This is a genomic window from Lysinibacillus sp. DFXJR4 (assembly GCF_057196045.1).
This window is the reverse complement of the sequence record NZ_JBXUNW010000005.1, coordinates 1-57,671: the sequence shown is the minus strand read 5'-3', so window position 1 is coordinate 57,671 and position 57,671 is coordinate 1. Positions and strand designations below refer to the sequence as shown.

General features: G+C 38.0%; 60 protein-coding genes and 1 riboswitch (1 of these 61 running past the window's edge). Of the genes, 11 read left to right on the top strand and 49 right to left on the bottom strand.

What is annotated here, in order from left to right; translation table 11 throughout:
* The 6 genes from AC2CGN_RS12945 to mce all read right to left on the bottom strand — a co-directional run.
* Positions 1–450, bottom strand: the 5' portion of a protein-coding gene (locus AC2CGN_RS12945; RefSeq protein WP_484514226.1) for an amidase. The gene continues 438 nt to the left of window position 1, outside the view; 450 of the gene's 888 nt are visible here — the first part of the coding sequence; it begins with the start codon at positions 448–450; its stop codon lies beyond the left edge, outside the window.
* Between the two features lie 43 nt (positions 451–493).
* A riboswitch (cyclic di-GMP riboswitch) is annotated at positions 494–581 on the bottom strand.
* A gap of 135 nt (positions 582–716) precedes the next feature.
* The gene (locus tag AC2CGN_RS12940) at positions 717–1,205 is read right to left on the bottom strand and encodes a chemotaxis protein CheW (RefSeq protein WP_054771658.1); all 489 of its coding nucleotides are present in this window, start codon (positions 1,203–1,205) and stop codon (positions 717–719) included.
* Positions 1,206–1,231: 26 nt separating this feature from the next.
* Positions 1,232–2,347, bottom strand: a complete 1,116-nt coding sequence (locus AC2CGN_RS12935; RefSeq protein WP_484514224.1) for a M20/M25/M40 family metallo-hydrolase — start codon at positions 2,345–2,347, stop codon at positions 1,232–1,234.
* Positions 2,348–2,870: 523 nt separating this feature from the next.
* The gene (locus AC2CGN_RS12930) at positions 2,871–3,824 is read right to left on the bottom strand and encodes a hypothetical protein (protein ID WP_429982244.1); all 954 of its coding nucleotides are present in this window, start codon (positions 3,822–3,824) and stop codon (positions 2,871–2,873) included.
* 138 nt (positions 3,825–3,962) lie between these two features.
* Positions 3,963–5,510 carry an acyl-CoA carboxylase subunit beta gene (locus AC2CGN_RS12925; protein WP_283868548.1) on the bottom strand — a complete coding sequence of 516 codons (1,548 nt, stop codon included), beginning with the start codon at positions 5,508–5,510 and terminating at the stop codon, positions 3,963–3,965.
* A gap of 5 nt (positions 5,511–5,515) precedes the next feature.
* Positions 5,516–5,929, bottom strand: coding sequence for a methylmalonyl-CoA epimerase (gene mce, locus AC2CGN_RS12920; protein WP_286925917.1), 414 nt, complete (start codon positions 5,927–5,929; stop codon positions 5,516–5,518).
* Positions 5,930–6,054: 125 nt separating this feature from the next.
* On the opposite strand from mce, the gene prli42 reads away from it, so the two are divergent.
* Positions 6,055–6,150, top strand: a complete 96-nt coding sequence (prli42, locus tag AC2CGN_RS12915) for a stressosome-associated protein Prli42 (protein ID WP_283164667.1) — start codon at positions 6,055–6,057, stop codon at positions 6,148–6,150.
* A gap of 20 nt (positions 6,151–6,170) precedes the next feature.
* On the opposite strand, the gene AC2CGN_RS12910 is transcribed toward prli42, so the two are convergent.
* The 10 genes from AC2CGN_RS12910 to AC2CGN_RS12865 form a co-directional block, all read right to left on the bottom strand.
* Positions 6,171–7,148 carry an aromatic acid exporter family protein gene (locus tag AC2CGN_RS12910; protein ID WP_286925913.1) on the bottom strand — a complete coding sequence of 326 codons (978 nt, stop codon included), beginning with the start codon at positions 7,146–7,148 and terminating at the stop codon, positions 6,171–6,173.
* Between the two features lie 226 nt (positions 7,149–7,374).
* Positions 7,375–7,815 carry a BrxA/BrxB family bacilliredoxin gene (locus tag AC2CGN_RS12905; RefSeq protein WP_054771654.1) on the bottom strand — a complete coding sequence of 147 codons (441 nt, stop codon included), beginning with the start codon at positions 7,813–7,815 and terminating at the stop codon, positions 7,375–7,377.
* A gap of 174 nt (positions 7,816–7,989) precedes the next feature.
* On the bottom strand, positions 7,990–9,081 hold the full coding sequence (gene meaB, locus AC2CGN_RS12900) for a methylmalonyl Co-A mutase-associated GTPase MeaB (RefSeq protein ID WP_429982245.1): 1,092 nt from the start codon (positions 9,079–9,081) through the stop codon (positions 7,990–7,992).
* Complete coding sequence (gene scpA / locus AC2CGN_RS12895) at positions 9,081–11,234, bottom strand: methylmalonyl-CoA mutase (RefSeq protein WP_484514219.1); 2,154 nt, start codon at positions 11,232–11,234, stop codon at positions 9,081–9,083. Before scpA ends, meaB begins: the two co-directional genes overlap by 1 nt.
* Complete coding sequence (locus AC2CGN_RS12890; protein WP_484514217.1) at positions 11,231–12,934, bottom strand: methylmalonyl-CoA mutase family protein; 1,704 nt, start codon at positions 12,932–12,934, stop codon at positions 11,231–11,233. Before AC2CGN_RS12890 ends, scpA begins: the two co-directional genes overlap by 4 nt.
* A 121-nt stretch (positions 12,935–13,055) precedes the next feature.
* Positions 13,056–14,402 carry a dihydrolipoamide acetyltransferase family protein gene (locus tag AC2CGN_RS12885; RefSeq protein WP_429982248.1) on the bottom strand — a complete coding sequence of 449 codons (1,347 nt, stop codon included), beginning with the start codon at positions 14,400–14,402 and terminating at the stop codon, positions 13,056–13,058.
* Between the two features lie 209 nt (positions 14,403–14,611).
* The gene (locus AC2CGN_RS12880; RefSeq protein WP_429982249.1) at positions 14,612–15,595 is read right to left on the bottom strand and encodes an alpha-ketoacid dehydrogenase subunit beta; all 984 of its coding nucleotides are present in this window, start codon (positions 15,593–15,595) and stop codon (positions 14,612–14,614) included.
* Positions 15,595–16,611 carry a thiamine pyrophosphate-dependent dehydrogenase E1 component subunit alpha gene (locus AC2CGN_RS12875; protein WP_484514214.1) on the bottom strand — a complete coding sequence of 339 codons (1,017 nt, stop codon included), beginning with the start codon at positions 16,609–16,611 and terminating at the stop codon, positions 15,595–15,597. The genes AC2CGN_RS12880 and AC2CGN_RS12875 overlap by 1 nt, the downstream gene beginning before the upstream one ends.
* Before the next feature lie 331 nt (positions 16,612–16,942).
* The gene (gene lpdA / locus AC2CGN_RS12870) at positions 16,943–18,370 is read right to left on the bottom strand and encodes a dihydrolipoyl dehydrogenase (protein ID WP_429982251.1); all 1,428 of its coding nucleotides are present in this window, start codon (positions 18,368–18,370) and stop codon (positions 16,943–16,945) included.
* A 180-nt stretch (positions 18,371–18,550) separates the two neighbouring features.
* Entirely contained in the window at positions 18,551–19,645 is a 1,095-nt protein-coding gene (locus tag AC2CGN_RS12865; RefSeq protein ID WP_286924336.1) for a Leu/Phe/Val dehydrogenase, read from the bottom strand.
* Between the two features lie 305 nt (positions 19,646–19,950).
* Here AC2CGN_RS12865 and AC2CGN_RS12860 point away from each other — a divergent pair, with 305 nt between their 5' ends.
* Positions 19,951–20,187, top strand: coding sequence for a DUF2627 domain-containing protein (locus AC2CGN_RS12860; protein WP_283868557.1), 237 nt, complete (start codon positions 19,951–19,953; stop codon positions 20,185–20,187).
* Positions 20,188–20,232: 45 nt separating this feature from the next.
* Here the strand turns inward: AC2CGN_RS12860 and AC2CGN_RS12855 are convergent, their stop codons facing one another.
* The 14 genes from AC2CGN_RS12855 to nusB form a co-directional block, all read right to left on the bottom strand.
* Positions 20,233–20,961, bottom strand: a complete 729-nt coding sequence (locus AC2CGN_RS12855; protein ID WP_429987621.1) for a glycerophosphodiester phosphodiesterase — start codon at positions 20,959–20,961, stop codon at positions 20,233–20,235.
* Positions 20,954–22,525: a flagellar assembly protein A gene (locus AC2CGN_RS12850; protein WP_429982253.1), complete on the bottom strand. Its 1,572-nt coding sequence runs from the start codon at positions 22,523–22,525 to the stop codon at positions 20,954–20,956. The genes AC2CGN_RS12855 and AC2CGN_RS12850 overlap by 8 nt, the downstream gene beginning before the upstream one ends.
* Before the next feature lie 438 nt (positions 22,526–22,963).
* Entirely contained in the window at positions 22,964–23,755 is a 792-nt protein-coding gene (gene spo0A, locus AC2CGN_RS12845; protein ID WP_484514210.1) for a sporulation transcription factor Spo0A, read from the bottom strand.
* Positions 23,756–24,104: 349 nt separating this feature from the next.
* Positions 24,105–25,052, bottom strand: a complete 948-nt coding sequence (locus AC2CGN_RS12840; RefSeq protein ID WP_313373016.1) for a SpoIVB peptidase S55 domain-containing protein — start codon at positions 25,050–25,052, stop codon at positions 24,105–24,107.
* A 121-nt stretch (positions 25,053–25,173) separates the two neighbouring features.
* Positions 25,174–26,865, bottom strand: a complete 1,692-nt coding sequence (gene recN / locus AC2CGN_RS12835) for a DNA repair protein RecN (RefSeq protein WP_429989969.1) — start codon at positions 26,863–26,865, stop codon at positions 25,174–25,176.
* A 35-nt stretch (positions 26,866–26,900) separates the two neighbouring features.
* Positions 26,901–27,350, bottom strand: a complete 450-nt coding sequence (gene ahrC, locus AC2CGN_RS12830) for a transcriptional regulator AhrC/ArgR (RefSeq protein ID WP_283868585.1) — start codon at positions 27,348–27,350, stop codon at positions 26,901–26,903.
* Between the two features lie 100 nt (positions 27,351–27,450).
* Positions 27,451–28,269 carry a TlyA family RNA methyltransferase gene (locus tag AC2CGN_RS12825; protein ID WP_429987624.1) on the bottom strand — a complete coding sequence of 273 codons (819 nt, stop codon included), beginning with the start codon at positions 28,267–28,269 and terminating at the stop codon, positions 27,451–27,453.
* On the bottom strand, positions 28,269–30,170 hold the full coding sequence (gene dxs, locus AC2CGN_RS12820; protein ID WP_484514206.1) for a 1-deoxy-D-xylulose-5-phosphate synthase: 1,902 nt from the start codon (positions 30,168–30,170) through the stop codon (positions 28,269–28,271). Before dxs ends, AC2CGN_RS12825 begins: the two co-directional genes overlap by 1 nt.
* Positions 30,171–30,448: 278 nt before the next feature.
* Positions 30,449–31,330 (bottom strand): polyprenyl synthetase family protein, encoded by an 882-nt coding sequence (locus AC2CGN_RS12815; protein WP_429982276.1) that lies wholly within the window; start codon positions 31,328–31,330, stop codon positions 30,449–30,451.
* 3 nt (positions 31,331–31,333) lie between these two features.
* The gene (gene xseB / locus AC2CGN_RS12810) at positions 31,334–31,567 is read right to left on the bottom strand and encodes an exodeoxyribonuclease VII small subunit (RefSeq protein ID WP_053597070.1); all 234 of its coding nucleotides are present in this window, start codon (positions 31,565–31,567) and stop codon (positions 31,334–31,336) included.
* Positions 31,568–31,569: 2 nt separating this feature from the next.
* The gene (xseA, locus tag AC2CGN_RS12805) at positions 31,570–32,922 is read right to left on the bottom strand and encodes an exodeoxyribonuclease VII large subunit (protein WP_484514204.1); all 1,353 of its coding nucleotides are present in this window, start codon (positions 32,920–32,922) and stop codon (positions 31,570–31,572) included.
* Positions 32,923–33,273: 351 nt separating this feature from the next.
* Entirely contained in the window at positions 33,274–34,089 is an 816-nt protein-coding gene (locus AC2CGN_RS12800) for an undecaprenyl-diphosphate phosphatase (protein ID WP_286923604.1), read from the bottom strand.
* Between the two features lie 160 nt (positions 34,090–34,249).
* Positions 34,250–35,116 (bottom strand): bifunctional methylenetetrahydrofolate dehydrogenase/methenyltetrahydrofolate cyclohydrolase FolD, encoded by an 867-nt coding sequence (gene folD / locus AC2CGN_RS12795; RefSeq protein ID WP_484514202.1) that lies wholly within the window; start codon positions 35,114–35,116, stop codon positions 34,250–34,252.
* Between the two features lie 33 nt (positions 35,117–35,149).
* The gene (gene nusB / locus AC2CGN_RS12790; protein WP_054771647.1) at positions 35,150–35,530 is read right to left on the bottom strand and encodes a transcription antitermination factor NusB; all 381 of its coding nucleotides are present in this window, start codon (positions 35,528–35,530) and stop codon (positions 35,150–35,152) included.
* 239 nt (positions 35,531–35,769) lie between these two features.
* Here nusB and AC2CGN_RS12785 point away from each other — a divergent pair, with 239 nt between their 5' ends.
* The 3 genes from AC2CGN_RS12785 to AC2CGN_RS12775 all read left to right on the top strand — a co-directional run bounded on the left by AC2CGN_RS12785 (position 35,770) and on the right by AC2CGN_RS12775 (position 38,151).
* Complete coding sequence (locus tag AC2CGN_RS12785) at positions 35,770–35,937, top strand: DUF2197 domain-containing protein (protein ID WP_429985617.1); 168 nt, start codon at positions 35,770–35,772, stop codon at positions 35,935–35,937.
* A 16-nt stretch (positions 35,938–35,953) separates the two neighbouring features.
* Entirely contained in the window at positions 35,954–36,811 is an 858-nt protein-coding gene (locus tag AC2CGN_RS12780; protein WP_484514199.1) for a MerR family transcriptional regulator, read from the top strand.
* 170 nt (positions 36,812–36,981) lie between these two features.
* Positions 36,982–38,151, top strand: a complete 1,170-nt coding sequence (locus AC2CGN_RS12775; protein WP_286923608.1) for an MFS transporter — start codon at positions 36,982–36,984, stop codon at positions 38,149–38,151.
* A 64-nt stretch (positions 38,152–38,215) separates the two neighbouring features.
* Here the strand turns inward: AC2CGN_RS12775 and AC2CGN_RS12770 are convergent, their stop codons facing one another.
* Positions 38,216–38,626: an Asp23/Gls24 family envelope stress response protein gene (locus tag AC2CGN_RS12770; protein WP_286923609.1), complete on the bottom strand. Its 411-nt coding sequence runs from the start codon at positions 38,624–38,626 to the stop codon at positions 38,216–38,218.
* A gap of 402 nt (positions 38,627–39,028) precedes the next feature.
* Between AC2CGN_RS12770 and AC2CGN_RS12765 the strand changes: the two genes are divergently transcribed.
* Together AC2CGN_RS12765 and AC2CGN_RS12760 are read left to right on the top strand one after the other, a co-directional pair.
* A complete protein-coding gene (locus AC2CGN_RS12765; protein WP_484514196.1) occupies positions 39,029–41,233 on the top strand; it encodes a hypothetical protein in 2,205 nt (734 codons plus the stop codon).
* An 11-nt stretch (positions 41,234–41,244) separates the two neighbouring features.
* Positions 41,245–41,865 (top strand): hypothetical protein, encoded by a 621-nt coding sequence (locus tag AC2CGN_RS12760; RefSeq protein ID WP_484514194.1) that lies wholly within the window; start codon positions 41,245–41,247, stop codon positions 41,863–41,865.
* 346 nt (positions 41,866–42,211) lie between these two features.
* Here AC2CGN_RS12760 and AC2CGN_RS12755 read toward each other — a convergent pair whose 3' ends face one another.
* A complete protein-coding gene (locus tag AC2CGN_RS12755) occupies positions 42,212–42,442 on the bottom strand; it encodes a hypothetical protein (protein WP_484514192.1) in 231 nt (76 codons plus the stop codon).
* Between the two features lie 275 nt (positions 42,443–42,717).
* On the opposite strand from AC2CGN_RS12755, the gene AC2CGN_RS12750 reads away from it, so the two are divergent.
* The 3 genes from AC2CGN_RS12750 to AC2CGN_RS12740 all read left to right on the top strand — a co-directional run bounded on the left by AC2CGN_RS12750 (position 42,718) and on the right by AC2CGN_RS12740 (position 44,413).
* On the top strand, positions 42,718–42,915 hold the full coding sequence (locus AC2CGN_RS12750; RefSeq protein ID WP_429982282.1) for a hypothetical protein: 198 nt from the start codon (positions 42,718–42,720) through the stop codon (positions 42,913–42,915).
* A 293-nt stretch (positions 42,916–43,208) separates the two neighbouring features.
* Complete coding sequence (locus tag AC2CGN_RS12745; protein WP_484514190.1) at positions 43,209–43,556, top strand: peptidylprolyl isomerase; 348 nt, start codon at positions 43,209–43,211, stop codon at positions 43,554–43,556.
* Positions 43,557–44,191: 635 nt separating this feature from the next.
* Complete coding sequence (locus AC2CGN_RS12740; RefSeq protein ID WP_429982284.1) at positions 44,192–44,413, top strand: hypothetical protein; 222 nt, start codon at positions 44,192–44,194, stop codon at positions 44,411–44,413.
* 151 nt (positions 44,414–44,564) lie between these two features.
* Here the strand turns inward: AC2CGN_RS12740 and AC2CGN_RS12735 are convergent, their stop codons facing one another.
* From AC2CGN_RS12735 to AC2CGN_RS12675, 13 genes are all read right to left on the bottom strand, one after another.
* A complete protein-coding gene (locus AC2CGN_RS12735; protein ID WP_484514188.1) occupies positions 44,565–44,687 on the bottom strand; it encodes a hypothetical protein in 123 nt (40 codons plus the stop codon).
* A gap of 296 nt (positions 44,688–44,983) precedes the next feature.
* Positions 44,984–46,342 carry an acetyl-CoA carboxylase biotin carboxylase subunit gene (accC, locus tag AC2CGN_RS12730; RefSeq protein ID WP_429985623.1) on the bottom strand — a complete coding sequence of 453 codons (1,359 nt, stop codon included), beginning with the start codon at positions 46,340–46,342 and terminating at the stop codon, positions 44,984–44,986.
* 12 nt (positions 46,343–46,354) lie between these two features.
* The gene (gene accB / locus AC2CGN_RS12725) at positions 46,355–46,849 is read right to left on the bottom strand and encodes an acetyl-CoA carboxylase biotin carboxyl carrier protein (protein WP_484514186.1); all 495 of its coding nucleotides are present in this window, start codon (positions 46,847–46,849) and stop codon (positions 46,355–46,357) included.
* Between the two features lie 199 nt (positions 46,850–47,048).
* On the bottom strand, positions 47,049–47,606 hold the full coding sequence (locus tag AC2CGN_RS12720; RefSeq protein ID WP_484514184.1) for a SpoIIIAH-like family protein: 558 nt from the start codon (positions 47,604–47,606) through the stop codon (positions 47,049–47,051).
* Complete coding sequence (locus AC2CGN_RS12715) at positions 47,607–48,026, bottom strand: hypothetical protein (protein WP_429982288.1); 420 nt, start codon at positions 48,024–48,026, stop codon at positions 47,607–47,609.
* A gap of 207 nt (positions 48,027–48,233) precedes the next feature.
* On the bottom strand, positions 48,234–49,145 hold the full coding sequence (locus AC2CGN_RS12710; protein WP_286923619.1) for a stage III sporulation protein AE: 912 nt from the start codon (positions 49,143–49,145) through the stop codon (positions 48,234–48,236).
* Between the two features lie 12 nt (positions 49,146–49,157).
* Positions 49,158–49,535: a hypothetical protein gene (locus AC2CGN_RS12705; protein WP_283868607.1), complete on the bottom strand. Its 378-nt coding sequence runs from the start codon at positions 49,533–49,535 to the stop codon at positions 49,158–49,160.
* Between the two features lie 6 nt (positions 49,536–49,541).
* Positions 49,542–49,751, bottom strand: a complete 210-nt coding sequence (locus tag AC2CGN_RS12700) for a hypothetical protein (RefSeq protein WP_012295089.1) — start codon at positions 49,749–49,751, stop codon at positions 49,542–49,544.
* 116 nt (positions 49,752–49,867) lie between these two features.
* A complete protein-coding gene (locus AC2CGN_RS12695; protein ID WP_484514181.1) occupies positions 49,868–50,875 on the bottom strand; it encodes an NAD(P)H-dependent flavin oxidoreductase in 1,008 nt (335 codons plus the stop codon).
* Positions 50,876–51,077: 202 nt separating this feature from the next.
* Positions 51,078–51,635, bottom strand: a complete 558-nt coding sequence (gene efp, locus AC2CGN_RS12690; protein ID WP_283868609.1) for an elongation factor P — start codon at positions 51,633–51,635, stop codon at positions 51,078–51,080.
* A 17-nt stretch (positions 51,636–51,652) separates the two neighbouring features.
* Positions 51,653–52,714 carry a M24 family metallopeptidase gene (locus AC2CGN_RS12685; protein WP_484514179.1) on the bottom strand — a complete coding sequence of 354 codons (1,062 nt, stop codon included), beginning with the start codon at positions 52,712–52,714 and terminating at the stop codon, positions 51,653–51,655.
* Positions 52,715–52,716: 2 nt separating this feature from the next.
* The gene (gene aroQ, locus AC2CGN_RS12680) at positions 52,717–53,151 is read right to left on the bottom strand and encodes a type II 3-dehydroquinate dehydratase (protein WP_054771001.1); all 435 of its coding nucleotides are present in this window, start codon (positions 53,149–53,151) and stop codon (positions 52,717–52,719) included.
* 67 nt (positions 53,152–53,218) lie between these two features.
* Positions 53,219–53,638: a hypothetical protein gene (locus AC2CGN_RS12675; protein ID WP_484514177.1), complete on the bottom strand. Its 420-nt coding sequence runs from the start codon at positions 53,636–53,638 to the stop codon at positions 53,219–53,221.
* Positions 53,639–53,809: 171 nt separating this feature from the next.
* On the opposite strand from AC2CGN_RS12675, the gene AC2CGN_RS12670 reads away from it, so the two are divergent.
* Positions 53,810–54,742 carry a DUF1385 domain-containing protein gene (locus AC2CGN_RS12670; RefSeq protein ID WP_286923623.1) on the top strand — a complete coding sequence of 311 codons (933 nt, stop codon included), beginning with the start codon at positions 53,810–53,812 and terminating at the stop codon, positions 54,740–54,742.
* 310 nt (positions 54,743–55,052) lie between these two features.
* On the opposite strand, the gene AC2CGN_RS12665 is transcribed toward AC2CGN_RS12670, so the two are convergent.
* Genes AC2CGN_RS12665 through AC2CGN_RS12650 form a run of 4 tightly spaced genes read right to left on the bottom strand, consistent with a single transcriptional unit; the run spans position 55,053 to position 57,413 of the window.
* Positions 55,053–55,778: an ABC transporter permease gene (locus tag AC2CGN_RS12665; protein ID WP_484514175.1), complete on the bottom strand. Its 726-nt coding sequence runs from the start codon at positions 55,776–55,778 to the stop codon at positions 55,053–55,055.
* A complete protein-coding gene (locus AC2CGN_RS12660) occupies positions 55,775–56,500 on the bottom strand; it encodes an ABC transporter ATP-binding protein (protein ID WP_484514173.1) in 726 nt (241 codons plus the stop codon). The genes AC2CGN_RS12665 and AC2CGN_RS12660 overlap by 4 nt, the downstream gene beginning before the upstream one ends.
* Positions 56,490–56,957, bottom strand: a complete 468-nt coding sequence (locus tag AC2CGN_RS12655) for a DUF3021 domain-containing protein (protein ID WP_429982293.1) — start codon at positions 56,955–56,957, stop codon at positions 56,490–56,492. The genes AC2CGN_RS12660 and AC2CGN_RS12655 overlap by 11 nt, the downstream gene beginning before the upstream one ends.
* A 9-nt stretch (positions 56,958–56,966) precedes the next feature.
* Positions 56,967–57,413: a LytTR family DNA-binding domain-containing protein gene (locus AC2CGN_RS12650; RefSeq protein WP_313373019.1), complete on the bottom strand. Its 447-nt coding sequence runs from the start codon at positions 57,411–57,413 to the stop codon at positions 56,967–56,969.
* Positions 57,414–57,671 lie beyond the last annotated feature (258 nt).

Here is a 57,671-nt window from a genome sequence, read left to right as displayed (position 1 = left end):
TGTTTGATTATAGCTCCATCCACTATTTAAGTATGGCTCTATATCGAGATGAACGCCTGAAAATCGCTCAGTCACTTCAGCATTTTTATTATATGTATGTAACCAATCAAACAACTGATCCTGCATTTTATAGCCATCTTTAGATACCCAATCTGGCGCTCCGTCCAATGCATATATTTTGATACCCCTTGCAGTTGCATGACTAATAAAACGCTTATAGACGGCACTTACTATATCCATATTAATCTGTAAATACAGTTTGTTTACCTGCTTGTTCTCTAAAAACGAAAGTACTCCTGCCTCATCCTCAATAATCCTTGAAGTATCCCATAACCAAGTAGCCTTATCTTCCACGTTCACTGCGTCTACCTTTCCAAATGATAGTCCAAACGTACTGGCAATTGTAACAAAAATAACAATAGTTACTGTTAATAAGGAACAACTTTTCATGTCTTACAGCTCCATTCTATTTGCCAGAGCTCCTAGAACAGAACCTGGTAACCTGACAATCATGCACTAAAATAGTGTTTAGACTCATGGCTTTGCGTCCTTCTCTTTCGACAAGTTTGCCTTTTACAGTTGTTTTCTTTTCCTTATCATACATGGCAAAAATAAAAATGTCTGTAGGAAAAATGCATACTAATCATTAATAAGGAGGAATAAAATCATATTCAAACGGGTTATTTTTACTATTAAAAATAAAAAACGTAGAGCCTTCAAGCATCTACGTTTTCTTGTTCATTTTCTAGCATTTTATGCAAGTAATTAATAATTTCACGAATTCCTTCTAGTGAATTGACTAGTATTTTTGGGTCCACATAGGTAATCATACGATTTTCCAGGTTTGCCACTGCTGTAAAATAACGCGTTTTTGAATAGTTGACAAGTCCCATCTGCTGTAAAACAGACGTGTCAAAATCTAGAATTTCACGGGCTTCCGTTACAAGTAATCCATAATTCACAACATCTGTATTCAATACTATAATACGTGCTGTTACAGCATTTGAAGAACGATTATATAGAATACGTTCAAAATCAAGCACTGGGATAAGCTCACCACGAATTCTTGTGAAGCCTAGAAGATAATTAGGTAAATGAGGAATCGGTGTTACATGCTCTAATTTTTCAATTGAAATTGCTTGTTCCACAGGCACTGCATACTCTTCAGTTCCACAAGCAAAAACTACTGCTTTTACACTTTCCATGCGGTCACATCCTTCAATTTCTGCTGTTATTTTTTTGCAGATTCTTTGACAATTTCAACTAGTAAATCTGCTAATTTTTCTAATTCTTCTACTGGGATTTTTTCATTTGTTGTATGAATATCTTCGTAGCCAACAGAAAGGTTGACTGTAGGGATGCCAAAGCCTGCAATTACATTTGCATCTGAACCTCCTCCAGAAATCCCTAGGGTCGGTGTGCGATCAATGTTACGTGCTGCTGCCATTGCGACTTGAACGACTTTATCTGTTTCAGTTACTCGGAATCCTGGATACATAAGCTTTACTTCTACTTCAGCACGTGCTCCAAGTGATGCAGAGATTTGTTCAAATGTCTCCTGCATATGCTTCGTTTGAGCATCGAGCTTCATTTTATCAATTGAACGAGCCTCTGCAAGGATATTCACTTCATCACATACAATATTCGTAGCCTGACCACCCTCAAAACGACCAATATTTGCTGTAGTTTCTTCATCTAAACGGCCTAGCTTCATCTGTGCAATACATTTTGCAGCCACTGTAATCGCTGATACTCCTTTTTCTGGAGCTACACCAGCGTGAGCAGTTTTGCCAATAATTTTGGCGAAGACTTTTGCCTGATATGGTGCTGCTGTAACAATTCCACCCACTTTACCATCACTATCCACTGCAAAGCCGTATTTTGCTTTAATTTTGGATGAATCTAACTCTTTAGCCCCAACAAGTCCACTTTCTTCACCCGCAGTGATGATAAATTCAATATCTCCATGCTCAATATTCTGCTCTTTTAAACGTTTCACCATTTCTAGTAATGCTGCAAGCCCAGCTTTATCATCAGCGCCCAAAATTGTAGTACCATCTGACACGATATACCCATCCTCTCGTAAAGATGGCTTAATCCCTTTACCTGGTACAACTGTATCCATATGAGAAGTAAAATAAATTGGTTCAACATCTAAAGAACCTTTTAAAGTAGCCAATATATTGCCTGCTCCATGTCCATTTCGTGTATGGGCATCATCCTGTTCTACTGTAAAACCAAGCGCTGTTAATTTGTCGATTAAAACCGGCGCAATCAAATGCTCATATTTTGTTTCTGAATCAATTTGTACGAGCTCGAAAAACTCTTCTACTAAACGACTTGTCATGTTGTAAGACTCCCTTAGTTTACGTGTATTACCACGTTATAGTATATGTATTATTTTAGCACAACGTTAGAGGAGTTGAAATAATTCACTAGCAGTTCGAGACTAATTTTTGGAAGGAGATCAATTATGCCTCGGCATAATTGCGTCCGGAATTGGCTTTGTGCATGCACAAAGAACTCCTTTCCGATTCCGTGACATCCGCCAGAGGCTTTGGGCCAACAGATGTTTTTTGTGCGAAAGCGTAGTGCTAACGCAGCGACAGCAACATGATGTTGGTCACTAAGTCGTTGCCACAAGACGTGGCGTTCTTAGACTGAGTTCCGCTATTTCAGTAGGTATTTGGACACCCACTGAAAAGGAAACAAAACCGCATTCATCTCACCATTTGTAAATGTGGGAGTCTTCTGTAGCTGCCGCTGTCGTGCATAAAACATCTGCCACTATGCTTTCGATACAAAAAACATTTGCTGAATGAAGATAAAAAGCTCGTGAAAGAGGGAGTTTATCCCTTTCCACAAGCTTCTTATAGTTGGAAGATAGCATCTTTTTCACGTTCAAGTAACTGAAGATATTCAACCGCTTTATGATGCTTATCCTGTAAACGCCAAATTGTATTATGTACATCATCTTGCACACGAGACACTTGCTCCCTAGCAGTTGATATTTTGGAGTGAACTGACCAGGCTGAGAAAATATCATCAAAGAAGTAGTCTGCAAATTTGACAAAGCCATCTGTTTCAACATGTAATGATTTCGTTGATAAATCATGGATGTCCAGAAGCTCATTATGAAATCGCTGTAAAGCAATTTGAGCATCGTGAAGATAATTTTCAGACTGATTTAGTGCATCATGCTTCAAATGTGTAGCAATAAGTCCCCCTCCCAAAAACGTATCCCATGTTGAAAAACCATTAGCGGAATGTAGAGAAGCAGCCGCTTGCCCAAGCATTGTTAATGCATTTTCACCAGCCTCTTCAGCCTCCTTCATTTCTATAATTAATTGCTTCGTTACTATTTCTTCATGGGCTAATTGCTCTAATTTTTTTGCTTGCTCTGGCTCATGTATTTGTAGGTAGCCCTTCTTTTTAGCATTCAGCTTGTTTAAAGCTTCTTGTAAATGTTGTTCATTAATTTGAGTAAGCTTTGACTCAGCTTGTGCTAAATCGATTGTTAAATCTTCTTGCATTTTCTTTGCTTCATTTATTTTTAATTCAAGAACGGCTGCTTTATCAATTCTCTCTGCTCGTAGCTCATCTTGCTGCCCCGTCCACGTACGAATCATATTCATAAACGAAAAGCCTTCTAATTTATCAAGTTTCGTTCGAATGTGATTGAGTGCTATAGAATGTTTGTAAATGTCCTGTTGTGCACGCTCAAGTTGATTTTCAATTAATCGTTTTTGCTCATTTAACCTACTAACATTTCTTAATTGTGCATGTATGATTTCCTGTTCATTTTGTAATTGTTTCCATTCCATTCATCTCAACTCCTCTTATCTATTTGTACGGATGAAAAGAGTAAATGTTTCAATTATCTGTCATCTTTTATCATTTTTCGTCAATTTCTTTGTGCCAACAGGAAAGCCCAGCAAATGGCTGCTGGGCTTGTACAAATTTTATAGTGGAATATTTCCGTGTTTTTTCTCTGGGCGTGATTCATGTTTATTTGAAAGCATGTCTAAACCTTGAATTAGCTTAATACGTGTATCACGTGGATCAATGACATCATCTACCATACCGCGAGATGCTGCAACATATGGGTTTGCGAACTTTTCTTTGTATTCTTCAATTTTCGCTGCACGTGTTGCTTCTGGATCGTCAGATTTTGCAATCTCGCGCGCAAAGATAATATTCGCGGCACCTGCTGCACCCATAACAGCGATTTCAGCGTTTGGCCAAGCAAATACAAGGTCAGCCCCAATTGATTTAGAGTTAAGCGCAACATAAGCACCGCCATAAGCCTTACGTAAAATAACTGTAATTTTCGGTACAGTTGCTTCTGAGTATGCATAAAGGATTTTTGCTCCATGACGGATGATTCCACCATGCTCTTGCTTAACGCCTGGGAAGAAGCCAGAAACGTCTTCAAAAGTGATGATTGGAACATTGTATGCATCACAAGTACGGATGAAACGAGCCGCTTTGTCAGAAGAATCGATATCTAGTCCACCAGCAAGTACTTTTGGTTGGTTACAAACTAGACCAACAGACTCACCTGCGATACGTGCAAAACCTACTACTACGTTTTTCGCAAATTCTGAGTGAACTTCCATAAATGAACCTTCGTCCACTACTTGCTCAACCACTCTCCGTACATCATAAGGGCGAGTTGTTTCAATTGGCACAGTATCCACGATTTCAGGGCGGTAGTCGTCACCTTCTGGACGTGCCTGACGTGGCGCTTTTTCCTTATTATTTTGTGGAAGATAGCTTAATAGTTTTTTAATTTGATCAATCGCTTCTTCTTCAGATGGTGCGCGGAAGTGTGCATTACCACTTACAGCGTTGTTTACTTTTGAACCACCTAAGTCTTCTGCAGAGATTTTTTCACCTGTTACTGTTTCAATTACTTTAGGACCTGTTATGAACATTTGAGATGTTTTGTCAACCATTAAGATAAAGTCTGTGATTGCGGGAGAATAAACTGCTCCACCAGCACATGGTCCCATAATTACTGAAATTTGTGGGATTACGCCAGAGTAGATGGCATTGCGATAGAAAATATGACCGTATCCATCAAGTGAAAGGACGCCTTCTTGAATACGTGCACCACCTGAATCATTGATACCAATGAATGGCGTGCCGTTTTTCGCAGCAAGATCCATTACTGTGGCCATTTTTTTCGCATGCATTTCACCCAATGCTCCACCAAATACAGTAAAATCTTGAGAGAATAAGTAAACAGGACGTCCGTTTATTTTACCGAAACCAGTAACTACACCATCACCAGGTCCTTCCATCTTGTCCATACCGAAGTCAACTGTACGATGTGTAATGAATGGGTTGATTTCAAAAAATGTACCTTCGTCCAGCAATAATTCAATGCGCTCACGAGCAGTTAGTTTACCTTTTTCATGTTGCTTGTCGATGCGCTCATAGCCACCACCAAGTTCAATTACCGTCTTACGGTCATATAACTCATTAATTTTGTCGAACATATCCATACTAATCACTTATCCCCTTTTCCACTTTTATCGCATAATTCATATAACACACCGAAAGATGATTTAGGATGCATGAAGGCTACCTCTGCACCACCAGCACCTGGTCCTGGCTCTTCTGATAAAAGACGTACACCTTTTTCACGAAGCTCTGACATACGCTCACGAATCCCTGTCACACCGAAAGCTACATGGTGAATACCTTCCCCACGTTTTTCGATATATCCATGAATGGTACTTTTTTCACTCATCGGTTCTAATAACTCAATTTTTACATTACCCGCATCTATGAATGCAACACGAACCTGTTGAGATTCTACTTCTTCCACTTTTAGCAGCTTTAAGCCTAAAGTTTCTGTATAATATGTAATGCGTTCATCAAGATCACGCACCGCAATCCCAATATGATCTACTTTCTCCATGGTGACATCTCCTTCTGTTATGGTACATACTCTATTTTACAGACTTTTTTGTCAAAACTCTACTACTTGAGAAATTTTTCAGATTTGCTAAACTATTTATAAGAAAAGAAGGAGCGAACGAGCATATGAGTAATAAAAAATTTCAAAAAATCGTCGTTTATACGATGGTCGCAATCATGATAATTTCATCTCTAGCATTCGGCTTATCGATGTTAGTGTAATGAAAAGCTAGGCGTCCGCATTACTGCGGGCGCTCTTTCTTTACCTTCAACCCCTTAAAAGATTGTTTAATTTCTAAATATCGGTCCATTTCCTCCATAAATTGATAGAGTGCCGCTTGTGCTAAAAATTGCTCGTGATTTTGTGGTAGTGGTAATTGGGCAAAATCTCGCCTCACCTGCTCTAGCTTCTCTCTAAAATGACTAGCCGTATTTCCTGAATGAACATGCTCAGCAAGATCTTGAACAAAGTCAGCCACTATCGTCGCCTCTTGTACTATAACAGGCAGGGCTGTTATTTTTGGGAGTACTCTTTCAATAATTTCGAGCTGCTGTTCACGCATATCAAAATAGACATAGTAATCATTTTTTCGTCTCATAAAGTGATTTTCAACATCTTTAAAGGCTAGTGATTTCGCATTATTTAAAGCTGTAATAGCTTCAATTATTTCTTGCCCATCCCACAATGTATCGCCTTCTCTTAAATAATTAGCAATTTCTAAAAAAATTTTACTATATAGCTCCTCAATTTTAACTCGATAGTAATTTAATTCCTTTTGTATATCTGGCATATACATATTAATTGCTATTCCCGTTCCATAACCTATTGCCATTAAAGCAAATTCATTTGAAACCAATGTCCACGAGAATTTTTCAGCAGCATAAATATGCATAATAATTACCGCACTTGAGACAAAGCCGTCTGCTACCTTCAGTGATACAATTGTGGGGATAAAAATAATGAGCATCCCTGCTAGTGTAAGTGGGTGATATGAAAATAACTCAAAGCTTAAAAAGGCATAAAGCATACCGATAATACTTGCGACAAATCGTGTATAAGCAGCATGAAGGGATTTTTTCTTCGTTGGCTGTACACAAAGTATTGTTAAAATACCTGCAGATGCATAAGAAGCTAATTCGAAATACTGGGCAATGGCTATTGCAATGGCTGCACCAGTTGCCGTTTTTAATGTACGATAGCCGATTGAAAACTTCTTCAAGTCGACTGCCTCCCATCCTCCATTACTCTTCACTTATTCTATTCATCAAATCAATTCAATTTTTGAGGTAAATCATTTAGCTAATATTTTAAAAATTCCAAATATATTTTTGCTATTATTACAGTAGAATGCACCAATTATCTACTATTATTGATAAGGAACAGTCCCCGCAACTAGTGATGTTGCTGCGGGGCGTTCATCTTATCAAATTAATTAATGAATATTATTAAAGCTCATCACAGTATTCTTCAAAGTTTGCTTGTAAATTTGTTACAACAGACATTGGATCATGACCTTCAATTTCGTAGCGCCCAACTTCAGCTACCACTTGTCCATCCTTTAACAGAATAAATGATGGAGAGGATGGTAAGTGATCTTCTCCGAAGTGATAACGAGCAGCTGCCGTTGCTTCTTTATCTTGACCAGCAAAAACTGTAACAAGATGATCTGGACGTTTATCGTAATGAACGCTTTGTGCTGCAGCTGGACGAGCGATACCTCCTGCACAGCCACATACTGAATTGACCATGACTAATGTAGTACCTGGACGAGCAAACGCCTCTTCAACAGCTTCTGGTGTGCGTAGCTGTTCATAACCAGCAGCCTCAATTTCCGCACGTGCTGTTTTTGAAATTTCTTGCATAAATAAATCGTAATCCATATTCATATAGCGATAGCTCCTTTCAAGTTCGTGTCACCTTAGACTTTAGACTGACACTAATACATCTCCTATCATAGCAGTTAGTGGCGATTTTGTGCACCTACTTGCTCAGTAATTTCGCATTGGTTTCTATACTTCCACTACTACACTTTTGCTAAATGAAGATACAACAGTTTATAGCTATGTTTGATTATCGCTAAATAAACGATCTACACCTTGTGTTACTGTTAGCTGTCCATTTAAAATTTGGCTTTCTAACAGTTGTACTTGTGCCTTGCGTTCTGGATTACCATAAAACGCATCAATTAAATGGTCAGTAATCATTGATTGGAACCAATCCTTAGTTTGATTTTGACGTCTAATCGACCAGTAATTATTTGCTTCGACGGTTTGCCTAAATTCTCCGATTGTATCCCAAACTTTGTCGAGACCGCGTTTTTCCCATGAACTAACCGGCATAGCAGTAGACATCCACCCTGGCGTAGCTGGCTGTAAGAAATGCAAAATTTGCTTATACTCAGATACAGTCTTTTTGGCTAAACGTACATTATCACCATCCGCCTTGTGCACTACGATGGCGTCTGCTAATTCCATAATGCCCTTTTTCATGCCTTGTAGCTCGTCACCAGCTCCTGTTAATACTAGCAACAGGAAGAAGTCAACCATACCACGGACATATGTTTCACTTTGTCCAACACCAACAGTTTCAATTAAAATAACATCATAGCCAGCAGCTTCACAAACTAGCATTGTTTCACGTGTTTTTTTATGGACACCCCCTAGGGTACCAGCTGAAGGAGATGGTCGAACAAATGCATTCGGCTTCTTAACAAGCTCCTCCATACGTGTTTTGTCACCTAAAATACTCCCTCCAGATAGTGAGGAACTTGGATCAATCGCTAGCACTGCAACCTTCATCCCCATCTCACAAAGCATCGTTCCGAAAGCCTCAATAAATGAGCTTTTTCCAGCACCAGGAACGCCTGTAATGCCTATACGAACACTATTTCCTGTATGTGGTAGAAGCTCCTGTAAAAGCTCTTGTGCCTGTGCTTTATGCACGACATTTGAGCTTTCAATGAGTGTTATCGCCTTTGATAATTGAGTACGGGAACCTGCCATTACCTCCCGGGCAAGCGCCTGTATGTCAATTTTGTCAGCTTTTTTCTTTCGGAATTTTTTTGGTACACCATATTGCATACCATCGTGAGATGCTGCTACTCCATCCATGACAAATAGTGCACTTTCCTGCATCTCTTTGTTTTTGTCCATTACTTAGACACTTCCTCATAACCTAAGCGTTTGTAGATTTCTTCAATAATTTTAATGGCCGATACAGGGATAACTGTACCTGGTCCAAAGATTGCTACGGCGCCAGCTTCATAAAGGAATTCATAATCCTGTGCTGGAATAACACCGCCAACAATAATGATAATATCTTCACGACCTAGCTTTGTTAGCTCAGATACCAATGCAGGAACTAATGTTTTGTGTCCTGCTGCTAAAGAGGATACACCGATACAATGTACGTCATTTTCAACCGCCATTTGAGCTGTTTCCTCTGGTGTCATAAATAGTGGAGAAATATCTACGTCAAAACCTAAGTCAGCATAGCCTGTTGCGATAACTTTGGCACCACGATCATGACCATCTTGCCCCATTTTTGCTACTAAAATACGTGGGCGGCGACCTTCATTTTCAAGGAATTCGTCTGTCATTTGTTTTACTTCAAGAATCTGCTCCTCATCAGAGAAGTTCGCAGAGTAAACACCAGAAATGGAACGGATGATTGCTTTATGACGGCCAGAAACAACTTCAATTGCATCTGAAATTTCCCCTAAAGACGCACGAGCACGCGCTGCATCAACCGCTACTGCTAATAAGTTTTCTCCGCCTTCTTCTGCAGCCTTTGTTAGTCGAGCAAGATGTTTTTGTACTTCCTCTTCATTACGAGCTGCGCGCATTGATTCTAATCGCTCAATTTGTTTTTGACGCACTAATGTGTTATCAATGTCGAGAATATCAATAGGCTCTTCTTTTTCTAGACGATACTTATTGACACCAACAATTGTTTCAGATTTAGAGTCAATTTTTGCCTGACGTTTTGCCGCAGCTTCCTCAACTTTCATTTTTGGAAGACCTGTTTCAATCGCTTTCGCCATTCCACCTAGTTCTTCTATCTCTTCGATTAATGCCCATGCGGATTTTGTAATTTCCTCCGTTAATTTCTCCACATAGTATGAACCACCCCATGGATCAATCACTTTCGTCATAGCCGTTTCTTCCTGTAAGAATAACTGTGTATTACGTGCAATACGAGCAGAGAAGTCTGTTGGAAGAGCAATCGCCTCATCAAGTGCATTTGTGTGAAGAGATTGTGTATGACCCATTGAGGATGCATTAGCCTCAATTAATGTACGTGTTACGTTATTAAATGGATCTTGCTCTGTTAAAGACCAGCCAGATGTTTGTGAATGTGTACGAAGTGCTAATGTCTTTGGATTTTTTGGATTGAACGTAGACATCATTTGCGCCCAAATACGACGAGCAGCACGCATTTTTGCAACTTCCATATAATAATTCATACCGATTGCCCAGAAGAACGATAAACGCGGGGCAAAGGCATCAATATCGATGCCAGCTTTCAATCCCGTACGAACATACTCAAGACCATCTGCTAATGTATAAGCAAGCTCGATGTCGTTAGTCGCTCCGGCTTCCTGAATATGGTAACCAGAGATCGAAATAGAGTTAAATTTTGGCATAAATTTCGCTGTATATTCGAAAATATCCGCAATAATTTTCATAGACATTGCTGGTGGGTAAATGTAAGTATTACGAACCATGTATTCTTTTAAAATATCGTTTTGAATCGTACCTGCAAGCTTGTCAGGTGTAACCCCCTGCTCTTCAGCTGCAACGATATAGAATGCCAACACTGGTAATACCGCACCATTCATTGTCATTGACACGGACATCTGATCTAAAGGAATTTGGTCGAATAGGATTTTCATATCTTCGACAGAATCAATGGCAACCCCAGCTTTACCAACATCCCCAGTTACGCGTTGATGATCGGAGTCATAGCCACGGTGAGTAGCTAAGTCAAAGGCAACAGATAGTCCTTTTTGACCCATTGCTAGATTACGTTTGTAGAATGCATTGGATTCTTCAGCTGTTGAGAAACCGGCATATTGGCGAACAGTCCAAGGACGAGCTACATACATCGTAGGGTATGGACCACGCGTATTTGGCGCAATACCTGCTACATCATTTAAATGCTTTGCCTCTTTAATATCTTCTTTTGTGTATATATCTTTAATTTCGATCCCTTCATTTGTCATGAATTTTTCTTCTGACGCTTGAGGTGCTTCTGCTGCTAAAACTTTTTCGATTTCAACTGCACTAAAATTTGGCTTGCTCATCGTTGGACCTCCTTCATGCTAGCGAACACTGAATTTAATTTTTCAATGATGTTCTGTCCTGCGAAAATAAAGCCGTTTAAGCCATCTGCTAACCAAGCTTCTTCTTCGTCTTTATATTTACCTGCAACATCAACAAGCACATTAGCAGGTTTACCCGCTAGAATCGCTGATACTAATTCTTTTGTATCGTCATCATTGCCAGCAATCACCACATAGGTTGCTTCTGTAGTATTTAACCATGCCACTGCTTCTTCAGCCGTTGCGATTGGTTCACTTTTTTCTGGTACTAAACCTACTGTATTTAAGAAACCAGATACAAAATCAGCACGTGGTTTCGAGCTTTTTAATGTACCTAATGCTAAGATTCCTGTTTTCACATTAGCAGCCGTCATGTCTGCTCGTAATTGCTCGAAAGGTATAGCAATTCGCTTAATATCTGAAAATAGTGGATTCGTTTCACTCTCAAGCATATCTGCTGGATTTGCATAAATATTCGTACCAATTAGAGATTGCTTTCGTGTTTGTGTAGCTTTAATACGAGCTTGGTATGATTGCTCTAATTCTTCTGCTAGCTTTCCTGAGGCAATATAAGCATCAATGCCCCCAGCAGCTTCAATATCTAAGAATAATGCCCAAGCTTCTTTCACAAAATCAGCTGTCAATGACTCAATGAAATATGAACCTCCAGCTGGGTCAGTTACTTTTAACACATTTGTTTCTTCTTTTAAAACTAAAGATACATTACGTGCAATACGAATTGATTGATCAGTTGGCTTTGTTAATGCATCATGTGGATGAACAGTAAAGACGTCTGCACCACCAATTAAGCCAGAAAGCGCTTCATTTGCTGCACGTAGTAGGTTTACATAAACATCTAATTTTGAGAAGCTTCTTAATGAAGTTTCTGCAAGTGTTGGAATTTTAATATTTTTTTCTATACCATAAGCAGATGAGAACGCTTTCCAAAGTACTTTAAAAGCACGAAGTTTAGCAATCTCTGTAAAGAACTGTGTATCAATGGCAAAGGTTACATAAAATCGCTTTGCAAAGGCTTCAAAGCTTTCTTCTTGCTCTGCATATTTAGCCGCAAACGCAAGTGCATATGCTAATTCTTGGACAGCATTTGCTCCTTGATTGTGATAAATCGTAATATCTGCACCGATTGAGCGCACGTTCGGAAAATCAGTTAAAGTGATAGGGTTTTTTGAAATGATGAAACCTTTGGTAGCTTCTCGTTGTTCAATGGCAATGTTGTCGAATACTGCTAATAATGGGTCATTTGAATTTTCAACTGTAATTTTAAACGAATATTCTGAGAAATAAGTCGCTAATTTTGCTACTATTTCTGCAGTCCATTCAAAATTAACACGGCTATCGATTGTTACTACTTCGTTTCCACGCGCTAAACTATCATCTAGCTGAGCAAAAAATGCTTCGCCTGTGTCAGCATAAACTTGCTGTGCCACTTTAAAAACTTGACTATTTTGTAGGGAACGGATTGTGGCAACTTGTTTATCAAGTTCTTCACCAAGTTTTGCTACTAAACTTTCTTGTGTGTAAAGAGGTTCTAATGTAATACCTTCACTTGTTTTCGTTAAAAGAGACTCGAATGGTTTCCCTTTTAAAGCCTTGATTGCTGCATCTTGCCATTCTGAATAGGACGGCTTTTCAAATTCAATATTTTTCATGTTGTTTGACATGCGGACGCTTAATCAGCTTCCCCCCTTAGTAGTTTCTATTTGTTATTCTACATGACAAATTGCGACTCGAAAAGCAAAAAAAAATTCGGAAACCGTTATACAACAGGTTTCCGAGTAGTCATCAGTAGACTGACGTCGAAGATTTATTTGTATTTTCGAGTATTTCTTTTACTCTATTTAGGAATTTACCACAAACAAGTCCGTCTAAAACGCGGTGATCTAATGATAAACATAAATTCACAATATCACGTGCAGCAAACATGCCACCCGGTAAAACAACTGGTTTTTTTACAATACTTTCCACCTGCAAAATTGCTGCTTGTGGATAATTGATGATGCCCATCGACTGCATAGAGCCGAATGCACCCGTATTATTGACCGTAAAAGTTCCACCTTTGATATCATCCATTGACAATTTTCCAGCACGTACTTTGACAGCGAGCTCATTAATTTCCCTCGCAATCCCTTTAATTGATTTTTCATCAGCGTGTTTTATAACAGGGACAAATAAGGCATCGTCAGTTGCGACAGCAATAGAAATATTAATGTCATGCTTCTGAATAATTTTATCCTCTGCCCACATAGAATTCATCATTGGGAACTCTTTTAATGCTTGTGCAACTGCCTTCACAAAGAAGGCAAAATACGTAATATTAAAGCCTTCTTTTTGTTTAAACTCTGTCTTTATACTGTCTCGATAAGTGACTAAATCCGTTACATCCACTTCCATCATCATCCATGCATGTGGCACTTCATGAACACTTCTTACCATATTATTGGCGATTGCACGACGCACTTTCGTTACAGGTATTTCAATATCCCCTGCTTGCAAAGGCTGTGTAGGTGTGACTGGCTTCATATCGTTCTGTGCAGTTTCATTTGCTACAGCAGGAACTGAGTGTTGTACAGGAGTATCAGCGACAGAAGGTGTTTCAGCCTGTGTAGTTGGCACAGCTCCCGCTTCAATTAAGGCAAGAAGGTCTTTTCTTGTAATACGTCCTCCTTCGCCTGTTCCTGTAACTTGCTCGAGTGCAATATCATGCTCCTGTGCAAGTCGAAGAACTGCTGGTGAATAGCGAACTTTATCCTGCCTTACTGGTTTTGGTGGTGCTACCGTAGCTGTCGTAGCTTGTTGTGTTTCTTGTTTTCTTTGTACACCTGCATTTAAAATCGCTGTACTAACTGCTGATTTCTTCGTTGGAGGTGGAGGTGGTAGCTCGCTGTCACCGGCAATTTCAATAGAGCAAACGATTGCACCTACTGGTAACGTTTGGCCTTCCTCTGCAAGCAACTCTGTAATAACACCTTCAAAAGATGAAGGGATTTCTGCATTTACTTTATCTGTAGCAACTTCTGCTAGCGGGTCATATTTTTTTACTGTATCACCAGGCTTAACAAGCCATTTTTCAATTGTTCCTTCTGTTACACTTTCACCGAGCTGTGGCATTGTGATATTTTGAATCGCCATCATCTATTCCTCCCATCCATTTAAGCCTAGCCGTATTTATATGTGACAAACCATTTTAGAATGAATAGCCGACACGATGCTGTAGAAAAACAGTTCTCAAAACGGACTATTCGACTGAGGCTTTTTCTTTTACAATAAGTATTGGTAGCACTCACTAATCAAAAGATTTTCACTAAATACTTTTTCAATTTGTGAGAAGCGCCTTCTCTTTAGAAGGCAGCTAGTTCACGCATCGCACGCTCTACTTTATCAGGATTTATCATAAAATACTTTTCCATTGTTGGAGCATAAGGCATCGCCGGTACATCTGGTCCTGCAAGGCGTTGAATTGGTGCATCAAGATCAAATAAACAATGCTCAGCGATGATGGCCGCCACCTCGCTCATGATACTACCCTCTTTGTTATCCTCTGTTACCAGTAACACTTTTCCTGTTTTACTTGCAGCCTCAATAATTGCTTCCTTATCAAGTGGATATACAGTACGAAGATCTAGAATATGTGCAGAAATACCATCTGCTGCTAGTCGCTCCGCAGCTTGTAATGCAAAATGTACAGCTAAACCGTACGTAATGACCGTAATGTCATCTCCCTCACGTTTAACATCTGCTTTACCAATTGGTAATGTGTAATCATCCGCAGGCACTTCACCTTTAATCAAGCGATATGCACGTTTATGCTCAAAAAATAAAACAGGGTCTTCATCACGAATAGCTGCTTTTAATAGACCTTTAGCATCATATGGTGTTGATGGAATAACAATTTTCAATCCTGGCGTTCCTGCAAAAAGTGCCTCTACAGATTGGGAATGATAGAGTGCTCCATGTATACCCCCACCAAACGGGGCACGTATTACCATTGGACAAGACCAGTCATTATTTGAACGGTAACGAATTTTTGCTGCCTCAGAGACGATTTGGTTCACAGCAGGCATAATAAAATCCGCGAACTGCATTTCGGCAATTGGGCGCATACCATACATCGCAGCTCCTATACCAACACCGGCTATAGCACTTTCTGCAAGAGGCGTATCAAGTACACGATATTCACCAAATTGATCGTACAAGCCAGTAGTTGCTTTAAATACTCCACCCTTACGACCAACATCCTCTCCTAAAATGAAAACACGCTCATCACGTTCCATTTCTTCCTTCATCGCTAATGTAATCGCATCAATATAAGACATCACTGCCATTACACGTCACCTCCGTCCACTGGTGCATACACGTATTTCAAAGCATGTTCCGGTGTGGCATACGGTGCAGCCTCTGCATAATCCGTAGCCTCATTTACTTCAGCCATCACACGTTCCTCGATTTCTGAACGTAGTTTCTCTGACATTACACCCATATCCATAAGATACTTTTCAAATAGTAAAATAGGATCCTTAGCCTTTCCTTCTGCTATATCTTCAGCCGTACGGTATTGACGATCATCATCATCGGAAGAGTGAGCCGTTAAACGGTATGTTACAGTTTCTATTAAACTTGGACCTTCACCAGTACGCGCACGGTCTGCAGCCTCTTTCACCACTTTATAGACTTGTAATGGGCATTTGCCATCAACCGTAACACCTGGCATACCATAGCCAATACCACGATCTGATACTTTCGCACAGCCTAATTGACGTTCAACTGGTACAGAAATTGCATATTGATTATTTTCTACCATTATAATGACGGGAAGCTTATGAACACCTGCAAAATTCGCTCCTTCATGGAAATCCCCTTGGTTAGAAGAACCTTCACCAAGCGTAACGAAAGAAACAAAATCTTCTTTTTGTAGCCGTCCTGCAAGGGCAACGCCCACTGCATGTGGAACTTGCGTTGTAACAGGAGATGACCCCGTTAAAATACGATTTTTCTTTTGACCAAAATGACCTGGCATTTGACGACCACCAGAGTTTGGATCTTCTGCTTTGGCAAATGCAGACAGCATCAACTCTCTTGGTGTCATACCAAAATGTAAAACAACGCCCATGTCACGATAATATGGTGCAATATAATCCTTCTCTTTATCGAGTGCAAAGGCTGCTCCAACTTGTGCTGCCTCTTGTCCTTGACAAGAAATAACAAAGGGAATTTTACCTGAACGGTTTAATAACCACATACGCTCATCTAATCTTCTTGCCATTAACATCGTTTCGAACATTGCAAGGACATCTTCATTTGATAAACCTAAATCTTCATGCTTGATTTGAACATCTTGCATACGAACACCCCTTTCGCATTGTAAAGAAATAACTAAAGTATATAATCCTCTCACACGATAATACTTTAGTTATGAAATGATAAATTATGCCTCGGCATAATTGCGTCCGGAATCGGCTTTGTGTTTACACAAAGAACTCCCTTTCGATTCCGTGACATCCGCCGGAGGCTTTGGGCCAACACGATGTTGGTCACTCAGGCGTTTTCACAGGATGTGAAGATCTTAGCCTGAGTTCCTCTATTTCAGCGTGTCTTTGGCCACCCATTGAAACGTAGCCGAATTCACATTCATCTCACGACCTATAAAGGTGGGAGACTTCTGCTGAGAGAGGTTAAAAATGAATAGCACGATTATCTACAGCTAATGCTGATTCTACTAGCACCTCATTAAGAGACGGATGCGGATGAATAGCCTGACTAACTTCCCATGGCGTTGCATCAAGTAATTTAGCAAGTGATGCTTCACCAATTAAATCTGTTACATGTGGCCCCACCATATGAATACCCAAAATATCATTCGTTTCTTCATCTGCTATAATTTTTACAAAGCCGTCTGTCTCTCCATTTACAAGTGCTTTACCAATCGCCTTGAATGGAAACTTTCCTATTTTTAAGGTAAAGCCCTGCTCCTTAGCAGCACTTTCTGTTAAGCCAATGCTTGCAACCTCTGGAAAAGAGTAAACGCATTTTGGCACCTTTAGTACATCTAGTGCTTCTGTTTTTCCTGAGGCAATATGTTCAATGGCACATAATCCTTCATGTGAAGCTACATGTGCTAATTGCAACCCACCAATCACATCACCAATAGCATACATATGTGATTCCTTTGTCTGATACGAATTATTAACTTTAATAAATCCATTCTCAACTTCGATTTCTGTATTTTCTAAGCCTATACCTTGTGTATTTGCTTCACGCCCTACACTAAGCAATAATTTATCAGCCTCGAATAATTCATCCTTATCGTTAACTTTCGCAGAAATGAAAACGTTATCATTTTCAATTTTGAATGTTCCCGTATCTAAGCGGGCGTTTGTCACAATACGAACGCCTCTTTTTTCAAGCTGCTTCGTGACTTCTTTGACAATGTCTGTATCTTCAGATGGTAAAATCGATGGCCCATATTCAATAACCGTTACGTATACGCCAAAATCACAAAGCATTGATGCCCATTCGATTCCAATAACACCGCCACCAACAATTAGCAATGACTTCGGTAGCGCCTCCATTTGTAATGCATGATCTGAGTTCATGACATATTTTCCATCAATTGTTAGTCCAGCCATTCCTCTAGGCTTTGAACCTGTTGCAATCACAACATTTGTTGGCACAAGCATTTCATTTTCCTCGCCATTACTCATTTCAACTGAAATAGTACCTGGCATTGGCGAAAAGATAGAAGGTCCTAAAATTCTGCCTGTTCCCTGATAAACATCTATTTTACCTTTTTTCATCAGTGTATTCACACCTTGGCTCAACTGCTCAACAATGGCTTGTTTTCTTGCCTGTACTTTGTCAAATTGCAATGTAACTCCTTCAATATCTACACCAAATTCTGCAGCCGTTTTATTGGCCATACGATACACTTCAGCACTTCGAAGTAAGGCCTTACTTGGTATACAGCCTTTATGTAAGCATGTACCACCAAGTTGCTCACGTTCAACTATAGCGGTTTTTAAACCTAACTGTGCCGCACGAATTGCTGCAACATAGCCTCCTGTACCTCCACCTAAAATGACAACATCATAATTTTGAGCCATATTGTTTCCCCCTTATGAGAAAAGTGCTAAATCCGCCTATCCTTCAATCACATTGGATAATATAAGAAAAATCCCTTTCACTCCTTAGTTGGGCTTTAGGTTAATTTCAGTTAAGCTACTAATCTCTAATTAAAGTTAGAAGAAGTCGACAATGCGACTTCCCTAATGATTAAACGTTTTTTAACGACCATGTAAAATATTTTTTTCATTTTTTAAAAATTGGCTACGTGATTTAGACACTCGTGCAATTCGTTCTTCTGCTAAACGGTTAGCCGCTACATACGTAGGAATACCATCTCGTTTGGAAATAGTAAAGATTTTTTCAATACTATCATAAATACCATCAACACGCTTCATCGCTCGCTCACGATTATAGCCATATAATTCATCTGCTACGTTTATAACCCCACCTGCATTGATAACATAATCAGGCGCATAAACAATTCCTAATTCATGTAAGATATCACCATGGCGAGAATCTTGTAGTTGATTATTGGCAGAACCAGCAACAACCCTTGCCTTTAATTGTGGAATCGTTTCATCATTTAAAATTGCTCCTAATGCACAAGGTGAGAAGATATCCACTTCCTGTGAATAGATGTCATCTGGTGCGACAGCAGTTGCGCCAAAATCATGAACTACTCGATCAATTGCTGCTTGATTAATATCAGTCACAACAAGTTTTGCACCCTCATTATGTAAATACTCGCAAAGCTTGTAAGCAACATTTCCTAGCCCTTGTACAGAAATTGTACGTCCCTCTAAAGAATCAGATCCAAAGGCTTCTTTTGCTGCTGCCTTCATCCCACGATAAACACCGTACGCAGTTACTGGAGATGGATTACCTGATGAACCAAACGCTGGAGAAATACCAGTTACATAATTTGTTTCTTCATGGATTAAATCCATATCTGTTACTGTTGTACCAACATCCTCCGCTGTAATGTAGCGTCCATTAAGCCCCTGGATAAAACGTCCCAGCGCTCTGAACATTTCCTCATTTTTATCTTTAAATGGGTCACCGATAATGACCGTTTTCCCACCGCCAAGGTTTAAACCAGCAGCTGCATTTTTATAGGTCATGCCACGTGCTAAACGTAATGCATCCTCAATCGCATTCTCTTCTGATGCATATGTCCACATACGTGCCCCGCCTAATGCTGGTCCAAGTGTTGTGTCATGGATTGCGATAATCGCTTTTAACCCTGATGCTTCATCTTGGCAAAATACCAATTGTTCATAATCATACTTTTCCATATACTTGAAGATTTCCATGAAAACTCGCCCCTTTGCTTTGGAAAGTGCATCCCCAAATGCCCATCCAATCAAGTTTTAAATGATAATAAAATTGTTTAGTAATGGATAATAATGCTCCATTTAATTTTACAATACTGACAATTTCACAATTTCGCAACTATTATTACACATTCTCAATTAAGTAAGAATTTTCTAAACATTCAGTTACAGATTAGTTTATGCCCTTTGTGCTTATGTCTTCAGCAGTCACATAGTGAAATAACGTTTCTTGACATTCCAATAACCACAGGTACAATTAAACTTAGGAATAAGGAGGGACATGCATGGCTCGTTTAGCTGCATTTATTGTAATGCTTATTCCAGGTCTTATGGCTGCAGGTGGCATTAAATTCATGCGTGATACATTATTTGGTAAACTTATTGCACCTTTCCCGTTTTTATGGTTACAGTTCGTTGTGGGCGTCATTCTCTTTGTAATAGGATTTGGCTTTTTTGCAGGCTTTTTACTCCATCGCGATCGAAAAAATGGAAAAGTTGCTCCGCGCTTCCAAAAAAAATAAAAATAGCTATCCATCTAAGTCATCTGACTTACTGGATAGCTATTTTTATTGACGGTACTGCTTCGCAATTACTTTATCAGGATAATCAGTAATCCAACCAATTACTGATGGATGTGGGTTTGTCAAAAAAGCCTCATTACCATCAATCGCATAAAAACGACATGCTTTATCACTTGCTACACATGCCTCTAAAAATCTTGGTTTATAATACCTTTTATGCATATGCACGCTGTCAATGGCTTTATAATCACTGAGCAAATCCCATTTTAATTTTTTAGTTGCAATAAGGGCTGTTTCAACATCAGATCTATATTGCTTCACGATTTCTAACAGCTCATAGTGAAACGATGAAAAATGACTGCCAACAGGCAAAATAAGTTTATGAAGCATTTGAATAAGTGCATTTTTATTATCAAGGATGGTTGATTTTAATTCAATATTAAGAGGTAGCTGATGGGAATTTGCCCATGCTAAAACGGCATCTAATGTTGGAATTTTGTACAAAGAAAAAAAACGTCTCCAGGGCTTTCCAAGCTTAAAGCTAAGAAGCTCCTCTACTGTACACTCATTCACAAGCTTATTGATGCCAACTAATCTTGATAGTTGTGGATCATGATAGACAACTGGAATTCCTTCCTTTGACAATTGGATATCCAATTCAATGCCATCTGCACCTAGCTCCAATGCCTTCTCAAAAGCCCTGAAGCTATTTTCAAGTGCATAAGCTGACGCTCCTCGATGTGCAAACACAGGAATGGACAATTGGCTAGACATTTAACTCACCAAATTCAAGGAGAAATTTACCATTGGTCATTTTACTTAATAGGGATGATTTTTTGCCAATCTGAATATATGTGCCTGGATGCGCTTCTTTTGTCACAGTAATTTCCTCTTTACCTGCATGGCGCATTTCATCCATCATTAGTTTCACCTCACGGTCAATCGTCACTGCTTCGGCCTTCAATTTCGTTAAGACCTGCTTCGTTTCCTCAAATGTAGCCACTTGCTCCTTTGTCATTTGATTAAGGATTGGTAATAAGGTTTTAATTTTTCCCTCTTGTATTGAAATATCTGATTGTAATTGCTTTAAGTGTGTTGCCTTCTCTTGCATAAGCGAATAGCTTTCTCTTTTATTGACACTTTCAATGATTAAATCCGTTCGACGCTCTAATCGGTTTCCAGATATAGCCGTGACAATTGTATTTTTCGCTACTGCGCGACCCCCAATAATTTTACCTTTTCGTTCGTCCACAAAAATAGAATGTGCAGTGAGTTGTGATCCTAATGCATAAAAGCCTATATGAATACTATCAGCTGCGACTAAATTTGCTTCATTAACATGCTTGACGAAAATATTGCCACCTGCCTCCACCAATGTTGAACCAAGCCCGAAAATGCCACCGCGAATATAGACATCACCCTCAATAGATTTTATAAGCTTGGCGCCACTTACACCTTCGGCACCCTCAATAGAAATGTCTCCAGTAGCAATAACCGTATAGCCAGAAGTGACCGTTCCTTTTATACTTAATGAGCCATTAAATTCAAGGTTTCCTGTTTCAACACCAACGTCACCATGAATAGGCAAATGTCGATTTACACCAATCATGCCCTTGACATCATCTAATACGCCTGCGATTTTGGAGCGGATAACAATTTTCCCATTCTCCTCCACTTCATAGGCAGATTTTTTATCGTATTTAATGGGAAAATCACGACCTGGTGCAGCAGCAATCGTATCACCCAGTACATTTTTCCCTGCTTTCCCTAAAGTTGCAGGTATTTTTTCGCCAAGCCATGACCCTTCAGAAATTTCAGAGATAAAGTTCATATCGTAATAATCAGCTTTTCCATCTTCGCGAATCACTGGCTTTCTCTCTGGTTTAGGTAAGTATGTAATTTGTGCATCTGTTCCTGCTACAGGTGGCGTTCCTTGAGCAATTAAAAATGCTTTTCCTGGTTCAATTTTCGAAATATCAAAATCCAAAATTCCATTTACAATTCCTTCATCTTCAAGCGTTTCTAAAATTTGTTGCGACAATTTTTCTTTATTTTTTTGAATATAATCATGTGTTTCATAGATAAATATAGAGGCAGACATTTTATCTCGTGCAATTTCTGCTTCCACATTCGGAAGCCAACGTCCGATTTCAACAGGATTTATACTTTCAGTCGCTAATACATTTTTTAATATTGAAAAATTAGACAACTTTAGGCGGGGATGACTGCGTAAAATACTATCAAATTCTTTTAATGGAAAACCAGCGCTGAAAGTTACCATATATACTTTGCCATTTTCTTCTGATATTTCGAAGTTATCATTCCGAACTAGAATCAAGCTACCTCCTCCTTCCCTCTATCTGTAAGTATATACAATCTATTTACATTTGTTTAGAGACAATTGTCACTACTCAGAAAGAAAATACCCCTACTTTATCAGTAAGCCATTCTACCATATTTTATATTTTTCCTATCATTTTTAGCTGTTATTTACTACTAAAAGGAAATATTTTACTTAATGTATGCTATCCAGCTATCACAATTGTATAAAACAATCGCAAAAAATCATGTTATTTACTAAATCTTTCATTAATTTATCATATAGATGCTGTTTTTGTCATAAATTATACAAAAATGTATTAGGTCTTCCTAACTAAATAAAAAAATACGCCTCATAAACAGCTTGAAAACTGCTTACATAGGCGCTTTGAATTTATATATAGTTTATAAATAATGGCTACTGGTCATTCTCCTTTAACATATGATTGTAGTTTTTTTAGCTTGCCATCATATCAATACGAATCTTATCAGCAATCATGGCGATGAATTCACTATTTGTCGGCTTCGATTTTAAGTGATGAACGGTATAGCCAAACATTGACGAAATCGATTCATAATTTCCTCGATTCCACGCTACCTCAATGGCATGGCGAATAGCACGTTCTACACGTGAAGGAGTTGTATTGAATTTTTTAGCGATTTCTGGATATAGGATTTTCGTCACAGAGCCTAATAACTCGATATCCTCAAACACCATTTGAATAGCTTCTCGTAAATAGGAGTACCCTTTAATATGTGCAGGGACACCAATTTCTTTTATGATGGCTGTAATCGTGCTATCTAATTGATGTTGATTTAATTTTTGTGGCGCTGTAGGTTGTAAAACACTTGTCTTTTTAGGAAGTGTTGCTTTTTGTCCAGCGCAATGAAGAATCTTTTGCACCAATTGATCAAATTCAAATGGCTTTAGCATGAAATACGAAGCACCTAAATCAACTGCCTGTTTCATGACATCCTCTTGGCCAAATGCTGTCAGCATGATTACTTGAATTGATGACATTTGTTGATTTTGATACATGGATTCTAAAACTGCTAAACCATCGAGATGAGGCATAATTATATCTAGGAGTAAAATATCTGGTGTAAATTCCTCAAGCATTTGTAAGCAAACTTTTCCATTTGAAGCAGTTGCAATAATTTCTATTTCGGGATGCCCTTGAAAATACTGCTCCATCGTTTTTAATAACTCACGATTATCGTCTGCAATCGCTACCTTTACCTTTGTCATTTCAATTCCTCCTTCTGGACTGTGCTTTGAATCACTTCAAAGCGTAACTACCCCTTATGCCATTTTTGGCACACTGTGGAATTTTCGACATTTTTGTTTTAAAAACCTTTTCTATTTCCAAAAATGAGTATGTAGTCCGATACTTTCTTTTTTAATCGACAAGTTATGATAAATACTTGCAAAATGTCGAATGCTTATCTTCTTTATTTTAGTGAAAAAACTGAGATAAAACTACAGTTTTTTTTTAGTATCGCTAATCCCTTCATAAAAAAACGAAATCCTTGATGATTCTCATATAAAAACACAAATTTTTATGAAAAAATGGAGCTACCCAAAGGCAGCTCCACTTTTAGGATGACTTTCTTAACATTTCCGCTACAGTAATAGCTGCACCCTTTTTTGGTTCCTCTACAAACATATGTGTAACAGCACCTACAAAACGACCGTTTTGGATGATTGGGCTACCACTCATTCCCTGTAAAATGCCACCTGTTTTTTCAATGAGCTTTTCGTCAGAAATGATAAATTCAAGACGTTCATTTTCGATTTTTATTATTTCGATTGAAAAAGTTTCCACCTTACTGCCCTCTATCGCCGTGTAGATTTCAGCCTTTCCCGTTTTTATATCCTTTTCATGCATAATTTCAATTGCTTTTGGCAAACTTTGTGGATAGCCGTCTTCCCAACGACCAAAAATTCCATAAACGGTATTTTTATCGATGCTCCCTAATCGTTCCTGATGTTTTTCAATGGAGGAAATTTTATAGCCGGGTTGACCAGGTATACTTTTACGAATTTGTTGAATCGAAGCTAAGAAGATGGAGCCAGCTCGAAAAACGGGGGCTTCTTGTAATGTTGAATCGACAATTTGATGGCCTAATGCACCGTATTTTTTTGTCTCTGGATCAATGTACGTCAATGTTCCTACTCCATCTGTTTCATCTTTTAAAAAGGAAATTACATGTGTTGCTTCTTTCTCCTGTAACTCAAGGGTTACTTCTTTTCCTTCACTTTTCATCGTCCATTTCTGCTGCCCTTGCGTGGCAACAGCCTGTTTGGCATCTGCCAGCGTTTTTACAGGTATTTCATTTATTTTTTCAATCACAGCGCCTCCTTTCATCCACTGATTGGAAGCTAATAGCACATCATGTGCTACAAATACATGAGATAGCTGAAGTTGAATTCCAATTGCTTCGCCCATCGGAATTAGCTTTTTTGCGGCAAATGCCTGAACTGGCATGAATAATAAAACGATGAGCATAGGCAAAATGACAAATTGACGCCAACGACGATACATACGACACCTCCTTTTCATATTTGTCTTTTTACTATGTGTTGTTGTGGCATTCTTATAAGCGGTAAATATTTGTGCAAAATGAAAAAACCCAGAAACATTAAACATGTCTCTGGATGAAGGGTTATCTCATTTGTTTTTTTCGGGCATTTGCCATTTTTAATAGCTCTGTTGCATGCTGTAAAGTTAAGTCAGTAATTTCTGCACCAGACATCATGCGACTTACTTCTTCGATGCGAGCTTGTGTATCAATTTCAAGCAATGAAGTAAATGTGCGATCATGGTTCACTTCTTTTTTGATAAAATAATGATGATCAGCCATCGCAGCGACTTGTGGTAAATGTGAAATACATAAAACCTGAGAGTTGATAGAGATTGCAGCAATTTTTTCAGCAATTGCCTGTGCAACTCGACCACTTACACCGGTATCTACCTCGTCAAAAATAATTGAGGTGATGCCGTTTGAAGATGAGAAAATGGTCTTTAACGCAAGCATCATACGTGATAATTCACCACCAGATGCAATTTTCGGTAATGATTTTGGTGGTTCTCCCACATTCGTGGAAATATAAAAAATAACCTGGTCTTTCCCGTTGGCATCAAAAAATGATAATTCATCAAAATTAACAATAAATTTTGCTTTTTCCATATGTAATTCACGTAGTTCAGCCATAATAGACTCACTTAAATCTTGTGCAGCATTTTTTCGAATAGCAGTTAATTGTACAGCCAGCTCTTGTAGTGCTGATTCCATTTCTAGTACTTTTCGCTCTTTAACCTGTAAAATTTCATCTCGATTTAAAAGTTCATTCAGCTCAGTTTTAATCTTATCGTAATACGCTAAAATCTCTTCAATTGTTGAGCCATATTTACGCTTTAAATTTTGGAATAGAGCTAAACGCTGCTCGACTTCATTTAATCGGGCTGGGTCAAACTCTAATTCATCTAATACATTTTTAACCTGGTGTGCAGCATCCTGTAATGCATAGAATGCTGTGGTTACTGCTTCCGATGCTTCTTTAAACTGATCGTCAACTTTTGCAGCATCCTCTAATGCCCCCATTGCATTGCCTATCCAGTCAAGACCTTTCGATTCCCCTTGAATGGCTTCATAGGCTTCATTAGACCGCTCAAAAATCTTATTGAAATTCATCAAACGACGACGTTCGTCAAGAAGCTCATCTTCCTCACCTAACCTTAATTTGGCATCCTCTAGCTCTTTCATTTGGAACTGATATAAATCAATACGTTGCGCCATTAACTGTTCATCAATTGAAATAGATGCCAATTCTCTTTTTAGCGAGCGATATTCTTCATACTGGGAACTGTATACTTCCTGTATTGGAGCAAGTTGTTCCTCTGCAAAGTGGTCTAGCAAATAAATGTGCTGTTTTTCGTCCATCAGTTCCTGATTTTCATGTTGACCATGAATATCGATTAAGCTAGCACCAATATCACGGAGTACAGATAATGGCACCAGTTTTCCGTTTACTCGACAAACACTTTTTCCAGTATCATGTAAATCACGGCGTAAAATAATGGTATCTTCTTCAATCTCAATGCCTGCTTCTTCAAGCTTTTTATGCACAGGATGCAAAGAACTGGAGATTTGAAATAAACCTCCTAATTCAGCCTTTCTTGCTCCATGACGAATAAATTCAGAGTTTCCTCTACCGCCTGCAAGTAAATGGACGGCATCAATGATAATTGATTTTCCGGCACCTGTTTCTCCTGTTAAAACAGTTAAACCATTTGAAAAGCTAACTGTCAAATCCTCTATAATGGCAAAGTTTCGAATACTAAGCTCTTTTAACACAAAAATGTCACCTCTGTATCAAATTCCATGCTAAATTATAGCATTTCTAATAAGCGGTTTTTTGTATTTTCACGCTCATTTTCGTCACGGCAAATAATTAAGATTGTATCATCTCCAGAAATCGTACCTAAAATCTCCGGCCAATCTAAATGGTCAAGCAGTGAAGCAATAGCATTCGCATTACCAGGAAGAGCCTTCATGACTAAAAAATGCGATGCACCATCAATGCTGACAAACGCATCTGCCAATGCACGATGTAATTTTTGCATAGGATTGAAACGTTGGTCAGCGGGCAAGCTATATTTATAGCGTCCATCCTGCAATGGAACTTTAACAAGATGAAGTTCCTTTATATCACGTGATACCGTTGCTTGGGTCACATTATAGCCTGCATCTTTTAAAAAATCGACTAAATCATCTTGTGTTTCTATTTCATGATTGGCAATAATATCCCGAATTCGTATATGTCTCTGTCCTTTATTCATTGTGGTCACCTCTTATAAATAATTATATATATGTATATTCACACTACCATTTTCAGCATAAAAGTACAAGAAAAAACACGGCTCAGGTAGTGAGCACGTGTTATTTAAGAGAATTATGCGCTTCTTCAACGAGTGTATCAAAAGCTGTATAAGCAAGAATTTGTTCATCTCCTACAGGATTCACTAAATGGAATAAAAATTCAATATTTCCTTCGCCCCCTGTAATAGGAGAAAATGAAGCATCCTTGACAACAAAGCCAACCTCTGTCGCCATTGCTGCCGTCTTTTCTAATACTTCTAAATGAACTTTTTTATCTCTAACGATGCCCTTTTTACCAACCTTGTCTTTGCCAGCTTCAAACTGAGGCTTCACCAATGCCATCACATCTCCTCCAGGCATCAACAGGGTTTTTAAGACAGGTAGAATAAGTGCTAATGAAATAAAGCTGACATCAATAGTTGCAAAATCTGGCAAGCCCTCTGTTAAATCTGCTGCAGTCGTATAACGGAAATTTGTTTTTTCCATCACTGTGACACGTTCATCAGAGCGAATCTTCCAGGCTAGTTGGTTGGAACCCACATCTAATGCATAGCAATGCCTTGCACCATGCTGTAATGCACAATCTGTAAAGCCTCCTGTAGAGGAGCCAATATCAAGCATTAGCTTCCCCTCTACAGACATATCAAATATTTGTAGTGCTTTTTCAAGCTTCAAGCCACCACGACTAACATATTTTAAATCAGAGCCTTTTACTTGTAGTGGGGCATCAATGGCTATTTTTTCCCCCGCCTTATCTATTCGAATTTCATTTGAAAAAACAAGACCTGCCATAATGGAACGCTTTGCTTTTTCACGGGTTTCACTTAGCCCACGTTCTACAAGTAAAATATCTACACGTTCTTTCGGTTGTTTTGTCATTATTTATTCAACCCTACTTGCTGTTTTTGTTGAAGTAACACTTGCATACGTGCCACTGTATCTTCAGTTGTCATGTGAATTTCAGCGAGTAGCTGATCTACATTGCCATGCTCTATAAATTGGTCAGGGATTCCCATTCGATCGATTAGGGCATTTAAATAACCATGGTCATGTGCAAATTCAAGCACACCACTACCAAAGCCACCTTGTAATATTGCTTCTTCAATCGTCAAAATAGGTTTCTTGCTTGATAATATACGATGCAGCATATCCTCATCCATCGGTTTAATGAAGCGGGCATTCACCACTTCGATATCAACGCCCTGCTGAGCAAGCAAGTCCGCTGCTTCCATTGCCATTGGAATGGTTGTACCAAACGTTAAAATTGTTGCATCTTTCCCCTCTCGCAACACTTCCCAGCTTCCTATTGGTAAAGTCATTAGCTCATCATCCAATGGAACGCCAATCCCATTTCCTCGAGGATAACGTAGGGCGATTGGTCCCCCATCATAGTCTAAAGCAGTCTTTACCATATGCTGTCCTTCATTTTCATCCTTTGGCATCATGATTGTCATATTTGGTATATGGCGAAGGAAAGCGATATCAAATACACCTTGATGTGTTTCACCATCTGCACCAACTAAACCTGCACGGTCAATTCCAATAAAGACATTTAGATTAGGACGTGCAATATCATGCAGTATCTGATCGTAGGCACGTTGTAGGAACGTCGAATAAATCGCTAAAAATGGTTTCATTTTCTGTGTTGCTAAACCTGCTGCCATTGTCGCTGCATGCTGTTCAGCAATTCCTACATCAAAGAAACGCTTTGGAAAATCCTTCTGAATACCTTGTAGTTTAGAGCCAACAGGCATAGCAGGCGTGATGGTAACTATTCGTTTATCCTCATGTGCAATTTTACGTACTGTCTCTGCAATTAAGCTACTCCAAGCTGGACCTTTCGTTTCTGATTTTACAAAAGCTCCGTTTTCAATTTTGTATGGACCTGTTCCATGCCAATTGCCAATTGTATCATCTTCAGCAGGTTTATAGCCTTTCCCTTTTTTGGTAATAACATGAACAAGTACAGGACCTTTTACTTTTTTAGCATAAGATAAGGTCATCTCAAGCGCATCAAAATCATGTCCATCAATTGGTCCTAAATATTTAAAACCTAGCTCCTCAAAGAATACACCGGACACCACTAAATACTTTAAGCTATCCTTTACGCGCTCAGCCGTTGAAGCCAGTTTACCGCCTAATACAGGGATTTTGTTGATAAGAGACTCAAGCTCTTCTTTCGCCTTTGAATATTCCTTCGCTGTACGTAGACGTCCAAGTACATTGTGTAAAGCGCCGACGTTTGGGGCAATGGACATTTCATTATCGTTTAAAATAACAATCATATTTGTTTTCGCATGACCAATATGATTTAATGCCTCAAGTGCCATACCGCCTGTTAAAGCTCCATCACCAATAATAGGTACGACGAAATTCTTCTCATTTTTAATATCACGTGCTGCAGCCATACCCATAGCCGCTGACAAAGATGTCGAGCTATGACCTGTTTCCCACTCATCATGTTCACTTTCCACAAGCTTTGGAAAACCACAAAGCCCTTTGAACTGACGCAGTGTGTCAAATTGACTCGCACGACCTGTCAAAATTTTATGCACGTAAGCTTGGTGGCCAACATCCCATAAAAACTTATCCTTTGGACTGTCAAACATTTTATGAAGCATAATTGTTAACTCCACAACACCTAGGTTCGGTCCAATATGACCACCTGTGACAGAACACTTTTCAATTAAGAAGGTACGAATTTCTTGCGCAAGATGCTCAAGGTCCCTCTTGTCTAAGTTTTTTAAAAAGGATGGACTAGTTATTTTATTTAAATCCACCTTTCTCACACACCTTTTCAATAAAATATTCACCGTATTTGTGTTTCCACCATTATAACAGTGTTATCAATATGCTAAAAGTACGAACACTTATTGTTTGCACATTCGACAAACATCCTCGACTATTCTAGCATATTCCTCGCTCTTATTGCCTTGTTTATCTTTACAAAACATCTATTGGTTCAAAGCCCCTGGCGGATGTCACGGATTTTGAAGAGGAGCTTTTCGAGCGAGCTCAAAAAACCCGGACGCAATTACGCTGGGACGTAATTGATCTTTTAGTTTTTACGATGAACAATATAGGCTGCAAACTCACGTAGTAAACTAGCATCGACTTGTAATTGATCAAGTGCATGAATGGCAAGCTGATAATGCTCAGCTAACTTATCCTTCGCTCCATCCAATGATAATAGGGCGGGATATGTGCTTTTATCACTCGCTACATCCTTACCTGCTGTTTTACCTAGCTCCTCCGTTGTGCCCTCAATATCTAAAATATCGTCTTGAATTTGGAATGCAAGACCGATATGATGTGCATATTCCTTTAGGGTTGCTCGTTCCTCTGAAGACGCATTAGCTAACACTGCTCCCGCTTCAATGCTAAATCGTAATAAAGCACCGGTTTTATTAATATGAACATGCTCAAGCTCAGCTAAATTTAACTGGCGTTGCTCACCTTCCATATCTAGTACCTGACCACCAACCATACCTTCTGCACCAGCTGCTATACTTAAAAGGTTAACCAATTCAATGCGTTTTTCAGCAGATACATTCATGCGTGCTAATATTCCAAATGCAAGCGTATTTAATGCATCTCCAGCAAGTGTCGCTAGTGCTTCTCCATAAACTTTATGATTAGTCGGTTTCCCTCTACGAAAATCATCATTATCCATGCTTGGTAAATCGTCGTGGATTAATGAATACGTATGGATAATTTCTATAACTGATCCTACAGTTAATCCATCCTTTAAATCCTTGTTAAATAGCTCAAGTACGGCTAACACGAAAAGTGGACGAATTCGTTTTCCTCCAGCCTTTAGCGAATATAGCATTGATTCTTTTAAATCACTTGGTGCATCAATCTTCTCAACAAGTGCAAACATTTCAGCTTCAACTTGTGGTATGTTGCTTTCAATAAAATGCTTTAATTGCTCATTCATTTCTTAATTCTCTCCCTTTAATGGATCAAATGCAGTCGTTTCACCTGTCTCTTGGACAATAGATATCAGCTGCTCCTCAGCATGTTGCAGTTTACTATGGCAAAATTGTGATAGCTCCATTCCTTGCTTATATAAATCAATGGCGTTTTCCAATGGCACATCACCTTGCTCTAGCTGACGGACAATTTCCTCAAGTGCTGTCATTGCTTCCGCGAAAGTCTGTTGTTTCTCTGCCACAACTATTCCCCCTCATTCTTTGGCAAGATTTTTGTCACTTCGGCGATAACCTCTCCATCATGGAAGGTTAGGGTTAATTGATCCTGCTGTTTGACTTCAGCGGATGATTTAATCATTTGTTCATCCTTATACGCTACTGTATAGCCCCTTGTTAAAATCGCAAGTGGATTCAATGCTTCTAAAGTTCGAACAGTTGCCTCAAATTGATGTTTTTGCTTCGTCACATATTGTTTGGAGGCATGTGTTAATTGTTGAATTCGTGTTTCTAGCTCACGTTGATAGAAAGTGAGTGCCTTTTTTGGTGAATGTTGCTCGATAGCACTATGTAGTTGCTGAAGCTGTGCACCCTTTTTCATCAAATCTACCTGCATGGCTTTTTGTAAGTCTGATTCGAGCTGAGCTAGTTTTTCAGTAAACGGACGATATAGTCTTTCTGGCATTGACAATGGATAAGACTGTTGGAGCTTATTTAGACGTTGTCGCTCAGCCATAAGTTGCGCCCTCACCATTTGATGGAGCTGCGATTTTTGAGTCAGTACACGCTGAAATAAATCCTGTTGATCAGGTACAGCTATTTCAGCAGCAGCCGTTGGTGTAGGAGCACGCAAATCTGCCACATAATCCGCAATTGTCGTATCTGTTTCATGACCAACAGCACTAATAATAGGTATGCGGCTACTAAAAATAGCACGAGCTACAATCTCCTCATTAAATGCCCATAAATCTTCTATTGATCCTCCACCTCGTCCGACGATGAGAACATCACAAGAAGCATCTAAATTTGCTTGCTCAATATTTTGAACGATATTTGGTGCAGCTTGTCCCCCTTGAACAAGTGTTGGATAAATCAATATTTCAGCCAGTGGATAACGTCGTTTTAGCGTTGTACAAATATCGCGAATCGCTGCTCCCGTTGTAGATGTCAAGACACCGATTCTCTCTGGGAATCTCGGAATTGGCTGCTTCCATTCAGTTTTAAAAAGACCTTCTTTTTGTAATTGCTCTTTTAATTGATTAAAGGCAACAAACAAGCTACCAACCCCATCTGGCTGCATCTCCTGTACATAAAGCTGATAGGTTCCATAGCCCTCGTAAACGTTTACATCACCACGGATAAATACTTGCATTCCTTCCTTGGGTTCGAACGCTAATTTAGTGGCTGCTGTTTTAAACATTGTTGCGGCAATTCGTGCACCATCATCCTTTAAAGTAAAATAGATATGTCCAGATTGATGAATTTTAACGTTCGATAGCTCCCCCTTAACATATACCTCACGTAAATGTGGATCGGCATCAAATTTTCGTTTAATATATTTTGTTAATGCTTTTACCGTTAAATAAGAAGCAGATGACATGTTTTCGGCTCCTTTACTAAAATCAAGTTTTTCACAAAACTACAACTATCATAACATTTTTTAAAGTCGTTGACGTGCCAAAATGTAGTTTCGCTAGAAAAAATGACTGTCTTTCATCCTATTGAAGAAATTACTGCATATTCAAATGATAGATTTTATGCGTTTTACCCCAAGAAAGCAAGTGCCTTATACTCCAATCAGCAATAATGTAGTACTTTGATTACTATATTGATAATTCAATGTAAAAGCTTGTTACTCATTATCATTTAAAATAGATATAACAGCGCTAGTAAATTTGTTTTCAACAGCATAAAAGCCTTCCAACAACACTAACTGTTAGAAGGCTTTATATTAATAAAATATTAATAAGAGCGTACCTACAAGAAAACAATAATAAGTAAAGTAACTAAGCTTGCCACTTTTCATAATGCCCATAAACCAGCGCATTGCAAAATATGTCATCAATAATGTAGCGATAAATGTTGCAGCATATGGGATGGCTAATGTACCTTTATTGGGTTCATTTAAAAAATCTGTTATTCCAAGCACAACACCCCCAAGGCTTATTGGAATATAAAGCATAAAGGAAAAGCGTAGGGCTGTATCCTGCTTCATTCCCACAGCAATAGCTGATATAATCGTTGCTCCTGAACGACTGATGCCCGGTGTGAGTGCGACAGCTTGACCTAAGCCAACAATGATAGCATCTTTTACAGTCAAATCTGCATCCTTTTTTGTACCTCGCATATTGCGAATAAGCCAAAGGGCGATACCTGTTACAAACAGCATAATTGCAATCGTTGTCATGCTAACATTGTCTGCAATAAAATCACTAAATAACACACCTAAAACGCCTGCCGGAATCGTGCCAATTACGATATAAACGGCAAAACGAAAATCTGCCTTATAGCGCTTATCACCTGTTTTAAGATAAAGGAAAAAGTGTGAAATGAGCCGGACAATATCCTCACGATAGATGTAAACAATGGCCAGCAATGAAGCTGTATTCGTTAAAATAGCAAAAGTAAAGCCTTGCTCACCTAAACCAAGTATTTCACTTGCAATCATGACATGACCACTCGACGACACTGGTATTGGCTCCGTGAAGCCTTGCACAAGTCCAATAATAATATGCTTAATAATTAGTATGAGATCTAGGTTTTCCATAAAAACCTCCTTTTTAGTATGTATGTCTTAAACAGTATATTAGACGGTAATAGCATGGCAAAAGTTCTCAAAAAAAGCATAAATATAAATTAGGCTTTTCAGCATAAGTAAAAACCATCTCAAAAATTTCGAGATGGTTTTAAATAATTAGTTATACTCATTATAGTTTAACTTTATTTGCAAGCTTATTTTCAGCAGCTTGTACTGTGTTGAATAGTAACATTGTAATCGTCATTGGTCCCACACCGCCTGGTACAGGTGTAATATGTGATGCGATGCCATCAATTTCATTAAAGTTTACATCCCCACAAAGCTTGTTATTTTCGTCACGATTAATGCCAACATCAATCACAACAGCGCCTTCCTTTACATGCTCCTTCGTAATAAAGTTAGCACGTCCAACGGCAGCAATTAAAATATCTGCTTGCTTTGTGAATGAAGGTAAATCTGGTGTTTTTGAATGCGTATAAGTAACGGTTGCATCCTTTTGTAGCAAAAGTTGTCCCATCGGTTTACCAACGATATGACTACGACCAACAATGACAGCGTGTTTTCCTGCAATTTCGATTCCTGAATACTCAAGAAGCTTCATAACCCCGAATGGTGTGCATGGTAAAAATGTTTCTTGGCCAAGCATCATTTTCCCAGCACTTACTGGTGAGAATCCATCAACGTCTTTATCCACAGCAATTGTGGCAATAACAGTATCCTCATCAATATGCTTTGGAAGTGGTAATTGTACTAAAATACCGTGAATATCCTCACGAGTATTTAAGCGTTCAATTTGTGCTAATAATTCTTCCTGTGTCGTTTCTTCAGGTAGTTTTATTAGCTCTGAAAACATACCCATTTCTTCACATGATTTTTGCTTATTTCTCACATATGTAGCAGAAGCTTGATTGTCCCCTACTAAAACAACCGCTAAGCCTGGTGTCAAACCTTGCTCTTTTAAGCTTACCACACGTTCTGCTATTGATTGACGAATAGCTTGACCAATTTCTTTACCATTAATAATTGCACTTGACATAAAACTTCGTTACTCCTTCCAATTCAACACATTTTATTGTTCTGTAAATTTAGAAAGTACGCCATTGACAAATTTCGACGATCCTTCATCGCCAAATGTTTTGCATAGCTCAATTGCTTCATTCAGTACTACTCTTTTTGGTGTTTCAGGCATGTATAAAAGCTCATATACAGCTAAGCGTAAAACTGTTCTCTCAATTTTGGGCAGACGGGCAAGTGACCACTTTTCAAGATGCTTCTCTAAAGTAGCATCAATTTCCTCCAAATGTTCAGCTGTTCCAGTAACAATCTTTTCATAGAAGACATTTGTTGGCTGACCTTTAATATGCTCCATTGCTTCTTCAATTGTTACGTCAGTATTATCCAGCTGAAACAAAACTTGCAACGCTTTTTCGCGTGCCTCATGTCGTTTCATGTAAAGCTCTCCTTCTTAAGTGGCATTAAGGTTTATAATAGCATAAATTCGAACGAGAAACACGAATTCCAGCAAGTTTTCAATAATCTGAAACCTTTTTCAAGCAACTTTCTGCTTGTTTTCATGCATCTCAATGAAAAGTATGATACAAGTAGAAAATAACCATCCGCATTTCTTGTTCATTTAATAAGAATGTTATAATAAAGAGACTTCTATTTCATCTTTGGAGGTGTTTTATTATGCATTATGAAGTGAAGTGTACAAGCTGTAAAATATCATTCAAATTATATGAAGGTGAGGAACAATACAAAAAATTGAAGGAACGTAAATCCCGCTTATTTTACTGCGAGGATTGCAAGCATAAAATTCGCTTTGATGCCATTCGAAACTTCTTTAGCTCTTACTAGTGGAGGCAATTCATTTATGAAAGAACATTATTATACAATTGGTGAGGTTGCTAAGCTCTCTAACTTATCTGTACAGACCTTACGCTACTATGACCAAATTGATTTATTTAAACCTGCTCATATCGATACCCATACCAATTATCGTTATTATAAAGATACTCAGATTTTTTACTTAGATATTATTAAGTCGCTTAAATATATTGGAATTTCCCTTGAGGATATAAAAAGGGCGCTTGGCTTAACTTCGGAAGAATTGCTCGTTTTTTTAGAACAGCAGGAGCAGCGCATAGAACAAAAAATAACGCGCTTAAATGAAGTAAAGTACACTTTGCTTAAAACAAAAAAACAAATGCAAGAACAAATCGATATTCCAATTTTCGGAGATGTTTATGTTCAAGTAGAAGAGGAAATGCCTATTTTACAAGTTACGACTACTGAGCTAACACCTACATCTAGCACGAATACGTATTATGCAACACTTACGAAAATAATTGAACGTGAAGGAAGTGTCTTAAATAGTCGCTATGGTTGTATTTTTCCGCTAGCTCGCTATACAGATGTTCATTCTATTATTTATGACGCTATCTTTACACCACTTTTAACGGAACGAACATTTTCTAAGCTTTCTCCAAATATTAAGCAAACAATAAAGCCAGCCGGTAAATATGTATGTATTGCCTTTATCTATCATCCTGATACATACTTTTCATATTATGAAAAACTAAGAGCATACGTAGAAGCACAACAAGAAGCCTATGAACCAATCGTCTATGAGCTTTATATGCCTGCTTCTTTCACCTTTGAGCATGAGAAAAAATTCATCGTTGAATTAAAGGTTAGACAAAAAATTAATTGTGTAAAAAATTTGATGTGAGCACCTGCATAACAACTCCCTCCCACTACCACACTTATCTAAAGCGAAATTTAAAAAAAGTAAACAAATCTTTTGACCCTATAGTTACTATAGGGTTTATTGTATTACTCATGGAAATATTCTAGTAGACTTTGTTCTCATGTATTGTGAAAGATTAAAGGAGAAAAAATATGGATAAGAAACAAATTTTAACGTTAACAATTTTATTATCGAATCTATTCATTGCCTTTTTAGGCATTGGTTTAGTTATTCCAGTGCTACCTACTATTATGAATGAGTTACATATTTCAGGCTCAGTTGTAGGTTACATGGTGGCAGCCTTTGCCATTACGCAACTTATTGTATCTCCTATTGCCGGTAAGCTAGTGGATAATATAGGCCGTAAAGTAATGATTGTGGCAGGTCTTTTTATTTTTGGGCTTTCCGAGCTATTGTTTGGGATTGGTCGCACGATAGAAATTCTCTTTATCTCACGTATGCTAGGGGGCGTGAGTGCTGCCTTCATCATGCCAGCAGTAACAGCCTATATCGCTGACATTACTACATTATCACAGCGTTCAAAAGCACTAGGCTATATGAGTGCGGCTATAAGTACAGGGTTTATCATTGGTCCAGGAATTGGTGGATTTTTAGCTGAGATTGGTACGCGGATACCGTTTTATGCTGCTGGTATACTTGGTTTTGTAGCGGCAATCCTGTCATTGATTTTGTTAAAAGAACCGACACGTTCTTTAGACGACCAAGAAGCTGCACCATCTATTTTAGGCAGTGTGAGACGAGTAATTAGTCCGCTGTATTTCATACCATTTGTGCTAATTTTCGTGCTTTCCTTTGGTCTAGCGGCATTTGAATCGCTCTTTAGTTTATTTGTGGATCATAAATTTTCATTTACACCTTCAGATATCGCAATTATCATTACTGGGAGCGGGATAGTCGGTGCCCTTGCACAACTATTATTATTCGATTGGCTGACGAAAAAAATGGGTGAAATTAATGTTATTCGTTATTCACTCATCCTCTCTGCTGCTCTTACTTTTGCGATGACTGTTGTAAGTCATTATTTTGCAATCTTATTTGTAACATTCTTTATTTTCGTAGGCTTTGATTTAATACGTCCTGCCGCTACCTCTTATTTATCCAAAATTGCCGGAAACGAGCAAGGTTTTGTGGGTGGTATGAACTCCATGTTCACAAGCCTTGGGAATATATTTGGACCCATTTTAGGGGGCATCTTGTTTGATATTAATTTAAACTACCCCTACTATTTTGCAACAATCGTATTAACCCTTGGCGTTATCCTTGCTTTATTTTGGAGAAAGCCAAAGCATATTGAGCTATAATGTATTGCTAAAACATTTCCTATTTAATAGAAAAGGGCTGCCACTCTCGGCAACCCTTTTTTTGCTATTCATGTACAGCAACCTCTTCTTTTTCAAAGTGAATGCCAGTAATGTGTACATTCACCTCTGCTGTTTCAAGTGCAGTCATATTAAAAATTGCCTGACGAATTTGACTTTGTACTTCCTTCGCTACCTTTGGAATAGCATGGCCATATTTCACAGAACAAAATACATCAATGGCAATTTCACCTGTTTCTGTCACACCCGATTTAATGCCTTTATTGTGCACTTTTTTACCGAAGCGCTCAACAACACCCGTTGCAATATTACCACGAGTTGCAGCAATGCCCTCAACCTCATTTACTGCAATCCCAGCCACAACTTCGATTACTTCCGCTGCTACTTCTATTTTCCCAAGTTCTTCTTTTCCAGAAGGTGTTGGTTGTACGAAAGATTGTCCTACTTTCTCAGCCATACAAATATCATCCTTTCCCTAACACATCACAAACCAATGCTGTTCTTACGCTTATTATACTATAAAAAGGAAGGTTTGGCTGTCGAAAGCCGCTTTAGCCGATAAATTTAAAAAGTTGGGCGATAAAGCTTAATTTTTTTCGATAACTATAAAAATTCTATCAATCACATCAAATTATTTCTCTATAAAATAAAAAGAAAGAAATCTTTGAGTATTTCTTCACTTTAAAAGTAGAAATTCTATAAATGTAGACGGAAAAACCTCCTAAATACCAATCCCTAATAATGATGAATTTTAACTAATAAAGATTTTTTTAGGTAGGATGTTATATCGAAGAGGCATACCTCATATAGTGATTTGGTGAAAGCTTTGCTATCACAATTAAGTATAGGGGGAAGTACAGTGGAAAATGAACAAAATAGGTTATTGACAGCAACAGATTTACAAGATGGGGACAATACTCAAAGCTTTGCAGACAAGCTATATGAGCAGATTACTTCCGTTATTGGTGGCAGTAATGCAAATCAATTTTTTTGTATGAGCCTTCCCGGGACGTTAATTAGTGCCTCGCAGTATGCCTATGACATTGACAATAACGAACCGAAGCCTGCCTTTGTTAGAGCCAATGAATCAAAGCTTGTCAATAAATTATTTGATGCCTGTCAGATGACAGCCTCTGATAATGGGCGTCACTTATCAACCCAGTATAAAACCGCACTGGATATGCTTACGCCTAAATTAAATAGTAAGCTTTTCGAGGCAAAAAACAAACTGCGAGAAGTACTAATGACACCATATCCTTATAATTTTGGTGATGGCAAGCAGGATGTACTTACGCTTGAACAAGTATTCTACCGATTGTATAGCGATTATGTAGAGGCAAAGCAAGCATGGGCTGAAAAGCAGGTGGCAAAGAAAAATGAGCTTGCGAAAAAGTACCCAGAGCAGACAGCCGAAGACTACAAGCAACGTAATAATGAATTTTTAGATTGGTATGAAATAACAGCAGAGGCAGAAGTACTAGGAGTTGAGGAAAAACTCGGTAAAGTATTGAGTGTCTTTTCCCCAGGTGATATGGAAATTATTAATGGTATTTTAGATAGTGGTGTAGGGCGTGAGATTGCTGAGGCTCGTTCTACAATTGCCAATGTAGGGAAGATGAATCCTGATGGTGGACATGTTTATCCTGTACAGCTTTATCCAGAAAATTGGTTTACATTATTAAATACCTCCTTTACACCTGTTGACTTACTTGAAAGTCCTGCAGCGTTAGCACAGCAGTTGGCCCTATTAGTAGCTCAACGTAGCAATATTACAAGTAATATTAACTCATTTTTAGCGATTATCCCAGATGAAACAGAAGTACAAGCATTAAAAGAGGCTTATGAAAAAAGTGATACAGCGTTTAAAGCATCTCTTGAAGCACTGCAGAAAACGTATGCTAATACAACACTTGATATGTTAAAAACATTGGTCGATATAATGGCTTCCCAAGGATTACAGGAAGTTACAACCGTCCTACCTTCAACAGTTATGCGCATTTTTGGCGTTGAAAATGACAAAGTAAAAGACCTGCTTGACAAACTTAGTGCTAACTTTAAGGACTGTTTAACTGCACAAAATGATTTAATCGATAAGGCACAAAAGGCAACAAGCGCTGCGATGCAATATTTCGAAAAGAACAATAAGCTTCAATTCAAATCCATGCTCTCTCCATTACAGCAGCAGCTTGACAATACAAATCAAGACATTGAGGCATTAAAAGAGAAAATAAGACTTGCCACTGTTTTACAATCTTCAAAGGAGGCTAATAAGCAAGTGGATGAAAATGAAGTTGCACCAAATCATGTACCAGAAAACTTTACACAAATTATTCTCACATCAAGCTTAAAAGAAGCAAATCAAGCTTCCTCTTCCTATGCTTCAGCATCTTCCTCTAACTACGGTATATCCTTTTTCTTTGGAGGCTATTCCAGTAGCTCTAGCCATAAGGAAGCAATCAGTAATGCATTCGCTAGTAGCTCAGAGATGTCGATCCAAATTGGACTATCTGTGGCAAAGGTACAAATTGGACGAGAATGGTTTAATCCTGGAGTCTTTTTATTGACAGAGGATATGTATAATACATCGAGCAAATCCATTGCGCCATCGAAAGATTATCAAGATTTTTCAAAGGAACGCTTTAAGGAAATGAATCAATGCGTTTTCCCATGCTTCCCTACGGCATTTGTTATTGCGCGAGATGTTACTATTAAATTTACTTCTGCAACCGCTATATCAAATTCATTTGCACAAAGTGTTGAGGATCATTCAGCAAGTGGCGGAGGTTTCTTTATTTTCGGGGGAAGCAGATCTTCTTCATCATCCTCAGCCCAAAGTAATTCCAGTGTGCAATCCTCTGCTAATAGCGTAACGGTACGCTTTACGAATCCACAAATTTTAGGCTATTATCTTGAAGCAACACCGGCGGATAAAAGTGTCAGTATTAACAATACAGAGGCAAGCAGTAATACTGATTTCATCTCTATTTTTGAGTTCGTCACGAAATTCCAAGAAATGCTAGATGATTACAATCAAAAATATAACAAACAGACTTTAAACTTATAGGAGGAATGAGAATGTTTGCTAATATGCCAACGACAGTAGAGGGTGCTAAATTGCAATTAACACAGGAGCAGGAAGCGAAATTCCGAGTAGTTTATCGTAAAACAAAGGATGAGCAAGGTGCTTATTTTACTGATTTATGGAACCCAGAGATCGACTATACAGATAAATTTATCATTGTCCCTTTAAGATCGGTATATGATGGTGTAACAGATCCTCTTGCTATCGGTACAAAGTTTGCCAATGTGGAGGGTAGTACAGATGATCCAAAGCCTGGCGTGTCATCTTGGATTCAATTAATAAAAGCCTGTTTGCAAGATGAGTATGATATCACTACTTGTTATGCGGAGCATAATAAAATTTATGTAGGGGATTCACAAGATGAAAGTGATGATAAAACAAAGAAATTTTCCTGTGGTGGCACATTAGTAGGCGGTCATGTGATTTTACAAGCAACCAACTCAAGCCAAGTTAATAAAGGTAGTAATGTACACCTATTACCGATTTGTCACAAGCATAATACGTTTCGCTACACAGGTGGGACTGGCGCAGGCTACTATATGAAATTAGCGCGCCAAATGAAAGCAGTAAAATTAAAATCGTATTTTCAACTATCTGCATTAGTAGAGGAATAATCATAATGATTAGATACGGAATAATAAAAAGTGAATTATAATATAAAAGACCTCCTAGCTACTAAAGGTTAGGAGGTTTGACAATTAAGAATGCTAACCTCACTTTTTCTGCTACAATCAAAACTATATTTTTTCAAGAAACTTACATTACTTAATTCCCGATGCATTAACCTTACAAATAGAGCCATCTCAGAATGCTATTGGATACTCCCCTCTCCACCCTTCCATAATTGACAGTAGCGAAAGAAAGTGAAAAAATTCTCATAATCAAATGGAATGCGACATGCTCCCTTCCTATAATATTTTTTGTTTTGCATTTCTACTTTTAATCTACATTTTTATGAAATCAGCCATTACCCCTTTTTTCAAAAAACCAAAAGACTACTGTCAACATTAATAAAAGAACAGGAATCAAACCAATATACTTCCAAGCATTGTTTGCTCCAAAAAAATAATAAGAGGCAACTGGTATGGATGAAATTGTACTTATAAGCATCTGAACCCACGAAAGCTTAACTACTCCTAAAACGAAGGAAAAAATTACGATAACAAAGGAAACACTCCAAAGTATTAGCATTCACATCCTCCTTTCACTATTTAACATAACCTAAACGGAAAAAATCTTTTTTATTGTTTGTTCCGAATTCTCATCCTGAGCACATTTTCTTGATCACCTGTTATGCTTGCCTAAAAACACTAAATAATGGGGCATTTATTGGCTACTGTAATAGTGAATCTCACGTTTATATAATTACCACTTTTACCAACTTAGACTTTATAATGTTACAATTATCTGTAGATAAAATTTTCAGCTAGGAAGGAAAAAGGCAGTTCTTAAAAGGGAGAAAATTTATGAAGATTATATTATTTAAATTATTTATAGTAGTAACGTTTATCTATTGTTGTGGATTTATTATATTCGATTTCCCTTCCGATACATTTGTTATGCGTGCGGTTAAAGGTGTAATGTCGATGGTTTTTTCTTGTAGTCTACTGTTCTTTTTAATTAAAATTCTTGATAAGAAACAGAAAAAAGAGCTGAAAGAATAATGTTTTTGGATAATTATTTCTTTTCTAAATCAAAACCTTAGCCATCACATGCAATTTTAGAGCTTGTACATGAAAAAACACAGTCCTTTTGTTTAGGCTCTATAAATTTACAAGAACATTCCGTAAGCTTCATATGTAGCAACTGTTGGAAGTAACGGTGAATCTCATCCATTTCATTCTCACCCTTATTTTACCAATACATGATTTTCTATGTTACAATCTTAATGATGAAATTTTCAGTTAGATGAGGAGAGGCAGATGAAAAGGCATTGAAAAAAATTTTTTTAGTGTTTTTGTCAGTAATTTTATTAACATCATGTAATACATCAACGTTAAGTATTAGTGAAATTGAGATTGTTCCGGATAAAGTGCAAAAGGTAATTGATGATAAATATACGCTTCAAAAAATCAATGTAGTAGATAAGCATATTTCCTATATCGTTTTTCGCTCAAACGGAAAAGTTACAACAGATCTTGAAGCTCAAGGTGACACATTAATAGTAAAATTAGATGTTACGAATCAACAAGATAAAGCAATAACACAGCATGTCTATAAATTAACGTTAGATCCTAATATTGATACCATTGATATTCACATCAATGGTAAATCTACAACTATTGATAATTTAATAGGTATATAAGATGGTAAATGAGAGATAAAATTGATTTTGGACAACAAAAAGCAATGACTTAAACATTAGACGCCACATAGTATTTGACTCTATCGCTTGCTTCCTTGGCATTTTAACCGAGCATTTCGCTGGCGCCTTTCCTCTTTCCTGACACTCGTCTATCAATAGATGAACACGACAAAAAGTAGGCCCAAAATGTGCAGATCTAGCTGCAAAAATTTCTTTATATAACAAAACACTACCTATCCAAAATTGAACAAATTCAAATGGAGAATGCTGGGGAGAAACTATTCCTTGAGTAGATAAAAAAGGAGCTACCTCAAAATGACTTTAAGGCAGCTTCAAGCAGGCTACGATTATAAAGAAGTAAACACATCATTAATGATGAATCAGCGTTTATAGGTGCAGTTGGGCATTAGCTGCACTACTAGGATTTATGGCAATCCATGTAACAAAGTTCTGCGTAACATAATAAAGCACACCGACTTAATGATGAGCTATCGCAATCTCATCATAACTTTCTTTATAAGCTTACACTTCCCTACACTAATATTTGTAAATGTGTTTACAATATTTAACAAAACAGAAGGCTGATTATTCAGTTAAATGGGAAAATATTGGCGATTTGATAGGAGGTTGAACATATGAATGATAAGAAGAAAGGGAAATTACAGGTCGCGATAATAGTTTTAATGCTATTAATATTGGTTGCGGCGTTTGTTTTATTCTTCTTAGGTCATTATACTATGGCGTTTGTTTTATTTGGAATTTTTATAGTGGGTATTAATTTTATTAGTAATTGGTTAAAAATTAATAATGAAGACTACGTTTATAGAAAAAATTATAATAATAATAGTAAGTGGTAGTTACACTTAGGTACTCCTAAGCTTTTAACATGGTCTTTAGATCAATAAGAATGGGACTTGTGTTAATGATTGAATACTATATAAACAAGTCCTATTGTTAATGCTTCCTCAATTTCTCCTGTAGCTCCCACACATGACTTTGTAGCTACAATTAAACAACCTGTGTAAATGCTTTCCAGACTTCATTATCAATGCTCATCTGCTCGTTAAATGCCTCTAGTTCAATATATCGACTTTCAATGCTTTCTGATGGCACTAAGAAGTCATAAATCAAGTGACTTTTTTCAATATAAGCCTGCTCTATGTGCTTTTAAATGATTCCTGAATGTCTGATAAGTGTTTTTAGATAAGTGTAGCTTTACATAGTTTTCATCGTGCACGTTTGACCGTACCCTTAAAACTTGGTAGCTGTAAAGATTCTATCACATCCTCTAAATCAAAAATCCCTGTACACTGACCTTTTCTAGCCAAATAAAAAACCTCCTAACAATTGAATGTTAGAAGGTAATTTTATTGCGATATTTGAAATGCGTTCTATTCCCTATTCTATTCCTTAAATCTGCAAATCCATTACTTGCTTGTCCCCAAAACATCATTCTCTTCAAGGAACTTCGTATTGAATTGTGCTGATTTGAAGACGTCATTGTTCATCAATGCTTGGTGGAATGGAATTGTTGTATTGATCCCAGGACCAGATACTTCAAATTCGCTTAGCGCACGGTTCATTTTTGCAATTGCTTCTTCACGTGTGTCCGCATGAACAATTAGTTTTGCCACCATTGAATCATAATACGGTGGGATTGTGTAGCCTGCATATACTGCAGAGTCAATACGCACACCATAGCCACCTGGCGTTACATACGTATCGACAGTACCAGCTGAAGGCATGAAGTTTTTATAAGCATTTTCTGCATTGATACGGCATTCAATTGCCCAACCATTTAATTTTATATCATCTTGCGTGAAAGGAAGTTTTTCACCAGATGCGATTTTTAGTTGTTGTTGTACAAGATCTACACCAGAAATCATTTCTGTTACTGGGTGCTCAACTTGAATACGAGTATTCATTTCCATAAAGTAGAATTTATCTTCTTGGTAATCATAAATAAACTCGATTGTTCCAGCGCCTTCATAGTTACAAGCTTGTGCTGCTTTAACTGCAGCCGCTCCCATTTCAGCACGACGTTCAGAAGATAGAGCTGGAGATGGAGCTTCCTCTACTAATTTCTGCATACGACGTTGAACTGTACAGTCACGTTCACCTAAATGTACAACATTCCCATGACCATCTGCTAATACTTGGATTTCACAGTGACGGAAGTACTCGATGAATTTTTCTAAATATACGCCAGGGTTACCGAATGCTGCAGCAGCCTCTTTTTGCGTAATTTCGATGCCTTTTACAAGATCTTCTTCTGTACGAGCTACACGGATTCCTTTACCGCCACCACCAGCAGTAGCTTTGATGATCACTGGGTAACCAATTTTAGCAGCCCATTCTTTACCTGTTTCGATATCTGGAACAATACCAGTACCCGGAACAAGCGGAACACCTGCTGCCTCCATTGTTGTTCGAGCAACGTCTTTAATACCCATAATTTTAATGGAATCAGATGAAGGACCAATAAATTTAATGCCAGCATTTTCACAGGCTTCAGCAAAGTCAGCGTTTTCAGATACAAAGCCGTATCCTGGGTGAATACCATCAGCACCCGTTTTTTCTGCTACGCTCAGTAAAGCCGGGAAGCTAAGATAGGAATCTTTAGATAGCTTTGGCCCGATGCAATATGCTTCGTCTGCTAATTTCACATGTAATGCGTCTGCGTCTGCTTCAGAGTATACGGCAACTGATTGAATGCCTAACTCTTTACAAGCACGAATGATACGCACAGCGATTTCGCCGCGGTTTGCAATTAAAACTTTTTTCATGGTTTGCACTCCTTACTCAGCTTTTACAAGGAATAATGGTTGTCCGTATTCTACTAATTCGCCATCTTTAACAAGTACTTCAACGATTTCCCCTTGAACTTCTGCTTCAATTTCGTTGAATAGCTTCATAGCTTCTACGATACAAACGATTGTTTCGTTACCTACTTTGTCACCCACTTTAACATAAGCTGGTGAATCTGGGTTTGGAGCTTGATAGAAAGTACCAACCATTGGTGATACAACTTTATGTAACGATGGGTCGTTAGCTGTCGGTGCTGCTGGTACTTCTTCAGCTTTTGCTGGAGCTGCTGGAGCTACAGGTGCTGCTGGTGCAGATTGTTGTATAACAGGGGCTACTACTTCTTTTTTCGGTGCTACAGTTTCAGTAACAACAACACCATTCTTTTTTAACTTAACTTTTGCGCCATCTACTTCATACACGAACTCGTCGATTGAAGAAGAATCTACTAATTTAATGATTTCACGAATTTCTTGAATTTTGAACATTTCTAACTCTCCTTATGAAATAAAATCTACTACAAGCACTATTTTATATTTTTTTCGAACAATTTGAAATAGTTTAATGAAAATTAAGTAAATATGAACAAAATAAAAGGCTTTCCTTTACTAAACGAAAGCCTTTTCATTGCACTGATATATAACAAAGACTTATAATAAACAGAATATTCCTTTTTTTCTTTATCTTTTAATAGTTATTAGCATTGAATTTCACTTGAACATCATTTGCGCCTTCCCACTCCGTTTTTACTAAATAAATAATTTCATTTGCTTGAGATTTTGACAGCTCCTCCGCCATAACCGTAACAGATACTTTGTCACCGTCTGCTTTTACAAAAGCATCGGAATAGCCTAAAGATTTAATTAACATTTCTAGCATTGCTTCTGCCGACTCTTGTTTAATTAGACTATCAATGTCATTAAAGGCTTTATTTTTTTCATCAGCAGTGGCTTCTTGAGAAGCAATCTTCTGTGTTAATTGTTGACGAAGCTGACTTCTTTCATCACTCACTTGCATGCGCATTTCTTCAAACAAATGGCTCGGCGAGGAGACTTCCTGTGTGATACCCTCTTTCGTAGCCTCTTGATCTGTTACACCTGTAACGGCAGTTTGCTGTAAAGTATCATCAGTAAAAATAGTTAGTCCATTAAATTGTTTTGCTGGATCGACCAAATAATACACTGAAATTACTGCTACTAGACTTAATAATGTCATAAACCAAACTGTTCTTCTACGTACGCGCATTTACTTTTCCTCCTTATTTTCCATTGGAACAATAATTATTCGATGTATCGGTAACTGCATCACTTGACTGACAACCGCACGAATCTCATTTTTCACAAAGATATCTTTGGCACCTTCTGAAACAATGAGCAGCCCTGTTACTTCTTTCGTGCTTTGCTCAGTCCCTCGAAAATATTGGCTAAATAGTTTATTTTCGTCCTTCTCATCAGTCATCTCTCCGTAATAAAGATATACTTTAACCTCCCCAACACCTTGCATTGCCTTTAGTGTCTGTTCCAGTTTTTCTTCATTGGACGTCGGTGTTACTTGATTATTTGTGGAACTCGTTTGATACATTGGTAAAATGATGAAAATTCCTACGGAGGCGGCAATAAGCATTAAAATCATAAATGACGTTGTTTTTTTTCGAGCCTTTTCCACATCACTTGTACATTGCCTCCTTTCATCTTCTCTTTTTCAAGTGTATGTACGCTTGTTTCTTCCTATGAATTGATAAATGGAATCTTTAATAGCAATTGCAAAAATACTAAAGTAATCACCAGTTTTGTCAGTGAAATTATTTCTTTATCATCTGTCAAAAAGACAAATATCTGACATACAAAGAGCAATGCCAATAAAAGAATCAATCTATCTCCCCCCGGCCATAACTTGTACAAAAACGATGAGGAAAAAACAAGAAAACATAAATGAAAAAGCAATTAAAAATGATACTGCACATAATGTAAATAGAGATTTACTAACGTGATCTAGTAATCTGCATATATCATCAAAAGCAATCGGCTCTAAAATAGCTGCCAGTAGCTTTAACGAGTAAGCACTGATAACAAGCTGTACTGTTGGAATAAATGACACAGTAATAACGGCTATAAAGGCACTAATGCTACTAATTGAAGAGGAAAATTGTGTCATATGCTGGAACATTGAAAAACTATCAACGATAAAAGAACCTACCACGGGAATATTTTCTTCAATTAATTTTTTAACAGGCTCTGCAACCGCTGCATTCACACTAAATGCCGCTACTCCACTTGCCGACATTAAAATAACGTAGCAAATGACAGATGCAGAGACGATGCTCATAATGGTAAAACGGATTAATTCAGCAATTCTTGTAAAGGAAATTTCTTTCACAATGACACTACAAACATCAAATACAATGGCAAATAACACACCCGGTATCAGCCACTTACTACTAACTATTGTTAGGACTTGTACAAAAAAGAGCAAGAACGGCTGCCAGGAAGCAATTGCCGTAATACTACTTGATAACAGAAAACTTGAAGTAAGGATAGGATAAAATGCTGTAAATATGTGGGCAAGTCCCTGTGCTATTTCATCAATCAGTTGAAATGACTTCACTACGACAGGTCCTATTGTTGCGAGCACAATCAGAAAGAATAGTATTCTTGTCCCTTTTTCAAATGTAGGTAATAGCATATTCACGATTAAAATTATGATGACATAGCCACATAGTGTGAGCGTCATCTTCAGCAAGAGAAAAAATGGATCAATTAAAAATGACAGTATCTGCTCCTGCATGACCTTCGCCCCTTAGTTTAGCCGTTGTAAAATAGCAGACACCTCCTGTAAAACAGCCAAAAATTCTTTAAACCAATACAACAAAATAACAATCTTAACCCCATCAATGACAATGTTTCCGAGTACTTTATAATTTTGCTCTACAAGTAACATCGACACCCATTGCCCCACATAAAAAAGACTGGCACTTATGACAATCGCTTTTGCATATGGCAAAATAGCTAACGTCTCTAGCAGCTGCTTGATGAACGGCAATAAGAGTGTCGAGAACAACATACCGAACAATAAAAATGAAAACATTACACTTATTAGCGCATGGAGTGGCTGTATGACTTCTTTTATAAGTAATAATAAAAGCAGCATGACAACAGCAACGATGACAATTTCCATCTACACTTACCCTGAAGAGGTCAGCCATTGAAAGAATGTAAGGATTTCGTTAAAAAATAGACGTAAAAATCTCAACAATTCCGCTGTCATGTATAGATAAGCAATGAAAAAGAGGAAAAACGAAAATTCCTTTTTCCCTGTTTGGTCAAAGAAAACATGAAGAAGCGCAACTACTAGTCCCACTCCAGCGACTCTTAATACGTCTTGTAATTCCATACATACGCCCCCTCGTGTACAGCAATATATGTTGCAATCAATAAAAAAAGACCTCTATACATTTGTATAGAGATCTACTATTTAAAGACGAGTCGTATGAAAAAAATAACATACAATTATAGTAATTTTTCAATAATGCTTTTCACAGTGCCTGTCTGTTTTACTAAATAGCTTTTTTCACCCATCCACATGGATAGATATTCAGGATTCCCCTGTTCTGCACTTTCTTTACGAATCGTAGTCGTTAATTGATTTTGCAAAGGATAGGGCGCTACAGGTGCATCTTTCATTCGTTTTGTAAAATCATTCGCTAAGCCTCTTGCTGGTTTTCCTGTAAATGCACGAGTAATTGTTGTTTGCTGTGCTTTTGATTGGAGTACGGCATTTTTATAGAGCGGTGAAATTTCACACTCATCTGCCACTAATAAAGCCGTGCCAATTTGAACAGTCTGTGCTCCACTGGCTAAAGCTTTTTCTATATCTTCTTTCGAGACAATTCCTCCTGCAGCTATAATAGGAATAGAAATCTGTCCAACTACTTGCTGCAATAAGTCAGGTAATGTAATTAATTGCATAGGCTCTGTAAAGGAACCGCGATGACCTCCAGCTTCACCACTTTGAAGAACTACAGCATGCATCCCCTCCTGTTCCACACGCTTTGCCTCTTCTAATGTAGTGGCTGTACCGATAACAAATACCTTATTATCCTTTAAGCGTTGAATAACATCTGCTGAAGGTATGCCAAAAGTAAAGGAACAAACGGCGACATTTTCATCAAGAACGGCTTGTATTTGTCCTTCAAATACTTCCTTGGACATAACACTCTGTACAGGTGAAAGACCTAATTCATCATAAAATGGTTGTAATGCCATCCGAGCTTTTTGAAGGACTTCGATATCAATACGTGGATCTTCCTGCACAAATAAATTGACAGCAAAGGGCTTCTTTGTAAGCTTTTTTACTTCTTGGATAAAGTTTTTTGTTTGCTCTCCATCTAAATAACCCGCTCCTATTGAGCCTAAAATACCTTCCTCCGCACAGGCAGCAACAAATTTTGGTGATGTTACACCTGCCATTGGTGCTTGAATTATTGGATAAGGTATCCCTAATGTTGTTTGTAGCATAGCACTCACTCCTTACGTTTATTGTAACATTTCTGCCATGTATAACCATCAATCGGATGATAGAAACAATTGCTAAGCTAGTAAAAAAACATACAATGCCTCTATCGAATGGCACAAAAAACAGTTTTTTTTGCTTTATATGTATAAAAAACAAATAAAAACCTACTCTTTCGTTAAGAAAAGAGTAGGTTTTTTAAAGGCATTACGCACGAGAAACGTATGAGCCCTCTTCTGTATTGATAATTAACTTATCACCTTGGTTAACAAAGAATGGCACTTGTACAATAAGCCCTGTTTCAAGTGTAGCAGGTTTTGTACCACCTGAAGCTGTATCACCTTTGATACCAGGCTCTGTTTCTGTTACTTCTAGCTCAACTGTGTTTGGTAACTCAACACCTAGCATTTCACCTTGGTATGATTGGATATAAACTTCCATATTTTCTCTCAGGAATTTTAATTCATATTCAATAGCAGCTGAAGCTAGTTCAGTTTGCTCGTATGATTCTAAGTCCATAAATACATGCTCGTCACCTTGTGCATAAAGATATTGCATTTTACGGTTGTCAATTTGTGCCTTTTCAACTTTCTCACCAGCACGGAATGTTTTTTCATTCACTGAACCGTTACGCAGATTACGTAATTTAGAACGAACAAACGCAGCACCTTTACCTGGTTTAACGTGTTGGAAATCTAACACGCGATATAATTGGCCATCTACAATAATTGTAAGACCTGTACGAAAATCGTTTACTGAAATCATTTGTGTTCCTCCAAATTTTATAAAATAATAAGCTCTTTTGACGAATGTGTTAGCAGCTCATTACCAGTTTCTGTGATTAAGATATCATCCTCAATACGGACACCACCGATACCTGGTAAATAAACTCCTGGTTCAATCGTTACGGCCATCCCTGGCTCTAACACCGTATCTGAACGCATTGATAAGCCAGGACCTTCATGTACTTCAAGACCAATTCCATGTCCTAATGAATGACCAAATGCCTCACCATAGCCTTTTTCTTTAAGGTAATCACGTGCAATCGCATCTGCTTGGATGCCTGTTAGACCAGGACCTACCTTTTCAAGTGCTAATAGCTGAGAAGCAAGGACTGCATTATACATATCCACTAATTTTTCAGAGGGATCGCCAACTGCTACAGTACGTGTAATATCCGAAATATAGCCATTATATAATGCGCCATAGTCTAATGTGACAAAGTCGCCTTTTTCAATCACTTTATTTGTTGCAACGCCGTGCGGTAGTGCTGAACGAAGACCAGATGCAACAATCGTATCAAATGAGGACTGGGTTGCTCCTTGTTTACGCATGAAAAATTCTAATTCATTCGAAACCTCAAGCTCTGTTTTACCAGGCTTGATAAAGTCTAAAATATGTGTAAATGCGTGATCAGCAATTTCACACGCAACCTTAATAATATTAATCTCTTGTTCCGTCTTAATCAAGCGAATTTTTTCAATTAGCCCAGAAATCGGCACTAAATCAGCTTGAATCTTACTTTTATACAGTTCAAATGTGCCATAGCTGACAGTATCTTTCTCAAAGCCCAATAATTTAATACCCATATTTGTTACTTGCGTTGCAATTTCTTCAATAATCGTTGCCTCGTGCTGTACGATTCGGAAATCCTGTACTTGTGCAGCCGCTTGCTCTGTATAACGGAAATCTGTGATAAATACAGCATCATTTTGAGACACAATCGCTACGCCCGCTGTACCTGTAAAACCAGTCATATAACGACGGTTGTACCCGTTTGTAATTAAAATGCCATCGATGTTTTGTTCTTGAAGTGCCTTACGTAGCTTTTGCAATTTCAACATAATCAATTCTCCCTCTCAATAAATGTGCGTAGTGCCAGTTCATAGCCTTTCGTACCTAGTCCACAGATTTGGCCAAGGCATGCCGGAGCAAGATAGGAATGATGACGGAAAGCCTCACGTTTGTGGATATTTGAAATATGTACTTCGATAACTGGCACAGTGATTCCAGCAATGGCGTCATGTAACGCGATGCTTGTATGGGTATATGCACCGGGATTAAAGATAATACCATCATATTTTTCGTCCTCTGCTTCATGCACCCAATCGATTAGTACCCCTTCATGATTGGATTGACGAAATTCAACTGTAGCACCTAAAGAAGCCGCAAGATTTTGAACATTTTCTCTAACATCCTCTAATGTTTCATGTCCATAAATATGTGGCTCTCGTTTACCCAATCGATTTAAGTTCGGTCCATTTAAACATAATAACTTCACGCATCTTCGCCTCTTTCTATGTACTTGCCATTTATTTTATCATACACGACGTATACAGCAACTAATTTCATTTTTGAGCTGTATGTTCTTTCTGATGAAAATTCGCTGTTTCAAGCAAGAAACGCAGGAGACAAATAACGACCACCATAAAGGGAATCGATAATCTTTTAAAGGAGGAGAGCTGCATAGGCAAATCAAGAACGACCCACTCTAATGTAATCGTCACAAATAAACCAAGTAAAAATGAAGATAAAACAGCTGGAATAATATAGACATATCTCAACACAATAAATAATAAAAAGCCTATGATAAATAAACATAAAATAAGAAAACTCCAATGAAAGAGTTTTGAGCTTTCTTGAAAAAGCCCCAATTTCTTATAAAAACCTACTGGACTCCATTTAATAAGATGAAAGTAATGTAAGCCCTTTAAACACAATGCTAAAACAAGGGCACTGACAAGGGAAGTTATACTAGCTATTTTCAAATAAAATCCTCCTAATTTGTATACTTAATTGATTTTTAAATTGTTCATTATTTCCTTAACTGTACGAATAGTGTAGCCATATAGAAATTTTACTATGCGTAACTCTAGAGGTTTTTCATTAAATTTAGTACAATGGTACAGTTGAAATATATATAGAGAGTGGTGTTAGCCTTGAGCAATTCACCTGTATACGGGGGACAAGCACAATTAGAAGGTGTAATGTTCGGAGGAAAGGAACATACGATTACAGCCATTCGCCGTAACGATGATTCCATTGATTATTATCATTATAAAAAAGTTCAAAATCCTATTTTACAAAAGTTAAAAAAAGTTCCATTTGTACGCGGCGTTGTGGCGTTGATTGAATCTGCTGGACTAGGCTCACGTCATATGCAATTTTCAGGGGATCGTTACGACGTTACACCCGGTGAAGAAGAGGAGCATAAAGAAGAAGGCTCTAAGCTGCAAATGATTTTAGGCGTTGCCGTTGTTGGTATACTTTCCTTTTTGTTTGGAAAATTCGCCTTCACATTAATTCCTGTTTTTATAGCGGACTTTTTCTCAAAATGGATTGAGGGGAAAACTGGACAAATTCTACTTGAAAGTGGCATTAAGCTACTTTTACTATTAACCTATTTATATTTTATATCGTTAACTCCTATTATTAAACGAGTATTCCAATACCATGGTGCAGAACATAAGGTGATAAATTGCTATGAAGCTGGTATGGAGATAACAGTGAAAAATGTACAAGCTCAATCACGCTTACACTATCGTTGTGGTAGTAGTTTTATGCTATTCACTGTCTTTGTCGGCATGTTTTTATATTTTTTCGTGCCCACTGATCCACTATGGTTACGCATTTTGGACCGTATTTTATTAATTCCTGTTGTACTTGGTGTTTCTTTCGAAGTATTGCAAGCTACAAATGCATGCCGTAACCTCCCAGTATTACGCTTCCTTGGCTATCCTGGCTTATGGCTTCAATTATTAACAACTCGTGAACCTAAGGACGATCAAGTGGAAGTAGCGATTGCTTCCTTTAATATGCTGCTGCAGGTGGAAAAACAGCCAGAAATTGCAGCTACACTAAATCATGACTAAAAATCAATTTCGCCTTGGCGTAATTGCGTCCGGATTTTGAATTGTGCCCGCACAATTCATTCCTTTGAAAATCCGTGACATCCGCCGGAGGCTATATCTTCATTCAGTAGGTGTTTGGACAACTACTGAAAAGGAACCATAGCCGTATTCATTTCACCACCTATAGAGCTGGAGTCTTTTGTATCTGCCGCTACGCTTACGAGCATAAAACATCTGCCGCTATGCTTTCGATACAAAATACATTTGCTGAATGAAGATAAAGGGCAGTTCAAACTAGAAATAGTTCTAGCTTGAATGCCCTTTTTTCCGATTAGCCACGCATCTTACGTTTAAATAGTAGGATAGCGATTGCAAATATGATGATTGTGTAACCAATGACAATAACAAGTGGGATGAAAGCCTCTGTATAGCTTGTGCTTTGAATTGCACGTGCTGCACTCACAGCATGAACAAATGGTAAAAATTGTGCAATTGCTTGAAATGTACCACCAATCATATCAGGCTCGAACCAAGTTCCGCTAAACCATGTAGATACATTTACAAATATGGCAAAGATACCGCCAACCTGCTTATCCGTAAAAATTGTCCCAAACAATAAACCTAAGCCAATATAAAGTAAGGAGATAATCATAAGTACCCCCACCTTCCATAGAATAGAGCTATCCAGTGACAGCCCTAAAAACATGGCAGCAAGCAAACACAATATAATTTGTAAAAATGCAATAGATAACAAAGGCAGAACATAGCCTAGAATATAATCACCTGCTGACATGGGTGAGGCAAAGATGCGCATTAAAAAGGAGGAGCTTCTATCCTTCCCAAGTAGCATTCCTGAAAAAAGAGTAAGAAAGGAAAAACTAAAAACAATAACACCTGGAGTTAGATTACTAATTTCATAGAAGGCAAATGGCATATTTTTTTGCATAACTGAAAATAAGCCCATAAGCAGAATCGGTAAGCCTAAGCCAATTAACAATGTTACTGGATCACGAACGATTTCCTTATGATTTCTTGCTGCAAACACATTAGCCCTCAACATAAGCCCTCCTCTGTATATGCTAAAAATATTTCTTCCAAGGATGATTGTTTTGTTTCATGCATCAATTGTTGAATTGTGCCAAGCGCACATAGCCTGCCATGATGCATGATCCCTACACGATCTGCAAGCATCTCGACCTCTTCTAAATAATGAGTTGTTAAAACAATCGTTACCTTTCCCTTTAATCCGCTTAGTATTTTCCATAAATCATGGCGCGCACGTACATCCAGTCCTAATGTAGGTTCGTCGAGAAAAAGTATTTTAGGATTTGACATCATAGCCATTGCAATGCTTAATCGACGCTTAAATCCACCTGATAGTGTTTTGGCCTTGTCGTTCTGACGTTGTGAGAGGGCAAATAACTCCATATTTGCGTTCGCCCGTTCCCTTGCCTGTGTTTTGGAGCAACCATAAATTCGACCTAAAAATAGTAAATTTTCAAATACTGTTAAATTGGATGCAACTGCCGTTTCCTGTGGAGAAATATTCATAATCTTTTTTGCCGCAACCTGATTTTCAACGATACTTTTTCCATCCAATAAAGCATCACCATCTGTTGGCAACAAAAGTCCGCAAAGCATTTTAATTGTGGACGTTTTGCCTGCTGCATTTTGACCAAGAAGTGCAAAAAACTCACCTTGCTTTATGCTGAATGATAACTGATCCACTACTACTTTTTCGCGGTAACATTTGGTTAGTTCCTTTATTTCAATTGTCATGCAACTCACCTTCCTTTTTTAACATCGCATTAATTTGTTCAATATCACGCTTTGAAAATGTATATTGCAATAGCCATGTCATAACATATGTTCCTAAAAAACTTGCGAGTAAGGAGAACACATTTGCCATCGTCTTGGGCATCCATAACGTCATGACAATTGGTATCCAAACAATTGCCGTTACAGCAAAATGCACGATATATTGCTTTAACATCCCCCATCTGGCTATTTCAAAAAACTGTGCAGCTAAAGCAAATGTTATGCCAATCAAACCTGTTAGCAAAATCTGAGCGATAATAGCTATTGCTTCACTTGGGAAAAATGCTTGAAATTCTGGAACAACCCAAGCATAGCCCTCTTGTTCGATCCCCATTGCTACAAAAAATTGTACTAATAGTCCAAGGGTAACACCGATTCCAAATCCTCCTACAATACGTATCAGTATGTCTTTATGCACATTTTCACCTCATAATCCTAACTGCTTTTTAATTTTTGTGACGTAGCGCCTTGATGCATATGTGTTGATATTTCCTACTAGTTCAACCCCAATTGTCCCAGTTCTGCTAATATCCATGCGTTTAATCATATGGCGATTGACAATTTCAGCATTTGAGATTCGTACAAATATCTGCATATTTAGCCTTTCCTCCAGCTCATACAAACGTAAGCGTACCGTATAGATTCCTGTTAATGTTTGAACAAAGACCTTTTTCTGTTCCGTATAAATGCGGACGATATCCTGACAATTGACAAACTCAACCCCTCTATCTGATAACACCGATAATGTATGGATTCCTGCTGAAGCAATACAATGCATAAGATGTTCAATTTCATCTGTCATCTCTGCTGTATGAATGGTAACCTTTGGCTCTATACATTTAGGGTCAACGGAAACTTCTACCTTCAATATCATCACAGTCCTTTCTACCGCCTTCACTATAAATTTTTCCTTTAACAATGTAAATAAATTTTCGACGATTGGTCATTTTCCGAGGATAACTGGCTCGAAAACAAAAAAAGTTCCTAATCTTTTTTGATATTTTCTTAAAAAATCTATCTAAAAAAGCGTGTTTTGAATTAATCAAAACACGCTTTTTCATAGTGTTGAAAAACTAAATGGTCAAGGGACTCTTTGTGAATATTTAGTCAAAATGAAGGTGATTTCCGTTCC

Coding starts and splice junctions, on each gene's coding strand:
- AC2CGN_RS12940 (WP_054771658.1), bottom strand. CDS start 1,205: ATGGAAAGTGTAAAAGCAGTAGTTTTTGCTTGTGGAACTGAAGAGTAT.
- AC2CGN_RS12935 (WP_484514224.1), bottom strand. CDS start 2,347: ATGACAAGTCGTTTAGTAGAAGAGTTTTTCGAGCTCGTACAAATTGAT.
- AC2CGN_RS12930 (WP_429982244.1), bottom strand. CDS start 3,824: ATGGAATGGAAACAATTACAAAATGAACAGGAAATCATACATGCACAA.
- AC2CGN_RS12925 (WP_283868548.1), bottom strand. CDS start 5,510: ATGGATATGTTCGACAAAATTAATGAGTTATATGACCGTAAGACGGTA.
- mce (WP_286925917.1), bottom strand. CDS start 5,929: ATGGAGAAAGTAGATCATATTGGGATTGCGGTGCGTGATCTTGATGAA.
- prli42 (WP_283164667.1), top strand. CDS start 6,055: ATGAGTAATAAAAAATTTCAAAAAATCGTCGTTTATACGATGGTCGCA.
- AC2CGN_RS12905 (WP_054771654.1), bottom strand. CDS start 7,815: ATGAATATGGATTACGATTTATTTATGCAAGAAATTTCAAAAACAGCA.
- meaB (WP_429982245.1), bottom strand. CDS start 9,081: ATGGACAAAAACAAAGAGATGCAGGAAAGTGCACTATTTGTCATGGAT.
- scpA (WP_484514219.1), bottom strand. CDS start 11,234: ATGAGCAAGCCAAATTTTAGTGCAGTTGAAATCGAAAAAGTTTTAGCA.
- AC2CGN_RS12890 (WP_484514217.1), bottom strand. CDS start 12,934: ATGTCAAACAACATGAAAAATATTGAATTTGAAAAGCCGTCCTATTCA.
- AC2CGN_RS12885 (WP_429982248.1), bottom strand. CDS start 14,402: ATGGCGATTCAAAATATCACAATGCCACAGCTCGGTGAAAGTGTAACA.
- AC2CGN_RS12880 (WP_429982249.1), bottom strand. CDS start 15,595: ATGGCAGTGATGTCTTATATTGATGCGATTACATTAGCGATGAAGGAA.
- AC2CGN_RS12875 (WP_484514214.1), bottom strand. CDS start 16,611: ATGCAAGATGTTCAAATCAAGCATGAAGATTTAGGTTTATCAAATGAA.
- lpdA (WP_429982251.1), bottom strand. CDS start 18,370: ATGGCTCAAAATTATGATGTTGTCATTTTAGGTGGAGGTACAGGAGGC.
- AC2CGN_RS12865 (WP_286924336.1), bottom strand. CDS start 19,645: ATGGAAATCTTCAAGTATATGGAAAAGTATGATTATGAACAATTGGTA.
- AC2CGN_RS12860 (WP_283868557.1), top strand. CDS start 19,951: ATGGCTCGTTTAGCTGCATTTATTGTAATGCTTATTCCAGGTCTTATG.
- AC2CGN_RS12855 (WP_429987621.1), bottom strand. CDS start 20,961: ATGTCTAGCCAATTGTCCATTCCTGTGTTTGCACATCGAGGAGCGTCA.
- spo0A (WP_484514210.1), bottom strand. CDS start 23,755: ATGACAAAGGTAAAGGTAGCGATTGCAGACGATAATCGTGAGTTATTA.
- AC2CGN_RS12840 (WP_313373016.1), bottom strand. CDS start 25,052: ATGTATCGTCGTTGGCGTCAATTTGTCATTTTGCCTATGCTCATCGTT.
- ahrC (WP_283868585.1), bottom strand. CDS start 27,350: ATGAATAAAGGACAGAGACATATACGAATTCGGGATATTATTGCCAAT.
- AC2CGN_RS12825 (WP_429987624.1), bottom strand. CDS start 28,269: ATGACAAAACAACCGAAAGAACGTGTAGATATTTTACTTGTAGAACGT.
- AC2CGN_RS12815 (WP_429982276.1), bottom strand. CDS start 31,330: ATGAATGAGCAATTAAAGCATTTTATTGAAAGCAACATACCACAAGTT.
- xseA (WP_484514204.1), bottom strand. CDS start 32,922: ATGTCATCTGCTTCTTATTTAACGGTAAAAGCATTAACAAAATATATT.
- AC2CGN_RS12800 (WP_286923604.1), bottom strand. CDS start 34,089: ATGGAAAACCTAGATCTCATACTAATTATTAAGCATATTATTATTGGA.
- folD (WP_484514202.1), bottom strand. CDS start 35,116: ATGTCAAGTGCAATTATTAATGGTAAAGAAATTGGTCAAGCTATTCGT.
- nusB (WP_054771647.1), bottom strand. CDS start 35,530: ATGAAACGACATGAGGCACGCGAAAAAGCGTTGCAAGTTTTGTTTCAG.
- AC2CGN_RS12785 (WP_429985617.1), top strand. CDS start 35,770: ATGCATTATGAAGTGAAGTGTACAAGCTGTAAAATATCATTCAAATTA.
- AC2CGN_RS12780 (WP_484514199.1), top strand. CDS start 35,954: ATGAAAGAACATTATTATACAATTGGTGAGGTTGCTAAGCTCTCTAAC.
- AC2CGN_RS12775 (WP_286923608.1), top strand. CDS start 36,982: ATGGATAAGAAACAAATTTTAACGTTAACAATTTTATTATCGAATCTA.
- AC2CGN_RS12770 (WP_286923609.1), bottom strand. CDS start 38,626: ATGGCTGAGAAAGTAGGACAATCTTTCGTACAACCAACACCTTCTGGA.
- AC2CGN_RS12760 (WP_484514194.1), top strand. CDS start 41,245: ATGTTTGCTAATATGCCAACGACAGTAGAGGGTGCTAAATTGCAATTA.
- AC2CGN_RS12755 (WP_484514192.1), bottom strand. CDS start 42,442: ATGCTAATACTTTGGAGTGTTTCCTTTGTTATCGTAATTTTTTCCTTC.
- AC2CGN_RS12750 (WP_429982282.1), top strand. CDS start 42,718: ATGAAGATTATATTATTTAAATTATTTATAGTAGTAACGTTTATCTAT.
- AC2CGN_RS12740 (WP_429982284.1), top strand. CDS start 44,192: ATGAATGATAAGAAGAAAGGGAAATTACAGGTCGCGATAATAGTTTTA.
- accC (WP_429985623.1), bottom strand. CDS start 46,342: ATGAAAAAAGTTTTAATTGCAAACCGCGGCGAAATCGCTGTGCGTATC.
- accB (WP_484514186.1), bottom strand. CDS start 46,849: ATGTTCAAAATTCAAGAAATTCGTGAAATCATTAAATTAGTAGATTCT.
- AC2CGN_RS12720 (WP_484514184.1), bottom strand. CDS start 47,606: ATGCGCGTACGTAGAAGAACAGTTTGGTTTATGACATTATTAAGTCTA.
- AC2CGN_RS12710 (WP_286923619.1), bottom strand. CDS start 49,145: ATGCAGGAGCAGATACTGTCATTTTTAATTGATCCATTTTTTCTCTTG.
- AC2CGN_RS12705 (WP_283868607.1), bottom strand. CDS start 49,535: ATGGAAATTGTCATCGTTGCTGTTGTCATGCTGCTTTTATTATTACTT.
- AC2CGN_RS12700 (WP_012295089.1), bottom strand. CDS start 49,751: ATGGAATTACAAGACGTATTAAGAGTCGCTGGAGTGGGACTAGTAGTT.
- AC2CGN_RS12695 (WP_484514181.1), bottom strand. CDS start 50,875: ATGCTACAAACAACATTAGGGATACCTTATCCAATAATTCAAGCACCA.
- efp (WP_283868609.1), bottom strand. CDS start 51,635: ATGATTTCAGTAAACGATTTTCGTACAGGTCTTACAATTATTGTAGAT.
- AC2CGN_RS12685 (WP_484514179.1), bottom strand. CDS start 52,714: ATGTTGAAATTGCAAAAGCTACGTAAGGCACTTCAAGAACAAAACATC.
- AC2CGN_RS12660 (WP_484514173.1), bottom strand. CDS start 56,500: ATGACAATTGAAATAAAGGAACTAACCAAATGTTACCGCGAAAAAGTA.
- AC2CGN_RS12650 (WP_313373019.1), bottom strand. CDS start 57,413: ATGATATTGAAGGTAGAAGTTTCCGTTGACCCTAAATGTATAGAGCCA.